Source organism: Paenibacillus sp. J31R122, assembly GCF_056269185.1.
Genome location: NZ_JBWDNM010000009.1, coordinates 230,686 through 288,356 on the forward strand (window position 1 = coordinate 230,686; position 57,671 = coordinate 288,356).

The 57,671-nt window shown below is 44.3% G+C and carries 46 protein-coding genes, 1 tRNA gene, 1 other RNA gene and 2 pseudogenes (2 of these 50 only partly in view); 6 read left to right on the top strand and 44 right to left on the bottom strand.

The features are described from left to right. The 5 genes and pseudogenes from AC0YN7_RS16720 to AC0YN7_RS16740 form a co-directional block, all read right to left on the bottom strand. Window positions 1-1,083, bottom strand: partial view of a sensor histidine kinase gene (locus tag AC0YN7_RS16720; protein ID WP_475811153.1) — the 5' portion only. Its footprint begins 357 nt before the window's first position; 1,083 of the gene's 1,440 nt are visible here — the first part of the coding sequence; it begins with the start codon at window positions 1,081-1,083; its stop codon lies beyond the left edge, outside the window. Window positions 1,084-1,086: 3 nt separating this feature from the next. Beyond that, entirely contained in the window at window positions 1,087-1,743 is a 657-nt protein-coding gene (locus AC0YN7_RS16725; protein ID WP_475811154.1) for a response regulator transcription factor, read from the bottom strand. Window positions 1,744-2,026: 283 nt separating this feature from the next. Continuing rightward, complete coding sequence (locus AC0YN7_RS16730) at window positions 2,027-2,332, bottom strand: polysaccharide deacetylase family protein (protein WP_475811220.1); 306 nt, start codon at window positions 2,330-2,332, stop codon at window positions 2,027-2,029. 30 nt (window positions 2,333-2,362) lie between these two features. Further along, window positions 2,363-2,593 (bottom strand): annotated as a pseudogene (locus AC0YN7_RS16735) (polysaccharide deacetylase family protein); the annotation flags it as partial. A gap of 38 nt (window positions 2,594-2,631) precedes the next feature. Continuing rightward, the gene (locus AC0YN7_RS16740; RefSeq protein ID WP_475811155.1) at window positions 2,632-3,621 is read right to left on the bottom strand and encodes a CgeB family protein; all 990 of its coding nucleotides are present in this window, start codon (window positions 3,619-3,621) and stop codon (window positions 2,632-2,634) included. 105 nt (window positions 3,622-3,726) lie between these two features. On the opposite strand from AC0YN7_RS16740, the gene AC0YN7_RS16745 reads away from it, so the two are divergent. Then, window positions 3,727-4,347: a polysaccharide deacetylase family protein gene (locus tag AC0YN7_RS16745; protein WP_475811217.1), complete on the top strand. Its 621-nt coding sequence runs from the start codon at window positions 3,727-3,729 to the stop codon at window positions 4,345-4,347. A gap of 4 nt (window positions 4,348-4,351) precedes the next feature. Here AC0YN7_RS16745 and AC0YN7_RS16750 read toward each other — a convergent pair whose 3' ends face one another. From AC0YN7_RS16750 to AC0YN7_RS16775, 6 genes and pseudogenes are all read right to left on the bottom strand, one after another. Beyond that, on the bottom strand, window positions 4,352-4,987 hold the full coding sequence (locus AC0YN7_RS16750; protein WP_475811156.1) for a polysaccharide deacetylase family protein: 636 nt from the start codon (window positions 4,985-4,987) through the stop codon (window positions 4,352-4,354). Window positions 4,988-5,012: 25 nt separating this feature from the next. Next, window positions 5,013-5,993, bottom strand: coding sequence for a CgeB family protein (locus tag AC0YN7_RS16755; protein WP_475811157.1), 981 nt, complete (start codon window positions 5,991-5,993; stop codon window positions 5,013-5,015). A 189-nt stretch (window positions 5,994-6,182) separates the two neighbouring features. Then, complete coding sequence (locus AC0YN7_RS16760; protein WP_475811158.1) at window positions 6,183-6,959, bottom strand: glycoside hydrolase family 75 protein; 777 nt, start codon at window positions 6,957-6,959, stop codon at window positions 6,183-6,185. 397 nt (window positions 6,960-7,356) lie between these two features. After that, a complete protein-coding gene (locus AC0YN7_RS16765) occupies window positions 7,357-10,332 on the bottom strand; it encodes an S-layer homology domain-containing protein (RefSeq protein WP_475811159.1) in 2,976 nt (991 codons plus the stop codon). A 531-nt stretch (window positions 10,333-10,863) separates the two neighbouring features. Next, window positions 10,864-11,241, bottom strand: coding sequence for a steroid Delta-isomerase (locus AC0YN7_RS16770; RefSeq protein ID WP_475811160.1), 378 nt, complete (start codon window positions 11,239-11,241; stop codon window positions 10,864-10,866). Window positions 11,242-11,317: 76 nt separating this feature from the next. Continuing rightward, a pseudogene (locus AC0YN7_RS16775) lies at window positions 11,318-11,977 on the bottom strand (SDR family NAD(P)-dependent oxidoreductase); the annotation flags it as partial. Window positions 11,978-12,109: 132 nt separating this feature from the next. On the opposite strand from AC0YN7_RS16775, the gene AC0YN7_RS16780 reads away from it, so the two are divergent. Beyond that, a complete protein-coding gene (locus AC0YN7_RS16780) occupies window positions 12,110-12,505 on the top strand; it encodes a VOC family protein (protein WP_475811161.1) in 396 nt (131 codons plus the stop codon). Window positions 12,506-12,979: 474 nt separating this feature from the next. On the opposite strand, the gene AC0YN7_RS16785 is transcribed toward AC0YN7_RS16780, so the two are convergent. The 7 genes from AC0YN7_RS16785 to AC0YN7_RS16815 form a co-directional block, all read right to left on the bottom strand. Further along, window positions 12,980-14,947, bottom strand: coding sequence for a beta-L-arabinofuranosidase domain-containing protein (locus tag AC0YN7_RS16785; protein ID WP_475811162.1), 1,968 nt, complete (start codon window positions 14,945-14,947; stop codon window positions 12,980-12,982). A 153-nt stretch (window positions 14,948-15,100) separates the two neighbouring features. Continuing rightward, window positions 15,101-16,195 (bottom strand): SGNH/GDSL hydrolase family protein, encoded by a 1,095-nt coding sequence (locus AC0YN7_RS16790; RefSeq protein ID WP_475811163.1) that lies wholly within the window; start codon window positions 16,193-16,195, stop codon window positions 15,101-15,103. A 50-nt stretch (window positions 16,196-16,245) separates the two neighbouring features. Beyond that, entirely contained in the window at window positions 16,246-20,601 is a 4,356-nt protein-coding gene (locus tag AC0YN7_RS16795; RefSeq protein WP_475811164.1) for a discoidin domain-containing protein, read from the bottom strand. Between the two features lie 29 nt (window positions 20,602-20,630). Then, window positions 20,631-21,713, bottom strand: a complete 1,083-nt coding sequence (locus AC0YN7_RS16800) for a glycoside hydrolase family 99-like domain-containing protein (protein ID WP_475811165.1) — start codon at window positions 21,711-21,713, stop codon at window positions 20,631-20,633. Between the two features lie 89 nt (window positions 21,714-21,802). Next, window positions 21,803-23,545, bottom strand: coding sequence for a type 2 periplasmic-binding domain-containing protein (locus AC0YN7_RS16805; protein ID WP_475811166.1), 1,743 nt, complete (start codon window positions 23,543-23,545; stop codon window positions 21,803-21,805). A 66-nt stretch (window positions 23,546-23,611) separates the two neighbouring features. Continuing rightward, on the bottom strand, window positions 23,612-24,499 hold the full coding sequence (locus AC0YN7_RS16810) for a carbohydrate ABC transporter permease (protein ID WP_475811167.1): 888 nt from the start codon (window positions 24,497-24,499) through the stop codon (window positions 23,612-23,614). A 15-nt stretch (window positions 24,500-24,514) separates the two neighbouring features. Then, on the bottom strand, window positions 24,515-25,468 hold the full coding sequence (locus tag AC0YN7_RS16815; RefSeq protein WP_475811168.1) for an ABC transporter permease subunit: 954 nt from the start codon (window positions 25,466-25,468) through the stop codon (window positions 24,515-24,517). 141 nt (window positions 25,469-25,609) lie between these two features. Here AC0YN7_RS16815 and AC0YN7_RS16820 point away from each other — a divergent pair, with 141 nt between their 5' ends. Continuing rightward, window positions 25,610-27,454 (top strand): sensor histidine kinase, encoded by a 1,845-nt coding sequence (locus AC0YN7_RS16820; RefSeq protein WP_475811169.1) that lies wholly within the window; start codon window positions 25,610-25,612, stop codon window positions 27,452-27,454. Continuing rightward, window positions 27,432-29,000: a response regulator gene (locus AC0YN7_RS16825; protein WP_475811170.1), complete on the top strand. Its 1,569-nt coding sequence runs from the start codon at window positions 27,432-27,434 to the stop codon at window positions 28,998-29,000. The genes AC0YN7_RS16820 and AC0YN7_RS16825 overlap by 23 nt, the downstream gene beginning before the upstream one ends. Before the next feature lie 878 nt (window positions 29,001-29,878). Here the strand turns inward: AC0YN7_RS16825 and AC0YN7_RS16830 are convergent. The 16 genes from AC0YN7_RS16830 to AC0YN7_RS16905 all read right to left on the bottom strand — a co-directional run bounded on the left by AC0YN7_RS16830 (window position 29,879) and on the right by AC0YN7_RS16905 (window position 46,118). Continuing rightward, complete coding sequence (locus AC0YN7_RS16830) at window positions 29,879-30,100, bottom strand: type II toxin-antitoxin system HicA family toxin (RefSeq protein ID WP_475811171.1); 222 nt, start codon at window positions 30,098-30,100, stop codon at window positions 29,879-29,881. After that, entirely contained in the window at window positions 30,093-30,509 is a 417-nt protein-coding gene (locus AC0YN7_RS16835) for a hypothetical protein (protein WP_475811172.1), read from the bottom strand. The genes AC0YN7_RS16830 and AC0YN7_RS16835 overlap by 8 nt, the downstream gene beginning before the upstream one ends. Window positions 30,510-30,705: 196 nt before the next feature. Further along, a complete protein-coding gene (locus tag AC0YN7_RS16840; RefSeq protein WP_475811173.1) occupies window positions 30,706-31,530 on the bottom strand; it encodes a GNAT family N-acetyltransferase in 825 nt (274 codons plus the stop codon). A gap of 650 nt (window positions 31,531-32,180) precedes the next feature. Then, entirely contained in the window at window positions 32,181-32,372 is a 192-nt protein-coding gene (locus AC0YN7_RS16845; RefSeq protein ID WP_475811174.1) for a hypothetical protein, read from the bottom strand. Window positions 32,373-32,653: 281 nt separating this feature from the next. After that, window positions 32,654-33,019: a transfer-messenger RNA gene (ssrA, locus tag AC0YN7_RS16850) on the bottom strand. Between the two features lie 243 nt (window positions 33,020-33,262). Continuing rightward, window positions 33,263-33,733: an SsrA-binding protein SmpB gene (smpB, locus tag AC0YN7_RS16855; RefSeq protein ID WP_475811175.1), complete on the bottom strand. Its 471-nt coding sequence runs from the start codon at window positions 33,731-33,733 to the stop codon at window positions 33,263-33,265. 201 nt (window positions 33,734-33,934) lie between these two features. Then, window positions 33,935-34,135: a cold-shock protein gene (locus AC0YN7_RS16860; protein ID WP_028609190.1), complete on the bottom strand. Its 201-nt coding sequence runs from the start codon at window positions 34,133-34,135 to the stop codon at window positions 33,935-33,937. A 271-nt stretch (window positions 34,136-34,406) separates the two neighbouring features. After that, window positions 34,407-37,367 (bottom strand): ribonuclease R, encoded by a 2,961-nt coding sequence (gene rnr, locus AC0YN7_RS16865; RefSeq protein ID WP_475811176.1) that lies wholly within the window; start codon window positions 37,365-37,367, stop codon window positions 34,407-34,409. A gap of 170 nt (window positions 37,368-37,537) precedes the next feature. Beyond that, complete coding sequence (gene secG, locus AC0YN7_RS16870) at window positions 37,538-37,774, bottom strand: preprotein translocase subunit SecG (protein ID WP_475811177.1); 237 nt, start codon at window positions 37,772-37,774, stop codon at window positions 37,538-37,540. 100 nt (window positions 37,775-37,874) lie between these two features. Further along, complete coding sequence (locus tag AC0YN7_RS16875; protein WP_475811178.1) at window positions 37,875-38,642, bottom strand: sugar phosphate isomerase/epimerase family protein; 768 nt, start codon at window positions 38,640-38,642, stop codon at window positions 37,875-37,877. Between the two features lie 171 nt (window positions 38,643-38,813). After that, window positions 38,814-40,106 carry a phosphopyruvate hydratase gene (gene eno, locus AC0YN7_RS16880; protein ID WP_475811179.1) on the bottom strand — a complete coding sequence of 431 codons (1,293 nt, stop codon included), beginning with the start codon at window positions 40,104-40,106 and terminating at the stop codon, window positions 38,814-38,816. Between the two features lie 61 nt (window positions 40,107-40,167). Continuing rightward, window positions 40,168-41,706, bottom strand: coding sequence for a 2,3-bisphosphoglycerate-independent phosphoglycerate mutase (gene gpmI, locus AC0YN7_RS16885; protein WP_475811180.1), 1,539 nt, complete (start codon window positions 41,704-41,706; stop codon window positions 40,168-40,170). A 1-nt stretch (window position 41,707) separates the two neighbouring features. Beyond that, window positions 41,708-42,466: a triose-phosphate isomerase gene (tpiA, locus tag AC0YN7_RS16890; protein WP_475811181.1), complete on the bottom strand. Its 759-nt coding sequence runs from the start codon at window positions 42,464-42,466 to the stop codon at window positions 41,708-41,710. A 52-nt stretch (window positions 42,467-42,518) separates the two neighbouring features. After that, window positions 42,519-43,703: a phosphoglycerate kinase gene (locus tag AC0YN7_RS16895; RefSeq protein WP_475811182.1), complete on the bottom strand. Its 1,185-nt coding sequence runs from the start codon at window positions 43,701-43,703 to the stop codon at window positions 42,519-42,521. 261 nt (window positions 43,704-43,964) lie between these two features. After that, the gene (gene gap / locus AC0YN7_RS16900; RefSeq protein ID WP_475811183.1) at window positions 43,965-44,969 is read right to left on the bottom strand and encodes a type I glyceraldehyde-3-phosphate dehydrogenase; all 1,005 of its coding nucleotides are present in this window, start codon (window positions 44,967-44,969) and stop codon (window positions 43,965-43,967) included. Window positions 44,970-45,074: 105 nt separating this feature from the next. Next, entirely contained in the window at window positions 45,075-46,118 is a 1,044-nt protein-coding gene (locus tag AC0YN7_RS16905) for a sugar-binding transcriptional regulator (protein ID WP_475811184.1), read from the bottom strand. A gap of 233 nt (window positions 46,119-46,351) precedes the next feature. Between AC0YN7_RS16905 and AC0YN7_RS16910 the strand changes: the two genes are divergently transcribed. Further along, a tRNA-Arg gene (locus AC0YN7_RS16910) sits at window positions 46,352-46,426 on the top strand. 717 nt (window positions 46,427-47,143) lie between these two features. Then, complete coding sequence (gene clpP / locus AC0YN7_RS16915) at window positions 47,144-47,728, top strand: ATP-dependent Clp endopeptidase proteolytic subunit ClpP (protein WP_475811218.1); 585 nt, start codon at window positions 47,144-47,146, stop codon at window positions 47,726-47,728. 153 nt (window positions 47,729-47,881) lie between these two features. On the opposite strand, the gene AC0YN7_RS16920 is transcribed toward clpP, so the two are convergent. From AC0YN7_RS16920 to hisF, 10 genes are all read right to left on the bottom strand, one after another. Next, window positions 47,882-48,151 carry an HPr family phosphocarrier protein gene (locus AC0YN7_RS16920; RefSeq protein ID WP_475811185.1) on the bottom strand — a complete coding sequence of 90 codons (270 nt, stop codon included), beginning with the start codon at window positions 48,149-48,151 and terminating at the stop codon, window positions 47,882-47,884. Between the two features lie 208 nt (window positions 48,152-48,359). Then, complete coding sequence (gene whiA, locus AC0YN7_RS16925; RefSeq protein ID WP_475811186.1) at window positions 48,360-49,289, bottom strand: DNA-binding protein WhiA; 930 nt, start codon at window positions 49,287-49,289, stop codon at window positions 48,360-48,362. Window positions 49,290-49,295: 6 nt separating this feature from the next. Continuing rightward, complete coding sequence (locus AC0YN7_RS16930) at window positions 49,296-50,285, bottom strand: gluconeogenesis factor YvcK family protein (protein WP_475811187.1); 990 nt, start codon at window positions 50,283-50,285, stop codon at window positions 49,296-49,298. A 12-nt stretch (window positions 50,286-50,297) separates the two neighbouring features. Further along, window positions 50,298-51,185, bottom strand: coding sequence for an RNase adapter RapZ (gene rapZ, locus AC0YN7_RS16935; protein WP_475811188.1), 888 nt, complete (start codon window positions 51,183-51,185; stop codon window positions 50,298-50,300). A gap of 255 nt (window positions 51,186-51,440) precedes the next feature. Next, entirely contained in the window at window positions 51,441-52,391 is a 951-nt protein-coding gene (locus AC0YN7_RS16940; RefSeq protein ID WP_475811189.1) for an ROK family glucokinase, read from the bottom strand. Between the two features lie 275 nt (window positions 52,392-52,666). After that, on the bottom strand, window positions 52,667-53,614 hold the full coding sequence (gene trxB / locus AC0YN7_RS16945; RefSeq protein WP_475811190.1) for a thioredoxin-disulfide reductase: 948 nt from the start codon (window positions 53,612-53,614) through the stop codon (window positions 52,667-52,669). Between the two features lie 20 nt (window positions 53,615-53,634). Further along, window positions 53,635-55,386 (bottom strand): tetratricopeptide repeat protein, encoded by a 1,752-nt coding sequence (locus AC0YN7_RS16950; protein ID WP_475811191.1) that lies wholly within the window; start codon window positions 55,384-55,386, stop codon window positions 53,635-53,637. Between the two features lie 151 nt (window positions 55,387-55,537). After that, window positions 55,538-56,488 carry a ribose-phosphate diphosphokinase gene (locus AC0YN7_RS16955; protein WP_475811192.1) on the bottom strand — a complete coding sequence of 317 codons (951 nt, stop codon included), beginning with the start codon at window positions 56,486-56,488 and terminating at the stop codon, window positions 55,538-55,540. 231 nt (window positions 56,489-56,719) lie between these two features. Beyond that, window positions 56,720-57,406 (bottom strand): bifunctional phosphoribosyl-AMP cyclohydrolase/phosphoribosyl-ATP diphosphatase HisIE, encoded by a 687-nt coding sequence (gene hisIE / locus AC0YN7_RS16960; protein WP_475811193.1) that lies wholly within the window; start codon window positions 57,404-57,406, stop codon window positions 56,720-56,722. Then, window positions 57,403-57,671, bottom strand: partial view of an imidazole glycerol phosphate synthase subunit HisF gene (gene hisF / locus AC0YN7_RS16965; protein WP_475811194.1) — the end only. Its footprint extends 490 nt past the window's final position; only the last 269 of its 759 coding nucleotides appear in the window; its start codon lies off the right edge, out of view — the gene reads right to left on this strand; its stop codon occupies window positions 57,403-57,405. The genes hisIE and hisF overlap by 4 nt, the downstream gene beginning before the upstream one ends.

Below are 57,671 nucleotides of genomic sequence, written 5' to 3' on the forward strand. Positions count from 1 at the left end.
CTCTAACAACAACTTCCCTGCTTCACAGTCCGTTACAATAGAGACTCCTTTTTCCTTCGTTTTCATTCGAAGTGAAGGCGTAAGCTCTGCTATGATTGCACTCAGATCATATTCAATCAGTTGAAAATGATCGCCTTGCAGCAAAATCATATCCATCAATTTCAAGGAAAGAGACTCTAATCGTTTACCTTCAGAATAAATAACATCCAAAGCGTCAACAAACAACTCTTCGTTATATTTAGTCGTCCGCAAAAAATTAGCGTAACCGATAATAGATGTTAATGGTGTTTTCAATTCATGAGTGAAATTGTTAATAAACCGCTGTTTCCCTTCATTAATCCGTTCAAGTTCATTAATTTTATCCTCTACAACCGAAGCCATCTCGTTAAAATTATTAGCTAGAACACCGATTTCATCCTTTGACTTTATTCTGACACGTTCTGAAAAATTGCCTCTCGTAATACGCTGAGCTGTTTCATTCAAACGATCTATTGGCCTTGTAAGACCTTTGCTTACAAAATACATAATAATTAGGTAGATTATCAGTACAACCGCATCTACATTCACAAAAAAACGATATTGATCGATACGATCCTTGTACAATGCAGATATGTCTTTTATATAAGAAAACACATATTTTTTATGATTAATGTCTACAATGTTCGTTGTAAATACGAGTGTGCGCTCGCCAATGTCCCGCACAATATAATTAATTTCATTCTCCTCTAGCCCTTCCAATTCCTCACGATGCACAGGAAATTCAAAATCAATATTCGTAAATATGGTCTGTTTACTGTCGCTCTGAATATCCAAATAAACGAGCTGATCTTTATTTTTGCTAACAAATTCATTCGCGATATTGGTTAACACCGTTTTTTCATAATCGATAGAATCATAAATACGCAAAATAGGAACAATCGCATCAACGCTAGAGTGGATGCTCATATTCTGACTGAGAGCAGTGTTCATTTCTTGGCGTACTACTTTATTGTGACTTCTTTCAATAACCATAATAGATGCTGCATTAAAAATAACAAAAAAGACGAGGACCGAGATCAAATAAATTTTCTGCCAAAACTTCATACGTTAATCCTCAAGTCTGTAGCCAATTTTATAGATGGTTTTAATATGCTCTTGCATATCCAGTTTTTTTCGTAACGATTTAATATGCATGTCAACCGTTCTAGTTTCACCATAATAATCGCCACCCCATACCTTATCGATAAATTGCTCTCTAGACAACGCTATGTTCTTGTTTTTGAGCAGCATCACTAACAAATCATATTCCTTCAGAGTCAGTTCAATAGGTTTACCATGTATCGTTGCTTCTCGTTTATCCAAATCAACTTGCAAGTTTTGAAACTGTATCATATGCTCTTCCTTGCCATATCTTCTAAGAACAGATTCAATTCGAGCTAGCAATTCAATCGCTTCGAAGGGCTTGACCATATAGTCGTCAGCCCCTAACTTAAGTCCGTTCACTTTATCATAGACTGAGTTTTTGGCAGTTAGGAAAATGACGGGAATACCGTGAGGTTGAATTTTTTCCATTAGTGCAAAACCGTCAAGCTTAGGAATCATTACATCGAGAAGAATAAGATCAAACTTCTCCCGCTTAATTACCTCCAACGCTGCTAAACCGTCGTAAACCTCTATTGTTTCGTAATTCACCAGTTTAAGATTCATTCCTATAATTTTGGAGATATGAATATCGTCTTCTACGATCAATATTTTTTTCGGCATCCCTATTATCTCCTAGTTGTTAATATCTCTTCTATTATTGTACTGTATCAGCCGCCTTCACATTATACAACAGCGATGATTAATCTAATTTGATTGCTCTAGAATATAGGTACTATGAAAAGAAAAATCCACAACCTTTTTTGAACTGAACCCTTAAGTGGTTCTCCTCCTTACACCTCATACAATGAAAAAGCACCCGAGAGGGTGCTTTTTCATTGTATGAGGTGTAAGGTGGTTGGCAAATCCACAAATTTATTGCGGCCCATTCGGTATCCTCTTTATTTTAACGAAAACGAACGGTGAAAGAATTTTTAGACAGCACTCGGAATATAAAGCCTTGCCGTCTTAGCCCTTTGATTACAGCCGGCAAGCACATGGGAGTATTTGGATTGAAATCATGGAAAAGTACGATGATTCTGCGTTTGTTTTTGGTGCCGATCAGAACGTTGCGGATCATAGCTATCGTAGAGGGACGGGGGATTTTGGAGTCACCGGAATCGACATTCCAATCAAAGTACCGGTATCCTCTTCCTGTCATTACTTGGGTAACCTTGCGCATCGAGCTTTTATTCCCATACTTCTGGCTCACCGCGTTTTGGGAACCCCCTGGAAATCGAAATATCTTCGGTTTTACATGTACGGATCGCTGTAACAGAGTTTCCAACTTGCGGAAATCCTTTAGGAACGATGGTATGGAGCTGTAAATGACCGGGTAATTATGAGAAAACGTGTGATTGCCGATGGTATGGCCTTCCCGTAGCATTCTTTTATACATGCGTATTCCTTTAATGGTATGGTTGCCGAGGACAAAAAAGGTTGCCTTTACCCGATAATCCCGCAGATGATCCAAGATCGCTTTCGTATAACGCGCAGGACCATCATCAAAAGTCAGATAAGCTGTCTTAATAATCCCGCCCTCCTAAGAATCGATAACATGCTCTTTGCACGATTTGTGTAATTATGCTTATTCACTGTACGACTTCCCTGTCTGCGGATTCGTTCCCTATCCGTAGAATGATTTAAATAATGATTAACAAGTCGCATGGTATCGCCAGGCGAGGTGGACACTACAAAATCCCGTCCGGGTTTACCAACCCGTCTTACCCCAGGTGTGTCGATGGTAAGAAAGAACCCCCCAGAACCTAAAATTTCATAAGTTCGTTGGGTCACCATATTCCTATAATTTTGCAGCCCCAACATGATTTTGGCTGAACTATATACTTGATTTGCATTCTGGTAGGGCAGCTTCCCGTGTAACCAGCCCCGCGGAATTCTTCGCCCCAAAATAGGCTTCATCTTATCCCAATCCGTCCCATAGAAATCCACCCGAATCCCTGCAAGAAGAAGCGGACGTATCAATAGTTTTAATGCTTTTAGCCGAAAATGCTTCGGATATCTCCTTAAGACCTTAGGATAGGCGTTCGCTACCACAGCAATCCTGTGTCTATGCTTTTTTAACTGTTTAACCTTACGATGAATGTTCGGATGAAAACCAAAATCGAGATGAGCCGCACGGATGCCGAGCTTCCGATAATAAGCTGCGGTTTCGGCAGAAATGGTGAATACAAAATCCGGTTTCATGCATCGGATCAGCGGAAGTGTAAATTCTTTGGTGAAATTGGGATCCTCCGTTGACCAATAGATCAATGGAATATTCGAAATCCTGGCATATTGGCGTATCCACTGCTGCTTCTCTTTAGTTTGTTCGGGACCCCAACCTACCGTTACCAGCAGTTGCGGCTTGAATGTGGAAATCCATGCAGCTATTTTTTTCTTGGTCAAAGGACCCGAAATCTTTACGTTATGCCCCAAATCACGCAGTCCATCAGGCAGCCCCTTCGACCAAATTGGGCTGCTTTCCAAAAAGAGAATTTTCATATTAGCTCCTCTTCGCGGGCAGCCGCACGGTCAGGCTTTCCCGTCAGGAATAAAATGTGTATGAATAACCGTTAGGAGGCGATCGATCTGGCCGACAGTGATGCTATTTACAGATTACCGACAACTAAGCGATGTGTAGCGCTCACATTCGATATCGGATGGGGGGGACATGTACCCGGCCCCGTACTTCGGGTGTTACAACAAAAAAACGTAAAAAGATCAACCTTCTTTCTGTCAGCACCTTGGGCGGCCAAATATCCCGGATTAGCACGCAGAATCCAAACCTTAGGCTATGAAATCGGCTCGCATGGTTACCTGCACGAAAACTATACCGAGAAAAGCGGAAAATGGATTCAAGCCCAAGTGAAAAAAGCGGAAAGTATCCTACGAAACGTGACAGGAGTTCGGACCCATTTGATTCGAACGCCTAACGGCGATCACAATGCCAGGGTTGTAAAAAAACTGAGAACACTAGGATATCTGACGATCAACTGGAGCGTAGATTCACTGGACTGGACCAGTCCGGGGATTGATGCCATCGCTAAGCGTGTGCTCTCCCAGACGAAGGCTGGGGACATCATTCTTATGCATGCAAGTGATTCCGCAACTCAAACGGCGAAGGCCCTGCCGCTGATTATTGACGGACTAAGAGCTAAAGGGTTTCAGTTTGTTACGGTTTCGGCACTAATAACCGGGCGATCAGGTTCATCCCGCGTCCCACGTTAAATGATTATTTCCGCTTAGCTTTAGGGCGGCTATTGGATAACAGTTCACTTACAGTTACCAAGGTGTAGCCCTTCTTTTTTATACCGTCAAGAATGCTGGGTAAAGCTTTCAGCGTCTGAGTCCAAGGATCACATCCGTGGAGCAATACAATTGCCCCTGGGTGTATATGAGGAATCACTCGCCGAACGATTTTTTTCACACTCGTATATTTCCAGTCTAATGAATCCGTATCCCAATGGACAATCGTTTGCTTCATACTCAGCAGTTTCTTGATAACTCGCGAATCCAGATCACCGCTTGGCGTGCGAATCATATTGGTCCTGATTCCGGTTGCGCCCAAAATAGCCCGCTTCGCAGCTTTCACCTCCCGCTCAATCCAAACATTCGAATGAGCCGTATAATCCTCATGACGATGGCCGTGCGAAGCAATTTCATAACCCATCTTTTGAATTCGCTTGGCAATGCCCGGATTTCGCCGCACCCATTTTCCAGTGAGAAAAAAAGTCGCTTTTTTTACACCCTTTTTTTTCAATAATGAAAGTAATTGGACAGGGACATGATTCCCGTGAGCAATGTCAAAGGTTAATGTCAGGATTCGCCTGCGAGTCTGCACATTATAGATAACGCGATCTATCTTCATAGGTGATCCTTCTCTTTCTTTCGTGTCATTTCAGAATGTTTCGTTTCTTTAACTCATGTATCATCTGAATGGCACGATGCTTATAGTTATGCTTGGCCACAGCCAGCTTGCCGGCTTTACGAATTTGCTTCCTTTTGCCCGGGTGTTTAAGATAATATCGGACAAGCCGTACCGTTTCCTTCGGAGACCGTGAGACAACAAGATGCTTTCCAGGCTTAAAAAGCCGGCGTATTTCCGGAGTATCGCTTGTAAGCAAGAACCCTCCCGATCCGAGGATTTCATAAGTTCTTTGCGTTAATTGTTTTAATTGATTTTGAGGACCAATGATAATTTTTGCGGAGTTGTAAGCCTTATAGGCATCCTGGTAGGGTAGATAACCGTGAATCCATTTGTCGGGAATCCGGACACCTAGCACAGGCTTTATTTCATTCCATTGTCTTCCCCAAAAATCGACCCTGATTTTCCTTTTTACCAGCGGCTTGATCAGGTTATGCAAGGATTTGATGCGGTAATGATGGGGATATTTCTTGAGAATTTGGGAATAACCATTGGCCACGACAGCGACATTGCTGCGAAACTCTGCATTTCCCTTCCCGTTAATATGAACTTTCCGATGGTGGCCGAAATCTGAATGTGCGGCGGGTATGCCCATTTTCTCGTACTTCTTGACCATGTCACGGCAAATGGTAAATACAAAATCCGGTTTAACAGAGTTCACATAAGGGAGAGTAAAAGATTGATGGTGCGTAGGATCTTCTGTTGCCCAATAAACGTGCGGAATGCCGGATCGGCCAACATATTGTCGAATTAATTTCCTTTTAATGGGAGTATGCTCTCTAGTCCAGCCGAGGGAAATAATTAAATGCGGCCGAAAATCGGCTATCAAGCGTGGGAGCTTTTTTCTCGTGAGAGGGCCCGATATTTTCACCTGATGCCCCGCGTCCCGGAAACCATTAGGAAGGCCATAAATCCACATGGGATGGCTTTCTAAAAAAAGTACCCTCAAGTAGTTACCTCCTGCTATTGTTTTTCTTGATAATTACGCCTATTCATGAAGCTGGCGATCACAAACACAAAATATCTTATGCGTACAGAATACGCAGGAAAGTTGTCCGTTCTCTGCAGGCGACGCCCAAATCCAACAGTAACAAAATAGACCGGAACCCTTAGAGGGACCGGCTTTACGTCAACTATTTTAAAGCAACAATTTCTTGACCTTATTTAAAAGAGGGATGCCTCCCCATTGCCTGAACAGTCTTCGCGCTTTTCGCGTAATTTCCATTCGGGAAGGTATGGAGCCATCCCCCCTTCCTGATTTTTGGAAAACTAAATAGATGACATCTGCATGACTCCCCGTTCCGCCAGTTCTCGGATTTGGATTAATACCCAGCATTCTGGCTAATGCAATGGATCCCTCGCCAATACCAACATCAGTATCCGCGTAAATAGCATATGCCAATCTTCTATTTTTAATATTATATACTACGGCCAAGTCTCCTAAAACCGCACCAAAACTATTCTTTTTAGGTAAAACGATATAAGGGATCTTCTCCGAATTCACATAAGCTGCTGGATTGGTAAAGCGCTTGTTGAAATCACTCAGAGCTGTTTGGGACACGAAAAAGCCTGGGGCCGGATCGGTACTTTTTTGTATAACCGGCCTTCCCCAAGGCTTTTCGTTGTGTGTGACAATCCCCGTCCAATGTCCTGGTCTGCCAGCGTGTTTCAAATCGTCAAGCCCGGTATTTTGAGGATTGTAAGCTCGGGGAGAACCATCCGCATCAATGGCCATGATGCTGCGATAAAAAAATGCAGGAGGTTTATGACCGGGAATCGTATAAATGAAAACCTTTTTATTAACTCGTTTATCAAAAATCACACCGATTTTCCGTACCTTAGATGAAAAAAAACAGATTACAGCGTCAAGACTTAACTCTCTTCTAATATTGATCACTCCTTCCGTTAAGGACATTCATTACCCATTATATTTTTATTTAGAAAGGAGGTTCTTGCAAATTAAGGTCAATGGGCGGACAGCCGGACTTTTGCTTATTAAGCCTAAAGCGGAGACAGTTTTGGAGGTGAAGGAAGTATTGAAATATCTATTCAAACGGTACGAAGCTACTCTCCGATGACTACCCTAGCGGTATATTTCAATGCCGACCTCCGCTACGCTCCAGTCCGCACGAGACTGAACCCTTAAGTGGTTCTCCTCCCTATCTCCATACAAATGAAAAAAGCACCCTCTCGGGTGCTTCTTCATTTTGTATCAGCTATACAAAACCACAATTCGCCGGAATGTAATGCTGAGAAAGTTTGGAAAGGTCGCGAAGTCTAACCCGCTCTGATTTCACTAGACAATTAGACAATTAAATTAAGTTTGCATAATCAAGCATTCTACGAATAATGATTACAATTTCAGCTCGAGTAATAGGATCTTGTGATGCTAGTGTATGAGTAGTTTTCCCTTGCAGTAAGCCCGCTTCTAGTGCCACAGCCACTGCATTTTCAGCCCCACTAGATACTTTATCTGCATCGCCATACTGCCCTAAAATTTGTTTTACTTTATCATCAGATAAAGCAACTTCAACCCCATTCATTTGCAATACTCTCGTTATGACCACGATCGCTTCTTCTCTTGTCATACTTTGATTAGGTCGGAACGAGCCATTTTCATACCCTTGAATGAGTGATCTATTCAATGCTGACTGTATCGAAGCTACTGCCCAGTTTTCAGAGTGAAGATCATCGAACTGGCCTTGATATGGAGCGCTAACCAGCCCTAATGCTCTACCCAATATTGCGGTAAATTCCGCTCTAGTAACTTCCGCATTTGGTGCAAAAGTCGTTTCCGTCTTACCGTTCACAATCAATCGGCTTGCAAATTGCTCAATAGCTGCTTTTGCCCAATGCCCATGAATATCTACAAAACTCTGCTGATGTGAAATCAGTGCAATCGTTCCATCCACAAACGTATTGACCTCAGCATAACGTTTTCCATCTTTCACAACGATTTTCGTCGGTACGCAAACAAATGAACCATCCTCTGCTATCACAATTGCAATTGCAGTTGCATTATTCAGTTCAATCGAAGAATCTAGTAGTAAAATACGTTTGTTGTAATGCTTGCTTTCAACATGAGATATAACTTTGTCATCCTTCTCGTAATAAACAATCATCATTAGTGGTTGGCCAACTATAGACATATTCTGAAGGGATGGATAGGGTGTACTCGACTGTTCACGAATAACGAATGTTGTATTTACTCCTTGATCAAATGCAGTTACACCTAATTGAGCTTTTATTTTTGCTAAATCTACATTAGCTGCATCCCATATCATCGTTCCATCTTCTGTCGCGATTTGAAATACGATCCCTTTATCGATCAGAAGATCTATCGTATCCCCATCAACATCAATCAAAATACCGTCAATTGCAAAGTTGACTGTGACACTTAGCGTTTCGCCTCTAGTCATTTTCCCAACATATGGAATAATTTCAGTTGGATCGAATGTAAGTTTCAATAATTGTTTACCATTTTCTTTTACAATCGTCCCATTCCAGAGACGCAGACTGGGCTCTCCATCTACCGTAATGTTCAATTTGTTCTGTTGCTGATTATTTTCTGTAGGCGTAGTTGGAACAGGCGTAGAGTTACGTACGGTAATGGTAAATGCCGTATCATTTCCCGCACTGAATTTGAAGATGAAGCTATGTGTTCCTGTGCCTAGTGTCGCTAAGTATTCCTTCTTCAGTGTGACCTCATTACCTGCTGCATTTACTTCATAGGCACTTGAAGCTACTGATATATCAAAAACTTCGATGCCTTGGAACGTGTTACCTAGCAGATCTAGTTGTACAGCAATATCAGCATAACCCGGTGCTGATGCATACTTATCGAAGCTAGCTGTGCTTGGTGTGATTGTGCTATTCGTTGTAGCCCGCGTCACCGTGACGATATACGTTTTCGTATTTCCGTCACCTGATGAAACTATCACCGTTACGGTATTGTTCCCGACGTTCAGTGCTATGGCTGTAGGATGCCCGCTTGCGATAGACGATCCGTTCACCGTAACCGTTGCCCCGAAATCCGCAGTCGTTGGGGTTACATCTATGCTCGTCACTTCATTACCGACGCTTGCCGTGTAGCTTGTTGTCGCCGAACTAAATGCTGGTGATAATGTACCGCTACTCAGCGTAAGACCACTCAAATCGGAACTATACCCAAATTTCATAAGACGGTCAGCCATAAATGGAATCAGCCAAACATTTTCTCCGTCATACACGCCACCAAGAAACGCACTATTTTGTTTCGCAAACCCACCTGGCCAATTGTTGTATCCTGTCATTTCACCTGTTGTCGAATCAACCTTGATCAGACGATCGGCATTGTTCGGAATGAGCCAAATACTAGTACCATCATACACGCCGCCAGTGAAGCTACCGCTTCCTTTGATAAAGTCACTAGGCCATTCATTATATCCAGTCATATCTCCAGTTGTCGTATCAAATTTAACTAGATGAGTAGCATTATGAGGTATCATCCATATATTTGTTCCATCAAAGACGCCTCCCGAAAATGCATTTGCACTTTTGTTAAACCCACTTGGCCAATTGTTGTACCCCGTCATTTCTCCTGTTTCAGGATCAACCTTGATTAGTCGGTCGGTATTATTCGGAATGAGCCAAATACTAGTACCATCAAAAATAGAACCATAAAATGGATAGCTGCCAAGGATTGTCCCGCTTGGCCAACTATTGTAACTGGTCATTGCTCCAGTCGTTGCATCAACCTTAATTAATCGACTGCCAGAATAGGGGGCAAGCCATATGTTGGTGCCGTCAAAAACACCTCCGATAAATTGATCGCTTCCTCTCGATCCACCTGGCCAACTACTATAACCCGTCATTTTACCAGTAGTCACGTTAACTTTGATAATCTGATTTGCACTATATGGAATAAGCCATATGTTAGTTCCATCATAAACGCCTCCAGCAAATGCGTTACTCCCCTTAGTGAAGCCTGCTGGCCAATTACTATATCCCGTCATTTCACCTGTAGATGGATTAACCTTGACTAATTCATTAGCATTATAAGGGATCATCCATATACTCGTGCCATCATAGACGCCGCCGACAAAGGCAGAGGACCCTTTTGTAAACCCACTAGGCCAGGCCTGGTATCCGGTAAAAGCGGTCCCTACCACTTCATTCCCAGGAAAGGAGCCACTATATCCAATCCCGTCCTGATTGTGAATGTTTGTAGCAGCTGCAACGGTCGATATGCCTCCAATGCCTACGCTGAACTTTCCCGGAAAACTGCCTATTGTTAAAAGAATAATCAAAACCATAACTGCTAATTTTCTATTTAACCTTATCACCGTTCTTCTGTCCTTTCGTATAGAGAATCATTGTTATGGGAAACCGTAAACATTTCGTGACTAATCGGCCATTACATCTAGCCGCCATACAGATAAATATATTACAAAAAAAGAGGATCATATAGTGATCCTTGTCATGAATTTTGTCATATGACAAAATTGAATATTATGTAAATTAAGGAACAGAGATAACAGAAAAAGCATGTTGACCTTATATTAAAGCTGCATGTGGAGGAAAAGCAAAAAAGCAAAAATCCACAACCTCATGCGGTTGTGGATTTACATGGTGGAGGCGAACCGTGGCTTGGAAAATCCACCATTCGGCTTAGTCACGATAACATAATAGTACGTCGTGCCCACAGTTGCCCTCGGTGCAGCATACGTTTCTCAAAAACAGGGGGACAAGGCCATGAATGCACGCCTGTCCCCTTTTGGAGTTTTTCTGGAGTTTTAGGATAATAAATGTGCAATAATGTCAGCACGTTATCATTGGAATTACAAGATATTGCAGTCTTCCTTACCCCAATATGCTCGCATGCTGGTAATTTTGCCGGATTCATCAAACGTCATGACATCGATGACATTGATATTGACCGTATTACCGTCCATGGCACTTTCTACCACGAATGCCATCGCTGCCGAGTTGCTATGGGATCCGCGGATTGGGGCAGCCAATTTGAGTGTGCTTCCCATAGGTATAACCTGCCGATAGAATGCGCCAATGGCCTCCTTGCCTTGTAACGGTGGGGTTCCGACTGGGTCCTCGACCGTCGCATTGTCGGCATAGAGTGCAATGACTGCATCTGCATCTTGGGCATTAAATGCGTCGAGGTATTTTTGCATTACGGCTTTCATTTCGGATTGTGTTGACATGTTATTCGTTCCCTTCTCAATTTTAGTTTGGGTAAAACTGTCTGTTCCCTTTGATTGGATTTTCAGCACCAATTACCTATTGTGCTGAGTAACCTCCATCAATCGGGAGTTCAATGCCTGTTACAAATTTAGATTCATCTGAAGCAAGATACAGGACACCTTCAGCGATGTCTTCCGGTTTCCCGAGGTATGGAAGAGGCGTAGCTGCCTTAAACCAGTTCAGCAGCTGCTCATTCGAAAAGAATGCCTCTGTCATCAGTGTTTCAATATAGCCCGGATGAACGGAGTTTACTCGGATATTTTGTTTAGCATAATCAACAGATGCCGCCTTTGTGAAAAGTCGAATTGCTCCTTTTGAGGCTGTATAGGCACCGGCCCCACTGCCGCCAGTTAATCCAGCAATGGATGAAATGTTAACAATGGAACCACCCCCATTTTCCAGCATTACTGGAATCACATGTTTCATGCCAAGAAAAGTCCCTGTTAAGTTGATGTCGATCACTTTGTTCCATTGTTCAAGTGGAGTATCAACAAGCGGTATATTACTGGTAACACCTGCATTGTTCACGAGAACGTCCACTTTACCAAAAGCTTTAACCGTATCTTTTACTACTTGAATCCAGTTATCTTCGGATGCCACGTTATGGTAAAAGCCAATTGCATCCCCGCCATTTTCCTTGATGATAGCTACTACTTGATTTACTTTGTCTTCCTGCACATCTGTTACACTGATTCTCTATGTGAATCCTTGGTAACAGGCCATGTTACGAAAATGAATATTTTTTAAAATAATTACAATAATGAAGAAGGAGAATCAAAAAGAATGCATAATAAAAGATTTGAGGAAACCAATACTTAGGAGGTAATCATGGGCAGATTAGTTCATTTCGAAATTCATGTAGATGATATGGAACGTGCTAAGAATTTTTATGGAGAGGTATTTGGATGGACATTTGAGGATTGGAGCGACTATGCTGGAATGCCTTATTTGGGAGCTGTGACAGGCGATGCAAATGAACCCGGAATCAACGGGGCTTTGATGCAACGTCAAGGTGCTTCCCCACAACCTGGGCAGGCTATGAATGGTTATGCATGTACTATGGGAGTAGAATCCTACGATTCTACTGAAACAAAAATTCTTAATCTCGGAGGCAAGCTCGCATTACCAAAGTATGCACTGCCTGGAATGGCATGGCAAGGGTATTACATTGACACAGAAGGAAATATTTTTGGTATTCATCAGCCAGATGAGCATGCAAAATAGGTTTTTCTCTTCTTTACACATAGAAAACCCCGCCCTTTAACTCAGAACCACCGGCTGTCCTGTATACGATCTTTTTACAAATATGCCAGCAATATGGATATGACGGTAACGACATACATCTCAGATGTTCAGAAAGTTCCAATTAAACAAGGCTCTACGGATTGGGTTAAAAGATTATCCCGACTTTTGGTGTGGCCAAGGTATTGAAAACGCCTGTGTTTTCAATACATTACGGCGACATCAATTACAAAAGTCGGGATAACGATTTTGTCGGGATAAGCTCTGTTATTCCGAATTCGGAATAACACCACCATACATGCGAGTCCGCATACGACGGTTCAAAAAGTTCAAAGCTCTAAGTAACGAAACGCATACTCTTCAACTTACAATAAAATTAGGCTTTTTGAACAGCTCTTTAAGGTTTAAATATTAATTTTTTTATCATTTAATTCCTGCGGAAAGCAGGTTCTAAGACTACAAACTCAAAAATCCTGTTTGTTTCAGTTGCCGTGTTCCGTCGGGAATCCCTGGCCGATCCTCGGAATGTACGAGAATATGCCAAGTCCCTTTCGGAAACGCTTGTTCCATGAATAATGGCTGGGGCAACCAAACCCTGAATAGATTTGATTCACTGAACTCATTACCCGCGGATGCATAATCACACATAACTAGCTTGCTTTCTTTATGTCCGACGAAATGAGACGGTCTGATAAGAAAAGGAACCTCAAAAGCCATCCATACCCCCTCGGGCTTTGATGCAGCAGACACAAGATCAATGTAGGTTTCTTCATCGGAGCAGTTATCCAGGAGAACATAATCAATGTTCCAGTCTTGGTTGTGCTTTCGCTCCATCTGTTCATGATCGAGCCAAAGACTGACATGCTTCTCTGCGTCGGAAAGCCGGTTGTCTAACGCAAGTACAATCGGTCCCACCATGACGGCCTTATGGTTTATACTCCCCGGCGCCGTAATCACACGTCCCCTTAAATCCAGCTTCAGGTGAATTTCGTCCCCCGATTTCCATTCTCTGTGGATTTCCGTATACGTTCCGGGTATGCAGGCAATCCGCTCGCCGTTTACTTGAAGCTCGTTTTGTCGGCTCCATGCTGGAATACGAAGCTTTATAGTATAAGAGCAGCTTTCGCTCTGCTTAACCTTGATTCTAATTTTGTCCAGTTCAGGATAGGCTGTCTCCATCTCAAAGCCGACTTCATCTCCATTGTTCACTCGTCCACTCCAATTCCCCTGATAATACAAATTTATGGCTATACCAGAATCATCGTTCATGACCGCCCACCCGGGCGCCGTGAGGAGTCCGCGCGGACCATTGGCCGAGCAGCAACTGCACTGCACGAGTGGAACCTGCATATGACTAGGCACACGTTCCCCAACCAATGGCGAAAAATATGCCCACCAGTTGCCGCTCGGAACCATTGCGCTGAGCAATGCATTGTATAGCGTAATTTCCATTTCATCTGCCCATTTCGGATCACCTGTAAGACGCAGCAACTGGTAGCAATATTTGATCCAGGTTGTCGTGACACAAGTCTCCATAGGCTGTTCCAGCAGTTCAGTCTGCCTTTTAGCCCCGTCGCACCACAATTCACCGCTGGAACCGGAACCTACGATCATACTTTCCTTTTCTCTTACCAAATCGGCAAATTTGATTGCGGCTCCAAGGTACTCATGCTTTCCTGTAGCCCGGTACAATTCGCATAGACCCTCATAACAGGACATCATTTCGTAACCTTTAGGTGATGCAATTTTCAGGGGTTCGATTCCCGCAATTGCATCCTCGATAAGTCGGATTCCTTTCGGATTGTAAGTGCTCGGTTCGCTCCAAAGCGAAACAAGGTACTCAGCGAAATCAAGATACTTCTGATCATTTGTTCGCTGAAACAACAATACGACAGGCTCCAGGATCGAACAAGACGATAATGCCTCCAAGAGCGAGAGCCCCGTTTCCGTCAGCTTTTTTTGGCCGGGACCGGAAATCCGAATAAGCTCTTCAGTAGCTAAAACAGCCGCTTGCAATGCCTCCTGTTTTCCGGTCAAATCATAGTAGGCAATCAGTCCAAGCAAAGCATACTTTCTTCCCCAGATGTCCCAGTCCCCAAAATCGTTCTCATAGCTGCTGATACGGCCATTCTCCGACTGCGTATCTATCAAACCCTGAACCGCGTCAGCCAAAATCGCCCCGTGACGATCAGTGGGTTCAATCTGATAGGCCAGTACTGCTGAGGTAAACCATTTGCCCCAAAATTCCCCTCCCCAACTACCGCCTTCATCCGTTTTATCCCGAAACGGGATCTGGAATAAAGCATGATTGGCGGCCATGACGCCGTTGTGAATACAGGAGGCAATTCTTTGCCCCAGATATCCTTCAATATGTACGCTTCCTTCGCTGGATGGTGTTAAACGATCCGTTGCATTCAATTTCATCTACCAACACTCCTCTGATTGTTTGACGACTACCTGTAACCCCGGCCACAGCAAGGGACCAGCACACTCTGTGCCGATCCCCCTTCCTCCCCCGGTGCAATCGCAACTTCCCCCTCTAAATCGTTCATCCCGTACGAATCAGAAGAGTTTGAATCAACTGCTTATAACGCCGATAAAACCAAGCCGGAAATTTGTCCCCTTACAATTAGGGGTATTTCCATGCACCACTTCCAACTCAAACCGATGATGACTTTCTTGCAACGAGTCCGAAACAAGATAGAGGGAAAACAGCCCATCATCCGGCAGCCACTCCGGCCTTGCACGGTCTGAGAAAACCCAGTCCGAATCATCAATCCGGTAGTTAAATTCAGCCGTCTTCCAACCGAAATCAAGACCTAATGCCAGACCTTTCCCATAAAAGGAGAAGGAAAGCTTCGCTCCCACTGCCGATGTTTCAATTACTTGATCGATCCAAACGTGATGCAGCCACCTTTTGAGTACCCAGGGACCTTCAATAGATACGGCTTTCAGAGAATGAAGAGATACCGAATGCCATAATCCATCAAACATGGGTACCGGCAATGATGTCGGAGCAGCTTTCGATTCCGCTTGGATGTACCTTTCACGCTCCACCTCAAGAAATGCAATCACACCTTGAGCATAGCTCAAACTTCCCCGGGTCGATGGATGGACTCCGTCAGGAAGCCATTCTTCCCAACTGAATCTCCCTTTTTTGAGTTCGTTCAAAGCATGGAGTCCCACCCACACAGACCCGATTCCATAATGCTCCGCCAGTTGTTCGAATTCCGCTACGGATGCCGGCATTTCTGCTTGCATCATGGTTGTATACATATCCTGATGATAGGTGTACACGAGAATGACATCGCAATTTCCATTGCCAAGGATAGTCCTGATCAGTGTTTCCCTTGTTTTATTCCTCTGCTCGGATCCAACATATAGATCATTGACCGCATATTCGATAAATACCAAATCACATCCACGGTCAATGATATCCCGTTGCGCTCTAAACACCGCCAAATCGCTGCCGGTAGCCCCAATAGCCGCATTCTCAATGCATATTTTAGCTGAAGGAAATTGTTCGCTAAACCATGCAGCAACCGGTTCGGGCCAGTTGTTACGGGGCCTCCCGTCAGTTATTGAGCCACCCATAAAGCCGATCGTTATTTCCTCTTCATTCAACGAACGCCAAGTATGCGACAATAAATTTCTATTTATAAATTCATTCAACTCTATACACCCCGCGTTCTATTTAAAGCGCTACATCACATCTATTCCTCTTAATTGATGAATTGCAAATATTGAAGCATCCGCTTCAGTATGGTGACAGCTTGAGCTCGTGTCGCTTCTTCCTTGGGGGAAAATGTGGAATCTGACAAACCCTGCATAATATTTGCATATCGGGTGATTGCTACCGATTCCAACGCCCAATTGGAAATGTCTCCATGATCTGCGAATCGGTCAAGAACGAATTCCGCCGGATTGACTGTTTTACCGGTAAACTCTATCGCTCGTGCAATCATCACAGCCATCTGCTCACGTGTGATGGTGTCGTGCGGTCTGAAAGAACCGTCTTCATAACCATTGATTATCCCTGCCTTACTGGCTGCTCCGACCGAACCGGAGAACCAAGTCCCTCCTCTAATATCCGAGAATTTCAAATCTGTTACAGTAGTGGACAAACCAAGGGATCGTACGAGTAGTGCTGCGAACTGTGCCCTTGTAATACTTGCATCTGGTACAAATTCCTTATTGGTGATCCCATTGATAATAAGTTTATTTGCCAGCAATTTGACATCCTCTGAAGCCCAGTGTCCAACAAGATCATTAAAGGATCTCTCCGATTCAATTACCGTGTAAATACTGTTATGAGGGGAATATATCGTTATCTCAAAACGATCATCTTCACGGGAAATTACCGAAGGCATAAAATGTAAGCCGTTATCGTCATCAACCCATACGGCCGTCACTTTCGAAATATCCGAAGCAGCAGCAAACGAAAGTGTTCGACTGATATAGATGCCGCTGAAATCCGTGGCTTCTTTGCCATCGTATTCAACTCTGAAATCAACAGGACTTGCCAACATATGCATGAATCCCATTTTTACAACTTGGCTTTTAATGGAATCTGCCATTTCTTCGGCTAATTTTGTAATCGTAATGGTGATCTTCGTATCCCTAGGAATATTCTTAACTATCTTTGCAGGAAGTAGATAACTGGCACCAGCCACCTTGATTAGTAAGCCTGCATCAGACCATTTCTCTGCCGCATCGAGAAGAGCTGAAGCCGGAATATCAACCTTGACCACAGGATCCGTGTTCTTCACCTCAAGGATGAGTGCAGATTGTTTACTCAAGGAGAAAGCTTGCGCCAGGACGTCCGCAGTCACCGCTAATCTGACTACTGTCTGATTATTGTCATTCTTTTCTCTAGTCACAGTAACTTGTAGACCGCTGTTACCTAACTTCACATCGGTAGGATTTATCGGGTTACCGGGATCGCCAGGAGGCTTTTCTCCTTCACTTGGCGGCAAAGCTTCTCCCCATACCTTAAATTCTCTACTACTCGGCCAAGCGTTGGCATCGGTGATTGTCATTCGTACATATCGGTAGATTCCTTCTACTTCTTCGGTAATCATTGGACCTTGCATGCCATCTTTCGTTCGATCAACAAGGGTTTCCCAATCCGAACCGTTCGCCGAACCTTCGATCTTGTATTTGTAGGTCTTGATATCAGTGTCCGCAAACCATTGGAAGACATGAGTTAGGGAATACTTCTCACCGAGATCGACTTTAAACCATGATGGATACTTCACACCATCCACCAGCCATCTTGTCTCAGGATTTCCATCTACGGCAAGATCCGGGGAGAACAACGCATCTCCTCCGTAATTGGCGTATTCCGAAGCGGTTGCCTGTTTTTTGTAAGCGAGATTCACTTTCTGCCCGATGATATTGACCGGAACGGTACCAATTACTCCCGAACCATCTCCAGCCTCCGCACGAACGAGAACCGTTCCGTTTTTATTCGGATAGAGCAGCCCACTGTTATTTATAAATGCCACATCTGTAGGCGATTTGCCGTCTTCTGCCCAGACAGACCATGCAACGGCTTTGTTTGTTGCATTTGCAGGCAGAACATCGGTAATCATCTGTAAACTCTGCCCGTTTAACGTGATTTCATTCGTTCCTCCCTCGCCCGAAACTTCAATGGTAGCTACAGGGATATTGTCCGGGATGACTTCACCGGTACTGCCATAGATTTCAAACTCTTTGCTGGACGGCCAGGCATTGGCTTGAAGAAACGTCATTTTTACATACCGATAGCTCCCATTGACCACTTCTTTGATCTTTTCCCCGGTGACACCCACTATACTGCGGTCTACCATCAACACCCAGTTTTCACCGTCTAATGAACCCTCTATTTTAAATTTATAGGTTTGGGATACTGCCGCATACTGAATGATTGTACCGAGAGCTTTAGGCTCCCCCAGATCAACCTGTAACCAAGATGGATATTGCACACCATCTACAAGCCACCAGCTATCCATATTGCCGTCAACTGCGTTGGATGGATAGTAGATTCCTGCTGCGCCATAATCGGCATAGGTAGAGGCGGTTACAGTTTTATCCCGCGCAAGGTTCTCTGGCTGATTGCTAATTGTGATGATTTTCTCGCCCTTTAATTCCGGCTGACTGTTGTCCGTCACTACCACTTTCACCTGACCGTTCGACTTAGCCGTTAGCAGACCGTTGCCAGATATTGAAGCCTTAGTTGTGAGCGTGACCCCATCCATCTCGTAAACTTCCCACTTGACGGACATAAAACCGTCATCACCCAGTGGCTCTGCTTGATAGTCCATTTGCAATGTTCCATAGGGCTGGGAAATTGTGTCTGCTCCGTTTGCAGTTGTTACAGTTAAACTTGTAGCATGCTTAATGGTAAGTAACTGCGGAATCTGATTTTTGTTTGGGAGCAGATTGTCCGGTTCGGTCGTCGCGTCGGAGAAGATTCTTCTTATTGCATTGAGGTAATCGAACCCATACTTTTCTGTAGGTGCGATATAATGGCCCTCAGCATATTCATTCCAGTTGTCGAGTAGTAGCAATCTGCCGCCCAAATTTCCATCGGATTTGGAATTCATTCTGGTTTTCGCTTCGTCCAAAAGTCCTTCATACAAATTCGGGGGGATCTCCCAGACGGGTGCAGGCGTGCCCCACGGCCGTGCATCCCAACCGCTTGATACAGTCATAATATAGGGAACTTCGCTGTTCAAATCGAAATTATTCCACGAATCGATGTGAGACTGGACATAGCTCTCAGACGTGATATTCGCTTCAGATGGTTTCGTGTCCATAAAGGTCGGGATGTGATAGGAATATATATAATCGATTCCGATGTCTTTAGCGGCAGTGAAACTTTGTGTTGTATTCGAGTTCTCGGCTGTCATCAGGATAACGCCAGGATAGTCGGCAGCCGCCACTGCCTGGCGGAATTGGGTAATGGCATTCTTGGCATTCTCTTCCCCACCGACATCGCTGATGAATTTGGACAAGCTGTAGATAGATAATATTGGCTTTCCTTCAACTTTCAGATAATTGGATTTGGAGAAATACTCCTCTATCCAGAAAGGGACCAGATTGTTCAGGAAATCATTTATGTCCGAGACACCGTCGGCTGAATCATTGGAATTTTCCCATTGTATGGCCCATTTCAAATACTCCCTATGCTGAGCGCTGTTGGCCAAGGAGTGCGTCAAGCCATCAAAGGAGGACATAACCGGGGCTTTGCCCCTATTTCCTTTTTGTCTAAACCAGCATGAAAACAAACCGTCTATGCCGTTCTCGACAGCCATCTTGATCTGCCAATCTGTCGACACGTCGTAATTCTCGTCATAATAACCCATGAGGGGAGTCCGCTCCGGATATAGAACGGGGTTCGTGCTTTCCCAGAAATATCTGCTTCCCCACAAGTTGCACGACTGCGCCACTACGAATTTGTCACCGGTATCGACAGGAACAGGGGTCGGAACCAGATCCCGGGGCTGAGCATAGGTTTCGCCTTTGACTTCGAGCTCCATGCTGCTTGCTGGGCTCCCGTCTCCAGAACCGGTAATCACAAGTCTGACAAACCTGTATCTTCCCTGTACAATTTCTTCTATTATGTTGCCGTTAACACCGGTTTGGGTATGGTCAGCCAGAATGGACCAGGACCAGCTGTTTGGCGTATTTTGATTGGAACCTTCAATTCTGTAGTACCAAGTGGTATCTGTCTGAAAATGCTGTTTCACTACCCCCAGCGTGGAGATCGCATCCAAATCAACGATAATTGTTTGAGGGAATGTTGCATTCGCTGCTACCCATCCTGTGTTAAGATCGCCGTCTACTGCTTTAACTGCGGTATTGATCCCCAGGTGAGAGGATGAGTCGGCCCGGCTTCCCAGAGCTATATTGGCATACCCGCCCTCATAATTTGTATTGGAAGACGTGGTTAAAGGCTTATTAAGCGCAATGTCCATGGCCGTTTCTGACGCTTCAACTTCATTCTCTTCCAGACCGATAATGCCCAAACACGGCAAGAAAATTGAAAGGATTAAAATACAGACTGCGATTTTGTTCATTAGTTTCCGATACAAAAATCCCATCCCCTTCCACATATTCACTTCTAAACTGTCCTGAAAGCTTCACGTACAGCTTCCAAATAGGAAAAGCCATATTTTTCGGTTGGAAAGATATAATGCCCTTCTCCGTATTCATTCCAGTTATCCAGCAGAATTATAGTACTTTCCAATCCGCCGCTGTGCCGGGAATCAAGCTCATGTCTAGCAGTTTCGCACAATCTTTGAAAATCACGGGGCTCAAGGCGCCACGTTTGGTCTGTGCAAGAATAATTCCACGGTGCCGAGTCCCATCCCATGGAACAAGTCACGATATTAGGAACAGCCCCCTGTGACTGCACTTCCCAGCATTTCTTCTGCGCAAGAATAATGGAATCGGGATCGTCACCGAAGAATTTCGCTCCGGGATTTGAAGAGCCATCTGCAAACGTAGGCCAGTGATACGAGAAGCTGTAATCCAGACCAATATCTTTCATAAGCTGATTCCTCTCTGTTATCGGCCCCCAGCAATATTGACCGAAAATGATCAAACCTTTAAATCCAGCCTCTATACAGCGCTTACGCATGTTCTCAATCGCTCTTGCAGCATGAAGACTTCCACCAAGTTGCTCAACCAGCAGACCGATATTGTAGATCGACAGAACCGGCTTTCCATCCAGTACAAGGTAATTGGATCTGGAAAAGTACTTTTCCACCCAATATGGCAGCAGATTTTCAATGAGATCGCTTTCAGAATCCACTCCGGCAGCGATGTCGTTTGCGTTCTCCCACATGATCATAAATCTCATTTGATCTCCGTACCTGCTGTGTTCCAGACCTCTTAGCCAATGATCGTATTCGGCCGTAATCGGACGCTTCCCCAAATTATTCTTGGATCGATACCAACAGTTCATGAAGAAGTGAATTCCATGCTCTAACGCAAATTTTATCTCCCAGTCAATGATTCGTGGGTCCGCCTCATCATACCAACCAAGTACTGGCTTTCGATTTGTAAAAGGCTTGATTCTATCCCATGCGGAAGAGCTGTTCCACAGATTGCATGCTTGTGCCCCCACTAGGTATTTACCAGTTTCAATCCGAATGGGTTGTATTGGCTGGCTGCTGTAATCCCGAATCTCGTCGCTTGCCATATGTACCGCCCCTTATCAAGAGAACTCCGCCTTTATGTAGATGTAAGGGGGAGTTCTCATTTTGCCTGTCTTTGTATGGAGGTTAATTATCAGTTAAGCTCCGTGAGGGCTTTCTTCATTTCCCCATCCCAGAAAGTGTAAACCTTGTCAATTCCCATCTTCTCAAGTTCCTTGATGATCTTCGCTTTGTGACCGACGAAGTCATCCGCAAGAATGAGCTTGATGACCTCCTGGTTCAGATAATTGACGATACGGTCCGAAATTAGCTTAATCTCATCCGGCTCACTAGGCGGCAGCAACGGAGAAAGTTCTGCTATGCGTGTTTTGCCGTACTCTTGGCCCTTTGGCGGTATCTTGTTCGGAAATTCCGCATTGTAGTACGAAGTAATTTCCTTTTTCAGCGCATTTTCGGGCTTTTCCAGTTGGATCTTCATGTAGGATTGATTATTTCTGAAATCAAGTGGATTCTTAGTGCCAGGGATGAACCCCGTTATATCTAGTCCGGATTGGTTCGCATATTTCCGATATCCGAACTTCAAGGCGTTTTCGGCGTCTTTCTCGTTCTCGAAATAAGTATCTGTATACTTATACTCACCGTTCTCGTTTACCCAATCCAGTCCTTCGATCCCATTAATAATCGTAAGCACGCCTTCAACAGAATAGAAGTAGTTGATCAATTCCATTGCTCTTTCTGGATTTTTCGAGTCTTTGCTGATTGCATACACAAAGTTTTGTCCTTTGTTTGCCGTATTGTAATAATAGTTTTCTCCACTCATAGGAATTGGGTTGTCTGCGGTCCAACCTTTGTCATAGATCTTCTTGGATTGGAAATAGGCGTTTGATCCGCCAATCACCCAGTTAATATAGGTGGCAAGTACCTGTCCAGTATTATATTTCTGAACAGCCTGATCATACTTTTGCGTCCAACTGTCCGGATCAATGAGCCCCGCTTTGTTGGCCTTATTCCAGAAATCAAGATCAGCCCAGAATCCCGAGTTTTCATTCGTGTATTTGTTGAAGTATTCGAAGGACTCCCTGTCGATTTGAAGAATATTCGTCAGTCCGCCTATCACCTCTGCTCCTTGACGTCTTACGTTCCAGTGATCGGCCAGTATTCCGTAGCCCCAGTCCAACCATAATGAGAACCCATGGTAAGGCTTTCCGTCTTCATTTTTAGGATGAAGCTTTTTCATCTCTGCGACAACCTTGATATAATCATCGGGTGTTTCGATTGCCGGGTAACCGAGCTCCTTGTAATAATCCCATCTTACATAGGGACCCGCCCAGATCGTTTCAGGTAATACTGGGCCGTCAGTGCTAATTTCGGAACCAAGGAATTTCAATTGCCCATCTCCGAACATATCTTTATAATAAGAAATCGTTTCCGGACTGATGTTCTTTTTGATGTCTTGTCCATATTTTTCAAGAAGTGGTTCCATATCAATAACTAGGCTTTTCATTTGATCAAAGTTCTTCTTGGGAATAACCATAATATCTTTCAGATCGTTAGTGGCGAGAATGGCTGCCAGCTTCTCATCGGATGGCTGGGTTTCCATATCGAGTTCAATATTAAACTTCTCTTCGATATGCTTCATAATCGGATCGTCCTGACGTCCTGTCGGGGAACTAGCCCACAATTCTGCTGCCCAGAATGACAAGCCTACCTTTTCCCTCGGATTTTCCTGAGCGACTGTCTCACCCTGATTCGTTGCCGCTTGTTCAGCACCTGCGTTAATGTTTTTCTGCTCGCGATTGTTACCTGCGCACGCAGTGTTAAACGTGAGTGCAGCAATGAGGATCACTGCCGACAAGTTTCTCATTCGCTTCTTCATACCCATACCCCCTGTTATTTTTTCATAATGCTTATTGGTAACCTGCAAGCAGGCCAATAACGAAAGTTATCCTTTCACCGATCCAAGCATAATGCCCTTCACAATAAACTTTTGCATAAACGGGTATACAAGTATGATCGGAAATACCGTTACCATAGTAATAGTGGTCTTGATCGAAAAGGAATCAAGTTGCTTGCTACTTGCAACATTTGCCAGTTTGATATCACCTTGCATTGCTGCTCGGGCAAGAGACTCCGCCTGCTGCAGGTAGTTGTAAAGCATGAGCTGCAACGTTTGAAGATTCGGATGGGATACAAGGAAGAAATTGTCCTGCCAGGCATTCCATTGGCCCACCGCATTAAACACCGCTACAGCTGCGATTACCGGCAGACAAACCGGTGCAGTAATCCTCCACAAAATCGTAAAGTATCCAGCTCCATCGACTAGGGCCGACTCCTCAAGAGCAGTCGAAATCGATTCCATGTACGTCTTGATCAATATAACTGCGAAGGGCGAAATCATTCCAGGCAGTACATAGAGCCAAAAGGTGTTGTTTAACCCTAAGGTTTTCATGATAACGAACCAGGGTATGAGTCCGGCGTTGAAGAACAGCGTAATCACAGTAGCTCTATATATCCACTTTCTACCTGGAAGAACATTCTTAGTTACCACAAATGCCAACATTATGGAGAAGAACAACATCAAAGCAGTCCCAACGATCGTTCTTGCGGCTGAGATACCGAAAGCCATCAGGATTCCGTCCAACTTTAGAACACTTTTGAAATTATCTAGATGGAATCCGATTGGAAAGTAAAGCACCTCTCCCATAGCTACAGCGTGCGCATCACTCACAGAGGCAATAAAGATATAATAGAAGGGATAGATACACAAGAGAGTAAAAAGCAAGAAAACTGTTGCATTAATAATTTGGAATGTATAATCTCTCTTCTTCATCGTTTTTCCTCCTTGTTAAAATATCGACTGGTTTCTTAATTTCTTCGAAATATAGTTGGCACTGAACAGCAGAATAATACTGATAACTGTCTTGGCCATTCCGATCGCCGTAGACATCGGATAATTATTGAGTGTGATGCCAAGCCTATAAACATACACATCCAGCACCTGAATCTTAGATTGGGTAAGCCCATTCTGAAACAGAAAGTATTGTTCAAATCCCGTATTTAGCAGCCCGCCGATATTCAACAACAGCAGTGTGATGAAAGTGGGAATCAGACCGGGCATAGTGATATGCCACATCCGCGTGAATCGACCCGCCCCATCCACCGAAGCTGCATCGTATTGTTCCTGATCGATCCCTGCAATTGCAGCAATATAGATGATGGCTCCGAAGCCCAGCGATTTCCATATCGAGATGGCTGTTTGAAAATACCAGACAATGTCTGAGTTTGCCAGAGGGTTAAGCGGTTCAGAGATCCAACCCAGATTGAGCAATACTTTATTAAGAATGCCATCCCCTGGGGCAAATATAGCGTAAGCAAAAGAGAAGACCAGAATCCAACTGATAAAATTGGGTAATGTGCTTATCGTCTGAATAAGCTTCCGTAGTCTGCTATTCGTCATCTCCATAAGGAAGATGGCGAATATTACAGCAATCGGCGTAGATAACAGACTGAGAAAACTAAGAACAAGAGTATTGCGCAGCACGTTGGACAACTCAGGGTCGTCAAACGCGAACACAAACCACTTAAAGCCCACAAACTCGGTATCTAACAATTTGAGTCCCGGTTTGTAATCGAAGAATGCCATGGCCCAACCCGCCAATGGGAGATAAGAAAATACGATCAAGATAATAACGCAAGGAATTGCCATTAGCAGTAGGGTTATTTTCCCTGAATCCATCCCCTTATTCCTTTTGGCAATGTACACCTTCTGTTTATTGACCTGCAAGTTGTTTGTTGACATCTAAGTACCCCTAATCTATGATATGTTTGATTTCTGAAATCCCATAGGTTCATAGTAATACGATCTCATTATGGAATGCTATTCTTAGAATTTTAGAAATTTGCAATAATTATGAACTCTTTCCTGGAGGTTAACCAAACGATGATATCACTGTATTCCAGGTTTATTAAACGGAAATTTTTCAATCGACTTCTTATCATATACACGGCGATCATTATCCTTACGGTCATTCTATTCAGCATGTCTGTCATTCACAGTCTGAAGCGGTCCGCCGAACAAGACGGTCTTCACAAGGTTAAAGAAAGCGCTTCCAGTGCAATGAATTATATGGAAGAAAAATCCGAATCTGTAACTTTACTGACACGACAGATTTATCTTAATCCGGTACAACACCAAAGTATGATGGACTTTCTGTCCAGGAAAATTACCAATTACAACGAAGCTGATTACATGGGAGCATCTGTGATCAATAACTACCTTAATGCAGTTGCATCTCTAGATAACGATATCTTTGATGCCGTACTGTATAAGAAGATCAGCGAAGACCTCATGTTTACCTCTAATTATTTGATCTTGAACAGCCAGAGTTTTATTGCGAACAACACATCCTCTTTCAGGAAAATGGACGATGCTTTTTATGGTCTCTCGATAACTCCCTCATATCTTCAGGACTATGCAACCTCAAAGCAATTGCGTATTTTTTCGATTTCATCGAACATCCGCGCGCCCTTTGCCCTTTCCGCTGGGGATAACACTTCATTGTACAACCGAAGCATTGCCATCCTGACCGTAAACTATAACGCAGAACGAATTGTCCGCCATTTCGACAAAATGGTAAGCGGTAAGTTTTCACCTGAAATTATTGTGTTAAGTCTAAACGGTGACGTGATTTTGGACACTACCGGCGACTACTACGGGAAGACATACCCTCATTTCCGGCCAAACAGTCCGACACCGATTAACTTGGAGCAATCTAGTCTTGTCAGTTCCTTGTATAATGAGAAACTCGGCTATTATGTCGTAGCTATACTGCCGCGCTCTCAAATTATGGTTTCTATCCAGTCCTCCATAAACACGGTTGTACTTATCGCTGCATTGTGTGCGGTGTTTGCCTTATGTTTCGGCATCGTCAGTATTCGGTTATTCTCAAGAAGGGTTAATCTCATCAATAAAGCAATCCAGAAAGTACAGATGGGCAATTTAAATTACCAGATTCCCGTCAGCAAGAATCAGGATGAGATCAACAGCATAGCGGTTAATTTCAATCATATGTGCAATATGCTCAAGGATTATATCAATAAGATCTACATTTCTGATTTGTTGCAGAAGGACGCCCAGATCCATGCGCTTCAAGCCCAAATCAATCCCCACTTTCTGTACAACACACTGGAAGTAATCCGAATGGAAGCATTGTCTTATGGAGATGAGAGTACAGGGCATATGATTGAGCTTCTTGCCCAACTGTTCAGAAATAGCATCAAAGGAGAGTTGGTCGTTACGATCAAAGACGAGCTGGAATTCTGCAACAGCTATCTCGAACTGTACCATGTCAGGTATAGTAACAACCTGATTTTCGATTTCCGAATCGATGAAAGCATTCATCAATTCGGTATTCCCAAGCATCTGTTGCAACCGATCATTGAGAATGCTTTGATTCATGCTGTAGATCATTCGAGACCCGAAAACCATATAACAATCCAAGGTTACAGGCAAGAACAGCAGATTGTGATTGAAATATCGGATGACGGGCAGGGGATGAATGACTCAACGAGGGATCAAATCAGAGAACAGCTTAGAATCACTAGTGAAATAAACCACAATAAAATTGGTCTTTCCAATGTTCATAGGCGTATTCAATTATTATTCGGTAAGAAATACGGAGTGGATATTGACAGCAAATCCGATAAGGGCACTACCGTACGTATCTGTATTCCAACAAAAAGCCGAGAGGAGATGCTGAGTGATGTACAAAGTTTTGCTGGTTGATGACGAGCCGAAAATTATTCAAGGATTGCAGCGTTTGGTTGATTGGGAAGACTACGGTATGGAGGTAGTCGGCACAGTCCAATCCGCAGCGGAAGCGATGGCGATCATGGAAGGCAGAACGATTCACGTCCTGATTACGGATATAAAAATGCCTGATGTGGATGGACTTCAATTGATCCAATGGACAAAGTCCTTCAATCGGCTGATCAAATGTGTCATTCTTAGTGGTCATGCCGACTTTCCGTTGGTCAAGGAAGCAGCTATGCTCGGAATTGAGAATTACTTGCTCAAACCGGTAAATCGGGAAGAGTTGTCCGACACACTAATTGGGATACACTGGAAAATAGAAAGCGATTTATCTGAACAAACACAGTTGAGAAGCGATGCAGTCATTCTGAGAAATAATATTATCAACCGTTGGTTAGTAAATCGAATCAGACGCCAGGAACTTGAGCAAAGAGCCGATTTGCTAAACATCAAATTTGATTCTCCTTATATCATCGTCAGCTTAATAAAGATCCTATATAAAGATTCCGACACCGATCATGACAGGGATTTGATTCAGTATGCCGCCGAGAATATTTGCTCAGAGCTTGCAACGTGGGCCATCACAGTCTGTGATCCCTATGGACATATCGTATGTATATTTCCTGGCGATTCTGAAGATAAAACCATGCAAATCCGGTGTGTTTTAAAGAACTGCTCTGAATCGATTACAGCCTATCTTAAACGTGATGTATTTATTACGATCGGGACCCGGGAAAGGGAGCTGCACGACGTCCATTTCAGTTATAAACGTGCTCTGCATTTAATGGATTACAGCCTTATAATGCCAATGAATACGATTATGGATGACTCGGAGCAGTCTCCCCTGAAAAGCATCATTCCAATCAACATCGATTATAATCGGTTACAGTCTTATTTGATCAACGGGAATGGCGCCGGAGTATTGACCTTTATTGAGGATACTTTATCCGAACTATCTAGTGTAGGAGGTGTTTCGCCTTCGCTCGTACAGAATGTTACTATTGAAATTGCCCACCACTTGATTAGCTATACCCATAAAATAGACCCTGATCATGCGTTTCAGATGAAAAATCAGGGAAGTCTTGTAGCAGAGTTGCAGCAACAACAAAACATGGATGAACTAAGGCTATGGCTTAGTTCGCTAGCACAGACAACTTTTCAGATTGCACATCTGAGAGACGATGATATGAATCCGATTATCAAGCGCATGCTGGACTATGTTGACCGTCATTATATGGAAAACATTTCACTCAAAACCATATCCAACGCTTTTAATGTGAATGCGGCGTATATGGGACAACAATTCATAAAAGCTATGAATGATACTTTCTCCAACTATTTAAACATCAAACGTATCGAGAAAGCCAAGGAATTGATTATGACAACCGATTTGCATCTGCAGGAAATTGCGATCCGAGTCGGTTATCATAACCAAAGTTACTTTAACAATATGTTCAAGAAACATACCGGTGATTACCCTACGAAGTACAAAATAACTGCAAGAGCCCTTCATTCCTAGCTACTGACACAATATTTGTAAGTATTCAGTGCACTGACGGATAACTCTCTGCTTTCCGAACATCAGCACTTGTTTGCTCTGCAAAAAAAGGAGCTTAACCGACTTCAGTTTATCATTGAGCACAAAGATAAGATCATCGAAATGCTAACCCAAGAAAATAAAAACTCAGAGCCGTCAACAAAGGGCAACGTGATGTGCTCTTTAGTCGTTCTTACGAAAAGCAGGGAAAGCCAGCATGTTCCACTGAAATAGCTGCAGAAGCCTTATCCATGGAAGAGTTATCCGAATCTGCGCAACTTGAAGCGCCAATGCTCGAGAAGAGTAAGGTTTCTGACACGCCATCACCTTCGATTAAACGTGGTGGTAGACCGGGGCTTAAAGGATATGGGCGACGGATTCCCACACTACCCGAAATCGAGATCATCCATGAGATTCCTGCCGAGACTTGCTGCTCTGCGATCACAATCAGTATGTGTTGAAGATCATGAGATAAATTTTGTATTAGCTCATGACGAATATTGTAGTGAGTGTTGGGATGAAAGGGACGCGGGAAAAGTGATTTTTCAACAGCACATCCAATCTTTTATCATTCACACGATCCAGATTAACAAATAATTAATTGATTCGCATACCATATGCTACGAATTATTGTAGACAAAATGTCTACTATTGATCCAGAAAGTTATACTATAAATTTATGAAGTCTACACTCCGTCTACAATTTCCACTCAAAGCAAAAGCCCCGACCTCTTGCGGTCGGGGTTTACATGGTGGAGGCGCGGGGATTTGAACCCCTGTCCGAAGATCACGCCACACAGGCTTCTACGGGTGTAGCTGCAGTTTTGATGCCACCCTAGAGACTCCCCGTGATTAAAATACTATTCTCTCGAATTAATATATGCTTTATCTACGCGCAACTGTTGTTTTAGTATCCTATTAAATAACCCTTTACCGATCTCACCCGTACCATTCGATACTGCTGATCGCAATACTTCTCCATCAGGTAAAGTCTTTTGATAAATTTTATCTCTGCCAGTTTGCCGTGTCATAACCCAACCATCGCGTCTTAAAAAGCTTTCTAAATCACTCCAACTAGGCATGGAACATCCTTGCGACCGAGTCAACATCATCCTCTAACAAGACACGCAAGACGTAAGGGGAATGTTTATGTCTGTTAGGTGTATTGTAATATTGTGCATAATTATTCTCATAGTCTACAGCATATTCAACTAAGTGACGTGCCAATTCACTTCTAAGCTCTTCGAGTGTCTCACCATCAGCAACAATATCCTCTATTTGTTCTATTGATCCAGCGTATCTGCCATCTTCATCCTGTTCATACTCAAATGTCAATTCATATACGGACAACAATTCCTTCATTTGTTGTTTAGAGAATGCCATGATAACATCTCTGTTCCTTTTAATCGCTTGAGGTTTCTCTCGCACGATGGTATCTATAAATCCACCAAAATTAGCTCTAACGTCTGTTGCATTCAAAACAGTTTGCATGTTCATCCCTCCTAACCTCCATTCTACAAGATTATGTACATAATGTACACTATGTAGTGTACTCAAATTTTTATGAAAACATTCTCTTTAAACGCAAAAAAGACACCGCTTGAGTTGTCTCTTCACTTCCGCGACCTGTAAGAGCTTCCAATCGCATGCGTTAACGGTTCCTCGTGGTTCAACGGTTGAGTTCTCACTATTGTCCTGCAGGTATATACATACTTTGTACCTCCTGTACTCCTGGCACGAACCCAAGATTAAAATAAACAGATTCTGCATCATTACCTTCCATGACATACAATCTTAGAATTGGATAATTATTTTTCAGAGTAGTCAGGGCTCTTTGCAACATACGTGTAGCCAATCCCCTTCCTCTATGGGTAGGTATTACACCGATACTATATACCGCTGCCAGATTGTCTTGTAAACATAAACGACAATTCGCAATGAGCTGACCAGTATTCTTATCATAGATAATTGTTGAAGCCTGAACTAATATTTCATTCGTATAATTAGGATCTTCATTTGGAATAAAATCTTCTAAAGAAAACTTTTTTCTCCTTACTGCTTCAAAGCCTCCTTTAAAGCTATCAAAGTCACAACGAGCAATTTCGTCTTCATTGATGAATCGCTTAGTACCCCTCTCGTTTTGTTCAATTTGAGGGCTTTCAATAATTAGATTATCATCCCAGATAACTTCGAAATGATCTGTAGGACGCTGCATCCAACGGCATCTGAACTCATCTGGCCAAAAACCCGCCCTCGCATATAATTGAACTTGATCGGGAAGAACCTCGAAAGTCTTGATCGGTTGAGTTCTGTCAGACCAATGTATTAATATCTCTTTAAGTAGCTTCAATACCTCGAATGAATCATTGAATGGAGGGACAAAAAATAAATGGTAAATCACGTTGGGTGCCGTTCTGACCCCGCCGATTTTAGTCTCTCCCTTATAAATCCAATAAGAATTTCTTCGCGATGCTACATAGCTTTCTTCTCTAAAAAAACCATTATATTGCATGTTATAATAAACCGAACAATACAATCCCCATTCTTCTGGCTCCGCCAGTCGAATAGAATATTCACTTGATATATGTGATAAGTAATCGTGTCTACACACCAATCGCTTAATTGCATACTCTATTCCTCCTTGTAAATTTACAAAATTATAATAAGTAAACACGACTTACTAATGATTACTCCTCCTCAAAATATCCAAGAACGACAAAAAGACTACAAATGAACATAGCTCCATCTGTAGCCTCTAATCTCCTAGGGTGATCCCTATTCACAGGTTTGAATTACATGATACCTAATATAAGCATACAATTACCGCGCACATAAGTCGCTCCAGAGTTAGTGGTATATGATAGTGTAATATTACCAACGGAATTGATTATACTCAAGTTACTAAATAATTTTAAAGGTATTCTACCAGTAAGTTATCCTATAGATAGCAAAAACCCAACCTCACGAGGTCAGGGTTTTCATGGTATTGGTGGAAGCGAGGGGATTTAAACCCCTGTCCGAAGATCACGCCACACAGGCTGCGCTTCACGGTGGGTGTAGTCACAGCTTAGATGTCACCCGAGAGGCACCTCGAAAACGGTTGCCCCTTCGGATCCTTTTGCATCATATCCTTGCTGGGGATTGCCTACTTTTTCATGATACCTATATTTGCTCGTACCATCGCAGCAATTCACGCGTCTCTTCTTGCGGTGTCTTACTTGCAGCTTCGGTAAATTTCTCTTTCATACAAGCGACCGTCATTTCTTCCGTCGTGCACTCGTGTCCCTGATCGCAAGTATAACAAAAATGAAGAAGATAATTAGTTAGTTGTTCGTCTCTGTAGATGTTCAACATGAGTATCACTCCCTATTCCTTCTATTTATATTATTATTCTAATACAAAAATCCAGCAAAGTTTGTGACTTTTTTCACAAGTATGGATAGTTTCGAACTTATTTCTTAACTGGATATGACAAGGTCTGACCTCATGAGATTAAAACAACAGTTGTTTGGAAAAAGGGTCTGTTCTATTGCTAATAGCAGCAAAGATTATGTGGAGTTAATTCTGATGCTTCCTGTTACGGCTCTTGAGGAAAAGCAAAAAGAGCACCTCTCGCGGTGCTCTTTCTCATGGTTTGGTGGAGGCGAGGGGATTTGAACCCCTGTCCGAAGATCACGCCACACAGGCTTCTACGGGTGTAGTCACAGTTTTGATGTCACCCAAGCAAACGCCCCGTAACCGGCTTTCGCTAAGGTCAGCCTGATTGTCTTCTTCAGCTCACCGCAGGCGGAGATGAGACAGCGTATTCCACTACTTGTTAGCCCCTAATCCAGTCACATGGACGATGCTGGGTAGAAGCACGCACACAGTTTCTTAGGCTGCGAAAGCGTAGTTTGTTTGTTGTTTGCCGTTTAATAGGCTTTAGCGTTGATGAAGCAGACGACTCCCTGCTACCCGCAACCCGCGCTCGTACAATCCCCGTCGAATCCATAAACGCCCCCAAATGGGCATAAACAATCGGTTTTGAATACCGAAGTTTAGCTAGGTTGAGGACTCAGGATTTAGGAACAACATCGATAGATATGAAGTCTGCCGAGTTGTTATAGATCATGAGCACGAATGCTTAACACATTCATTCTAAACTATCTTGCCGTTGCTACTGTCTCAGTATACCACGAAAGGACAGTATGTGTACAAATATGTTACTGGAAGCCTTGGTTGCAATCATCCATTACTGCCAGTAGTTATTTCTGCTTTTCTCTAAGAGCACGCTGAATATCACGCTGTGCATCACGTTTCGCAGCAGTATCCCGCTTATCATACTCTTTCTTACCTTTGCCGAGTCCAATTAATAGCTTAGCGTAGCCATTTCTAACGTAAATCTTCAAAGGTACGATAGAATAGCCTTCTCGCTTAGATAATCCAAGCAGCTTATGAATCTGTACTTTATGCAATAGTAGCTTGCGTGTACGAGTAGGGTCAGACGGATTATGAATGTTTCCTTGCTCGAATGGGCTAATATGCATATTGTGAATGAACATTTCACCGTTACGAACAGTAGCAAAAGCATCACTTATATTAGCTCTGCCGTTACGTAACGACTTAATTTCAGTTCCCCGCAACACCATGCCTGCTTCGAATGTTTCTTCGATGTAGTAGTCATGGGAAGCTTTCTTGTTCTGGGCTAGCGGCTTGCTTTCATCCTTCTTACCCATGCTAGTCACCTCAGCATTCATTCGATAAATTGATTTTTTTGGCACACTATTCAGGAATTCATTGTAACAACTTTATATACAGAAATCAAGGCGGTGAGTGCTATGGAGGCTCATCAGAAAAACGAGCACTACCATGCTATACAAAGAAACCGCTCTTAACCCGTAAAGGTCAAGAGCGGTCTCATCAACGATTGTAAGCTATTACAGCTTAACTACGTTTTCAGCTTGTGGTCCACGGTTGCCTTGAACAACGTTAAACTCAACGCGTTGTCCTTCTTCAAGCGTTTTGAAACCTTCGCCAGTGATTGCGGAGAAGTGTACGAATACATCGTTGCCGCCTTCAACTTCGATAAAACCGAAACCTTTTTCTGCGTTAAACCATTTAACTGTACCTTGTTGCATGTGTAAAAACCTCCAAAAAAAATGTTATTAATATGCGCCTGGTTTGTCTTTAAACAAAAAATTCACACATTGGAAAGGGTTTCATGACTATAATGATGCCCTTTTCAATAAGTGAATTCAGGACCATATCATCGATTGCTTTGAGTGTACTATACCCATAAAAAAAAAGCAAGCAACAAGCTAAATATATTTCCTATTTCGCCCAATATTAACAACTTCCAATCTGTCACCAGACTGGAAGTTGTTGTGTATTTACCCGTTTATAGAAGGGTTATTTACGATTTTTGCGAACGAAAGCAGCCGTCGAATTTCCATTGCCTCCGCTTTTTTTCTTCCGTTTCTTTCCTGCTCCACCGCTCGCATCAGGACCAGGCGTCTCAACTGGCTGCTCGCCTTTGAACATACCACTCGCCGACGTATTCTTCCGCTTCGTACCACCACCGCCATCACCGCGCTCGCTGCCCGCGCGGCCTCCAGAACCAGTCCCGCCGCTGCGTATCGGCAGGCCCCACATATCCTTGCGTGATCCGCTTCCGCTTCCACGCGACTGCTCATTGCCTTGGCTCGGCGCCATATCCGCCCCTTGCCCCGGCAACTGCTCCGCTCCGCTTCCGCCACGGCCGCGCTTACCGCCGCGCTCTGCTCCACCGCTTCCGCCAGCGCCAGCTCCGCTGCGCCACGGACTACCGCTCGCCGCTCCAGCTGCGCTTCCACCACGTCCGCGCTTGCCGCCTCGCTCTGCTCCGCTGCTTACGCTTCCGTCAGCTCCGCTTCCACCTCGACGGCGCTTACCGCCGCTCTCCGCTCCGCCGGTGCCCGTTCCGCTCTGCCATGGATTACCTCCGGCAGCGCCTCCAGCTCCGCTTCCACCACGTCCACGCTTGCCGCCACGCCCTGCTTCGCCGCCGCCTCCAGCTCCGCTTCCGCCTCGACCGCGCTTACCACCGCGCTCTGCTCCGCCGCCTGTGCTGCCGTTTCCTCCGCGCACGCCGTAGCTACCGCGCTTGCGTCCATCGCGCGACCCGCCGCCAGGAGCATTAAAGCCTCCTTTTCCTGCGCCAATATTGCCGCCGCGTTCCTTCACATCGACCATCTCGAAGTCAATCGTGTGATCCGCCATATTAACTCGGGACACCCGAATTTTCACTTCTTCACCGATACGATACACCTTCGAAGTACGCTCACCAATGAGGACCATATGCAGCTCGTGGAAGTGATAATAGTCATCCGACATGTCACTTAGACGTATAAGTCCCTCTACTGAGTTTTCGAGCTCGATGAACATACCGAAGCTCGTCACGCTGCTGATGATTCCATCGAATTCTTCGCCGACCTTATCCAGCATATATTCACATTTTTTCAATTGATCCGTATCACGCTCTGCATCAACGGCAATTCGCTCACGCTCTGAGGAATGCTGTGCAATATCTGGCATCCGAGCCGATAACGCGTCATGGCGCGCATTCGTTAATTGCCCGCCGCCCTCCAGTACTTCACGAATAATGCGGTGAATGACTAAATCCGGATAACGTCTGATCGGAGAGGTGAAGTGGGAATAAAACTCCGCCGCTAGTCCAAAATGCCCTAAGCTGTCCGCATCATACTTCGCCTGCTTCATCGAACGCAGCATTACTGTCGAGATGACCGTCGCTTCCTTCGTCCCCTGAATTTCCTCAAGCAGCGTCTGAAGCGCGCGAGGATGAACGGAATTGCCTTTCCCCTTTATGACATAGCCGAAGTTTGCAGCGAACTGCAAAAACTTCAACAGCTTCTCCTGATTCGGATCCTCGTGAATCCGATATAAGAAAGGTACACGCAGCCAGTGGAAATGCTCTGCCACCGTTTCGTTCGCTGCCAGCATGAACTCCTCAATCATTTGTTCTGCAACTGACCGCTCGCGTTTCACGATATCTACAGCTTTACCTGTTTCATCGACTATTACCTTCGATTCTTGGAAATCAAAATCAATCGCCCCGCGCTTCATCCTCATAGCCCGCAAACGCATTGCCAGCTGTTCCATCAAATTGAACATATCCAGCAGGCTGGCATAACGTTCCTTCAGCTCTGTTTGCGGCTCCTCTTCTGTCGCTGTCAGCAGCTTACGTACATTCGAATAGGTCATACGCTCTGTCGTACGAATAACACTCGTAAACACATCATGGCGAACCCGTTTCAGCGTATTTACATCAAACTCCATCTCACAGGATAGCGTCAAACGATCTACCTGTGGATTCAATGAGCATATTCCATTAGACAGACGATGCGGAAGCATTGGAATAACGCGGTCAACTAAATAAACGCTGCAGCCGCGGCTATACGCTTCCTGATCGAGATTGGAATTCTCCTTTACGTAGTAGCCAACATCAGCAATATGAACGCCCAATAGAAAATTGCCATTTTCCAGCTGCTTCACATGTACTGCATCATCCAAGTCCTTGGCGTCCTCGCCATCTATCGTAACGATTACCTCATTACGCAGATCACGACGGCCCTGCTTTACAATTTCTTCTTCCGTAATGGATTCCGGTGCTGCTTCAGCCTCAGCCATCACTTCATCTGGAAACCCTTCCGGCAGCTGATGCTTGCGAATAATCGACAGAATGTCGACACCTGGATCATTTTTATGACCCAATATTTCGACAATTTCGCCTTCGGCAGCTGAACGCCCTTCTGGATAGGATACAATACGCACAACAACCTTCTGTCCCGAGACAGCTCCCTTACTGCTTCCTTGAGGGATGAAAATATCACGATTAATCCGTTTATCATCCGCTACGACGAAAGCAAATGATTCATGATCTTCATAAGTTCCGACTATTTGAGTTACGGCACGCTCTACAATTCGAACGACCTCACCCTCCATTCGTCCGCCGCTCTCACTTCTTGAAGTAATACGAACGAGTATAACATCGCCATTCATGGCGCTTTTCAAATCATTGGCATGCAAATAAATATCAGGGTGATCCTTCTCATCCGGAATTAAAAACCCAAAGCCCTTAGCATGAGACTGCAGCTTTCCGCGCACTAGGTTCATCCGCTCCGGCACACCATAATGATCATTAGGTGTACGAATGACCTTTCCTTCATCCTCCAGCTTAACTAGCAGCTTCATAAATTGTTTAAAGTCCTCAGCGTCTTCCATACCGAAATGCTTCTCAAGCTCTCGATAGTTCATGGGCTTATAGGCTTTTTCTCTCATAAAATCAAGCAGTTCCTGCTCGTAGTTGGTCATTATCTCTTTTTCTCCTCAGGCGCCCGCCGCAGCTTGTTTCCTTTAAATACGACCGGTTGATAGATTATTATATACCATGTAGTATACACGAAAGGGAGGCTCCGCATCCGCTATTGTGCTGAAAATACAAAAAAAGCGAGGAATATCCTCGCTTTCCGCATGTGTATTCATTATTGTTGTACGAAGTAAGAAACAACTAGAGATAAGACAAAAAAGCCAACTGCCATAACAACTGTTAGACGCTGTAAGAACAAATCCAAACCGCGAGCTTTCTGCTTGCCAAACAAGTGCTCAGCGCCACCCGTAATAGCTCCGGACAAGCCTGCACTCTTACCTTTTTGCAATAGTACAACAGCAATTAGGCCGACAGAAAATATAACGAGCACGATCTTCAATAAGATTTCCATTTATTCCACCTCCAGCATAGGAGCTCCGTAAAAACACGTAAAGTGATTGTACCATAGCTGGGTATTGATTACAATAGGACAGCCTTTAAATACCAACCATTTACAAGATCCCAAACTTCTTAAAAAAATTATAATTAGCCTGCGCGCTTTTAAGCGAGCTCTCCGAAAACTCCTCCTGTTCAACAAAAATATAATCAACGTCCGCATCACAAACTTCACCAATTATTTTTTTGTAGCCTACCTCTCCTTCTCCAACTTCTATATCTTTACGACCCTTCGCGAAATCCTTAAAATGCACCATCTTTACACGATCTTTATATTTATTTAAATAATAAGCTGAATTATGGCCTGCTAAATACATCCACCCAAAATCAAATTCCATTGTCATCAGTTCAGCAGGGACGTTCTCGAGCAGATGATCAATGACCGGCTTCCCGTCCAACAGCTTGAATTCAAAGTCATGATTATGGTAGCCAAACTGCATTCCCGCATCCTTTACCTGCTGCCCGCATTTGGTTAATACGCCTGTCAAATACTCAATATCGTTCAGTGTCGGCTTCTCAGGCAAGGGAATCCATGGCGCAATTAAGTACTGTAAGCCAATTTCTTGCGTAAATTCAATTTGCTTCTCTAAATCCGATTCCAGCTTCTTCGTCACTGGAAAGTTAAGCGATACATGCGAGGAAACAGGCATTAAATCAATTTCTTTTAATTTTTCGATCAAATTTTGTGAAGAAATTTCAAAGAAACCTGTAAACTCCACAGCTTTAAAGCCCATCTTAGCTACCTTTTCGAGCGTGCCAAGAAAATCCTTCTCCGTTTGGTCTCTTAGTGAATATAGTTGAATTCCAACAACAGGCTTTGCCACAATCGACACTCCCCTCCGAAAAACGACAGCTTCTTTTTATAGCTTCCGCTTCTTTTCAGTGCCTCATACAACAACTTTCGCGTAATCACGCAGATATAAAAAAGGGCATGCTCCATAAATGGAACATACCCTTCAAAGCGTAATCGGCTATCATAAAGCCGCTAACGAGTCTTATTTAAAGTTTTTCAAGTTGTAAAATGCTGCTTTACCGCCATATTGAGCAGTTGAACCCAACTGGTCTTCAATACGAAGCAATTGGTTGTATTTCGCAACGCGGTCCGTACGGGACGGAGCGCCTGTTTTGATTTGACCAGCATTTGTAGCTACTGCGATATCAGCAATTGTGCTGTCTTCGCTCTCGCCTGAACGGTGAGAGATAACAGCCGTGTAGCCTGCGCGTTTAGCCATTTCGATAGCATCAAATGTCTCAGTAAGTGTACCGATTTGGTTTACTTTAACAAGGATGGAGTTACCTACACCCTTCTCGATTCCGTCAGAAAGACGCTCAGTGTTCGTTACGAACAGATCGTCACCAACGAGTTGCACTTTGCTTCCAAGCTTCTCAGTAAGCAATTTCCAACCATCCCAGTCATCTTCGGAGCAACCGTCTTCGATCGAGATGATTGGATATTTGTCAGCCCATGATGCAAGAAGGTCAACGAACTCAGCAGAAGTAAATGATCTGCCTTCGCCTGCAAGAACATATTTGCCGTCTTTGAAGAATTCTGTTGAAGCAACGTCCATACCTAGGAATACGTCAACGCCTGGCTTGTAGCCCGCGCGCTCGATAGCCGAGATAATTGTAGTAATAGCTTCTTCGTTTGAACCAAGGTTAGGTGCAAAACCGCCTTCGTCGCCTACAGCTGTGTTCAAGCCTTTGTCATGCAATACTGCTTTAAGGTTGTGGAAGATCTCAGCACCGATACGAAGTGCTTCTTTGAAGCTTTCAGCACCAACTGGAAGAACCATGAATTCTTGAACGTCGATGTTGTTGTCAGCGTGCTCGCCGCCGTTGATGATGTTCATCATTGGAACTGGAAGCGTCTTAGCGTTGAATCCGCCAAGGTAAGTATATAGAGGTACATCAAGCGCGTCAGCAGCTGCGCGAGCTACTGCCATTGATACAGCAAGGATAGCGTTAGCGCCAAGTGTAGCTTTGTTTGGAGTACCATCTAGTTGAATCATTTTGCGGTCGATTGCTACTTGATCAAGAGCATCCAAACCAATGATTTCTGGAGCAATAATTGTGTTGACGTTGTCAACAGCTTTGATAACGCCTTTACCAAGGTAACGGGATTTGTCGCCATCACGAAGCTCAACTGCTTCGTATGCGCCTGTGGACGCGCCGGATGGAACGATCGCACGGCCTTTGCCGCCGGACTCAAGAGAAACCTCTACTTCAACTGTTGGATTACCGCGGGAATCAAGCACTTCGCGTGCATATACATCAATAATAATTGACATTAGAAAACACTCCTTTTATTCATTTTATTTTGGTTTGCATCAATGGCTTTGATTTCGAGCCTTACTTGTTGATTAGCGTGATACCTGTCATTTCCTTAGGCTTCTCCAGTTCAACTAGATCGAGAAGCGTTGGAGCGATGTCAGCCAAAATCCCGCCTTCTCGCAATGTTTCACCAGCTTTTGTTACGATAAGCGGAACTGGATTCGTTGTATGCGCCGTAAACGGACGGCCATTCTCATCGAATACCATATCTGCGTTACCATGGTCAGCTGTAATGATACATACGCCGCCTTTGGCAAGTACAGCTTCCACTACTTTACCTAAGCATTCATCCGTTGCTTCTACTGCCTTGATCGTCGGCTCCAGCATACCGGAGTGCCCCACCATATCAGGGTTAGCGAAGTTAAGAATAATAACATCATGCTTGTCTGATTCGATTTCTCGAACAGTAGATTCAGCTAGCTCGTATGCGCTCATTTCCGGTTTAAGATCGTACGTTGCGACCTTAGGGGAATTGATAAGCACACGGGTTTCGCCTGGAAGCTCTGTATCGCGTCCGCCGCTGAAGAAAAACGTCACATGCGGGTATTTCTCTGTTTCAGCAGTACGCAATTGTGTTTTGTTATTCTGGACGAGCACTTCACCAAGCGTATTATCGAGGTTCTTTGGTGAATACGCAACGAATCCGCCAACGGTTTCACTGAATAACGTCAAGCAGACGAAATACAGGTTAACCGGATACTTCTCGCCGCGATCGAAGCCGCGGAAATCCTCATTTGTGAATACTTGCGATAATTGAATCGCGCGGTCAGGACGGAAGTTGAAGAAAATAACGGCATCCTCGGATTCCACTAGACCTACTGGCTTATTCACTCCATCTACAATAACCGTTGGCATAACGAATTCATCATAAACCGATTTCTCATAGGATTCAACTACTGCTTGAATCGGGTTCGTATATTGAGGCCCCTCGCCGTACACCATTGCACGGTAAGACTTCTCTGTACGTTCCCAACGCTTGTCGCGGTCCATTGCATAGTAGCGGCCTTGAACAGTCGCGATACGGCCAACACCGACTTCTTCGATCTTCGCCTGCAAACGTTCTAAGTAACCCTTGGCACTATCTGGTGATACGTCGCGTCCATCGAGGAACGCGTGAATGTACACCTCTTCAAGCTCTTCCTTCTTCGCAAGGTCAAGCAAAGCGAATAAGTGCTCGATGTGACTGTGTACGCCGCCATCCGACAGCAATCCATAGAGATGAAGCTTCTTGCTATTCGTTTTCACGTGACGCACGGCACCAAGAATGGTTTCGTTATCGAAAAACTCTCCGTCACGAATCGATTTGCTGATCCGCGTCAGATCCTGATACACGATACGTCCCGCGCCAATGTTCAAATGCCCAACCTCAGAGTTGCCCATTTGACCTTCTGGCAGTCCAACCGCTTCACCGCATGCTGTCAATGTTGTATGCGGATAAGTTGACCAGTAACGATCATAGTTGGGTTTATTCGCTTGCGCTACTGCATTGCCAGTAACATCATCGCGTAAGCCGAAGCCATCTAAAATAATTAATGCTACAGGTTTAGGAGCAGCCATCTTACTTGGCCCCCTCGACCAGTGCGATATACGATGCAGGCTCTAAGCTTGCACCACCTACAAGAGCGCCGTCAATGTCTGATTGGCCCATGTATTCAGCTACGTTATTAGGCTTCACGCTGCCGCCGTATTGAATGCGTACAGCTTCTGCAGTTGCCGCATCATATAAGCCTGCTACTACTCCGCGAATGTATCCGATAACGTCTTGTGCATCTTCAGATGTAGAAGATTTGCCCGTTCCGATAGCCCAGATTGGCTCGTATGCGATAACTACTTGTGCCGCTTGCTCAGCAGACAGGCCTTGGAAAGCCGCTTCTGTTTGTACTTTGCAAACTTCCTTAGTTTGTCCCGCTTCGCGCTCTTCCAGCTTCTCACCTACACATACGATTGGAAGCAAATCATGCTTGAATGTAGCGTGAACCTTTTTGTTTACAATTTCGTCTGTTTCTACGAAGTATGCACGACGTTCAGAGTGGCCGATAATCACGTATTTAACACCAAGATCTTTCAGCATAACGCCGCTGATTTCACCTGTGAATGCGCCATTATCTTCGAAATGTACGTTTTGCGCGCCGATTGCAATCGTTGTGCCTTTTGCAGCTTCAACAAGCGCAGGAAGCGTCGTGTATGGTGCACAGATTACGCTCTCTACACCAGCAACCTCAGCTTTGCCTTTAATTTCAGAGAAAAAGGATACGGCTTCAGAAACCGTTTTGAACATTTTCCAGTTACCCGCAATAATCGGTGTTCTAGTGCTCATTATAATTCCTCCTATTTAGATCGTTATATAGAAAGCTTCTATTCAAAAGCTCTTATTTATCGTTTAGAGCTACAACGCCTGGAAGCACTTTGCCTTCCATAAACTCTAGGGAAGCGCCGCCGCCTGTCGAGATGAAGTCCATTTTATCAGCAAGACCGAATTTCTCAGCCGCTGCAGCTGAATCGCCGCCGCCGATAACTGTATAACCCGTTGTCTCTGCGCAAGCGCGAGCAACTGCTTGTGTTCCGTGGGAGAAAGGCTCAATTTCAAATACGCCCATTGGTCCGTTCCATACAACAAGCTTAGAGTTTTTAATTACGTCTGCATAAAGCTCACGTGTTTTCGGTCCGATGTCAATACCTTCCCAATCAGCAGGGATGCTGTCAATGTCAACCACTTGTGTGTTTGCATTAGCGCTGAAATCGTCAGTAACGATGATATCAACAGGGATCAAGAAGTTTTTGCCTAGCTTTTTTGCTTTTTCCATAAACTCAAGTGCTAGATCAAGCTTACTGTTGTCTACAAGAGATTTGCCGATTTCATGACCTTGAGCCTTGAAGAAAGTATAAGACAATCCTCCACCGATCAATACATTGTCAGCAATTTCAAGCATTTTATCGATAACAGCAATTTTGTCTTTTACTTTCGATCCGCCAACAATGGCTGTGAAAGGACGCTCTGGGTTGTTTAGAGCTTTACCAAGAACTTCAAGCTCTCTCTCCATAAGTAATCCGGATACGGCTGGCAACAAATGTGCGATGCCTTCAGTCGAAGCGTGAGCGCGGTGAGCAGCCCCGAATGCGTCATTTACGAAAAGATCCGCAAGCTTAGCAAGTGCTTTCGCAAATTCAGGATCATTCTTCTCTTCACCTTCATAGAAACGTACGTTTTCAAGCAGCAATACATCGCCGTTATTCAAAGCTGCAACTTGAGCTTCAACTGCTTCGCCAATTGCTTCGTTTGCTTTCGTTACTTGCTTGCCAAGCAGCTCAGCAAGACGCTCAGCAGATGCAGTGTGGCGAAGCTCTTCAACCACTTGACCATTCGGACGGCCAAGGTGGCTTGCAAGAATTACTTTTGCGCCTTTTTCGATCAAGAATTTGATCGTTGGAAGTGTTTCACGGATTCGTTTGTCATCCGTAATTTTACCGTCTTCGATCGGCACGTTAAAGTCTACACGAACAAATACTCTTTTGCCTGCTAATTCTGCTACATCACGTACACTTTTCTTATTCATCGATGAAGCCTCCCTGGACATTATTGTGGAAAGAAGAAGAATAATAGGGCGAAATATAACTTAAATAGACCCTTAGTCGCAAGCATAAACGGCTATCGCCGTCCTCTATGGCTAAGTCAAAACTAATAAACTCTTATAGCTCAAAAAAAGAAGGGCGTTCCTTCTAAAGAAGAAACGCCCTCATGGTTCAGGCTCCCTAGGAGCCGCGAACCATGGACCTTGACACCTTATCCGATGCCAAGACACGTCCGCCTTCTTTTCTTACAGACCTTTGCTAGCGATGTAAGTAACAAGATCAACTACGCGGTTCGAGTAGCCCCACTCATTGTCATACCAAGAAATAACTTTAACCATGTTGCCTTCAACAACCATAGTCGACAAACCGTCGATTGTGGAAGAAGCAGGATCACTATTGTAGTCGCTTGATACAAGCGGCAATTCGTTGTAGTTCATGATGCCTTTAAGAGCGCCGTCAGCAGCTTCTTTGAATGCAGCGTTAACTTCTTCAACTGTTACGTTAACTTTAAGCTCAGCAACAAGGTCAGTTACAGATACGTTAGGTGTAGGAACACGCATAGCCATACCGTTCAATTTACCTTTAAGCTCAGGAAGAACAAGGGAAACAGCTTTTGCTGCGCCAGTCGATGAAGGAATGATGTTCTCAGCAGCCGCGCGAGCACGACGCAAATCTTTGTGCGGCACGTCAAGTACGGATTGGTCATTCGTGTAGGAATGGATCGTTGTCATCATACCTTTAACGATTCCGAATTTATCATTCAATACTTTTGCGAAAGGAGCAAGACAGTTCGTTGTGCACGAAGCGTTGGAAATAATGGTGTGTGCCGCAGCGTCATATTTATCTTCGTTAACGCCGATTACAACTGTGATATCTTCGTTCGTTGCAGGAGCGGAAATAATAACTTTTTTCGCGCCGCCTTTCAAGTGAAGCTCAGCTTTTTCTTTCGCTGTGAAAATACCAGTTGATTCAACTACGATTTCAACGCCTACAGAACCCCAAGGAAGATCAGCCGGGTTGCGCTCTGCGAATACTTTGATTTCGCGACCGTTAACAACCAACGCGCCTTCTTTTGCTTCTACAGTAGCGTCAAGCTGACCGTGAGTTGTATCGTATTTCAGAAGATGTGCCAGTGTTGCAGTGTCCGTAAGATCATTTACTGCCACGATTTGAACATCTGGATTGTTAAGTGCTGCGCGGAATACGTTACGACCGATGCGACCAAAACCATTAATACCAACTTTAACCATTTTTGTTTCCTCCTAAGCGTTTTTAAAAGAATAATATATATATTTCAAGATGTTTGCAGTTTCGGCGGAAAGCCGACTTCAAAGCATCATGATTCCCTACTATAATTACAATCCATGCTTCTCTTGCTCGATTAACGCTGCGATTTCAAGTGCTGCGGCCTCATCAGTAACGAGTACATCGTTGTGACCGAAACGCATGATCGCTGCTATCGCCTCGCCTTTGCTCTTGCCGCCGGCAACGCCTATAACAACTTCAGTCTTTACAATATCTTCGAGCCGTAACCCCACCGTCTGCATTTTGTGTACAACAGCCCCATTTCGGTCAAAATAAAACCCGAAAGACTCTGCTAACGCACCTTCAGCATCAATGGCGTCTACTACTTCCTGATCTAACCGTCTGCGTCTTGCCATTACCATAGCGTCTCCGATCCCATGAACAACAATTCGCGCACTGCGAATCACATCCACTATCTCACGTATGTTAGGCTCCTGCATGATGGATGCGAATGCTTCTTCACCCAGGTGATCAGGTACGTGTAAGAGCCGATATTGCGCTCCCGTTCGCTTTGCCATCGTGGAAGCAATCGTATTCGCTTGGTAATCCAAGCTTTCTCCAAGACCGCCTCTAGCTGGCACGAACCAATTGGTCTTGAGCGGCGTTGTTACCACGAGCTGACTCGATACCTGCGCGATCGTAGACCCGCCTGTTACGGCAACAACATCATTTGGCTGCATAACCTTATTAAGCACCTGGCAGCCCGCACGACCAAGCTCACGCTTCGTTTGCGAGGATATTTCGGAATCACCTGCTACAACAATGACTTGAGTGAGTCCAAAGTGGGATCGAATCAATTCCTCCAGCTCGGACAAACCAAACATTGATTTATAAAAGGGTTCCAGACTTTCTAATAATAACTTACCTGCTTCACTGATTCGCATGCCTCCCGAATGAATCTCGAGCAGACCCTGCGCTTTCAGAAAATCAGTCTCAGCACGAAGCATTCGCTCCGTCATCGATAATGCTGATGCCAATGTTCTTCGCCCGATCAGGTCCGACAGCATCACTTGATGCAATATCGAATACCTCTTCTTCATGACGTCAAGCAGATCAGGCACAAGCTGTTGCTGCAGTTCGATGATCTGACGCATCTCTTATCCTTCACTCCATTAGCCACTGGCTATATTGGCAGTTTGTAGCTGGACGTAATAAGTCCCGCTATATCGTTTCAAGTCCCACCTTTAGTTTATCGGAAATATAAGAATGCCGCAAGGGCCCTTTTCCATTTGGAACCGTTTTCCGACACTTTTTTCACAAATTTAATTTACGGTATCCTCTTGCTTTAAATCGTTGAATATCATATAATCATTTTTGCTACTGTTTTGCGCCCGTGGTCCAATGGATATGACGTAGGCCTCCGGAGCCTGAGATCTAGGTTCGATTCCTAGCGGGCGCGCCATACCAACTTCTAAACACTATAATGATACACACAAACCGTTCCTATTCGCAGGAACGGTTTTTTTGTTTTAACTATGTAAGACTTTCTAAATGGCTCAAATCCGACATCAGCGCTTGAGGATAAAGAGGTAGAAGACTCAGACTTCATGAGATGAAGGTGATGCTCTTGATTTGACTGTATAACATCCAATCACCGCCACATCCAGAATGATTGGTTTGAGTTAGACTGTATTTCACCCAATCTAATTGTCCTCATCGCGCTCATATGGTCCTTAACATCCTGTTAGATTGGATCTTTTCCATTCAAATACAACGAAAACGAAAAAAAGTGTTGTTTGATTGGATAATTTCCATTCTAGTCACCAATCAACCTCTAACGAATTGAGCTTATGGAACCCAGGATGCTCGTCCACATATAGTTACCTAAAATCAAATACTGATTTTGCAGTTACGCCTTGTTACATAAAATCAGGCAGTGACTTAGAAGTTACGCCTTATAAGTTTTCACTTATCAATTATTGATGTGATCATATATCGCCGCGAAACAAATACTCTTACTTTATAGGACGGCGACAGCTGTTCACGATTGAGCAATATGTATTTAGATTTTCAGAACATTTGGCTTGTTTGACTATCTTTGACTTTTGAGTTTTCATCCGTTATTATGAGAATACGAATTAACCATTCATTATGTTTAAGGAGGGCGATTACGTTGGATATGAATTTCGTACCTATGGTTATTGAGCAAAGCAATCGCGGTGAGCGTGCTTATGACATTTACTCTCGCCTATTGAAAGATCGCATCATTTTTCTCGGTTCAGGTGTAAATGACGTGGTGGCCAACTCCATCATTGCTCAAATGCTTTTTCTAGCGGCAGACGATCCAGAGAAGGACATTTCTCTCTACATTAACAGCCCAGGCGGTTCAATTACTTCCGGTATGGCTATCTACGATACGATGCAATATATAAAACCGGACGTTTCTACAATTTGCGTCGGCATGGCTGCTTCTATGGGAGCCTTTCTACTTACGGCAGGAGCGATAGGCAAGCGTTACGCGCTTCCGAACAGTGAGGTCATGATCCACCAACCACTTGGCGGTGCAGAAGGCCAAGCAAGTGATATCGCAATACGCGCAGCGCGCATCATCAAAATGCGTGACAAGCTTAACGGCATTCTGGCAGAGCGCAGCGGTCAACCTCTTAGCCGTATAGAGAAGGATACTGACCGGGACTACTTCATGAGCGCTGATGAAGCGAAAGAATACGGCCTTGTCGATAAGGTTATCGAGAAAATCGGCTAATCCATCATACGCATAACAAAAAAACAGGCGAGAGATCATCTCTGGCCTGTTTTTTTGTTTACATAAATTCAAATAGCCTATAACGAAAAAAAGAGCTGCCACCGCAAGCCTCTTAAGAAGCTGCGTGACGTCTCCTCTTCTGTTTTAAAGCCTTTATTGGTTCTCAAGCTCTTCTTTGCTCACCAATGCGACTAAAGCGTTTACAGCCTGTTCTGAATCCGAACCCTCTGCACTGATAGATACTTCAGTGCCCGAACTGATCGCCAAGCTCATTATTCCCATAATGGATTTAGCATTTACTTTCTTATCGTCCTTCTCAACAAATACCTCGGAGGAAAATTTGTTCGCTTCTTGTACGAATAACGCTGCAGGTCTTGCATGAAGCCCCGTCTTTAGACGAACGACTACCGGAAGCCTTGTCATGGAAACCATACCCCCTATATTTTACTCAAACATTACATACGTCACAGGCGCAAACGACTATTGCCGTCCTCTAGCTGTAAAAACGCGTTTTGCTTAGCGATGAAAGATAAGTGTAACCAAGCTTTCAGAGTTACAAGTTCTTATCTTTAGAAATAAAGCCATTTTACATTATTATATCATTATACCAGCTGATGCACTAGTTTAATGTTCAGACACCTCGGATTTTTTGAGCCAGCTCATCAATTTTACGTAATCGATGGTTTACACCCGATTTACTGACCTTGCCTTTCAGCATTTCGCCAACCTCAGTCAGATTCATATCTGGATGCTGCATCCTTACCTCGGCTACTTCCCTTAGTTTATCAGGCAAGTTCTCTAGACCGACCTCTCTTTGCAGCAGCTTGATGTTCTCAATCTGGCGTACTGCAGCACCAATCGTTTTATTAAGATTAGCTGTTTCACAATTAACAATACGGTTGACGGAATTACGCATGTCACGCATAATGCGAACATCCTCAAATTTGAATAATGCTTGATGCGCTCCGACGATATTCAAGAGCTCAATAATTTTCTCGCCCTCTTTAATATAAAAAATAAATCCTTTTTTACGCTCAATACAACGAGCATTCAAGTCGAATTTGTTTGCAAGAGAAACTAACGCTTCACAATGCTCTTCGTACATCGACGAAATTTCCAAGTGATAGGATGATCCTTCTGGATTATTAACTGATCCTCCTGCTAAGAAAGCTCCCCGCAAATACGAGCGTTTGCAGCATGGCTTTTTAATAATCTCTTTATCAATGCCCAGATTAAACATAAACCCTTCTGAAACAATTCTCAGCTTACTCAGTATTTCCTGCACCCGCGCTGGGATTCGGACAATATAAACATTATTTTTTTTAAGCCTCATCTTTTTACGGACGAGCAGCTCCACATGGACATCATAATGCTTTTTGAGCAAGGAATAAATCCTTCTGGCAATTGCGGCATTTTCCGTCGAGATGTCCAAAACGATTTTGCGGCTGGATACACTAACAGAACCGTTCATCCGTATGAGTGCCGACAATTCCGCTCTCTCACAACAGCTGTCCGCTTCGATCATTGTAAGCTCTTTTTTTGTTTGCGCCGCAAAAGACATCTTTTATCACCTCTTTCGTAACATCCAGTTCTCAACCAGCTTATATATATGATGGCTCAAACGTTCTGCATCGTGACGCAAAAAAGTACGAAATAATACAAGACGGTCAGCTATAACCTCATACCCTTTTTGCGTGACCTCATCTAGATCAAGAGCAACAGCCTTGGCACCTTTTTCCGCATACTTGCTTTCGACTTGAGGAGGTATTTCTCCATCATTCACGATGACATAGTCAAATAAATGGTGACCTATGTGAGTATGAATCGCGTCTAAATGATCGCCAACCGAAAAATTATCCGTTTCCCCCGGCTGTGTCATAACGTTGCAGACGAAGAGCTTGACCGCTTCAGATTCCACGATTGCAGAAGCTAACTTCGGTACTAGCAAATTGGGAATAATACTCGTGTACAAGCTTCCTGGACCAATTAATATCGCATCAGCTTGCTCAATGGCTTCAACCGCCTCCTGCAGCGGTTCTACATCAAGCGGTTCAAGAAACACACGTTTTATTTTCTTTCCAGCCTTCGGTATCGTAGACTCACCGGTTACAATTGAGCCATCCTCCATCTCAGCCTTCAGGACGATCGCCCGACCTGCTGCAGGAAGCACCCTTCCCCTCACAGCAAGAACACGACTTAGCTCCCGTACCCCAGTGACGAAGTCACCCGAAATATCTGTCATAGCCGCGAGCATTAAGTTACCCAAGCTGTGCCCTGCAAGACCTGGCACCGTCTTAAATCGATACTGAAGTACCTCAGTGAGCAGAGGCTCCGCATCAGCCAGCGCCATAAGCACGTTGCGGATATCGCCAGGAGGAGGAATTTGCAGCTCGTTCCGCAGGATACCTGAGCTTCCTCCGTCATCAGCGACCGTAACGATAGCTGTAATGTCGAGCGGCTTTTCTTTCAATCCACGAAGCATGACTGAAAGTCCCGTTCCGCCCCCGATTACGACAATTTTGGGCCGCCTTATTATTTTTTGCCTGCTACTCTGCATTCTCTCACCCCGTCAGTGCTTGTCACGCTCGGCATCGCGATGGCTGACACGAACACGTTCCGTATCACTGCTGCCTAACATGCGTCCCAAATACTCGGCAATTGCAACGGAGCGGTGCTTCCCACCTGTGCATCCTATACCGATAACTACCTGGCTTTTTCCTTCCTTACGATAAAGCGGAATAAGGAATTGCAGCATGTCTAGCAGTTTGGTTAGAAACTGTTGCGTCTCAGGCCATTTCATCACGTAATCATACACATCAGGATTTTGTCCGGTATTCGGCCGCAGATGCTCTACATAATGCGGATTAGGCAAAAATCGAACATCATAAATCAGATCGGCATCTATTGGAATTCCATATTTGAATCCAAATGAAGTAACATTAACAGAGAGACTGCCATGATCAAGATTTGTAAAACGCGAAATAATGCGTTCCTTTAATTGACCGGGCTTCAAGTTGCTCGTATCAATTACCTGCGACGACGAGCCTTTCAAATCCTCCAGCAAACGTCGTTCATTACGAATGCCCTCTAGCGGCATGGAATCCGGCGCTAATGGATGGCGACGACGGCTCTCCTTATAACGTTGAACCAGTATTTCGTCGGTAGCATCCAAAAACAATATTTCGCAGCTAATAGTAGAGTGCTCTTTAATATAGGTTAATGACTCAGACAGCGCGGTAAAAAACTCCCGGCCTCTCAAGTCGATAACAAGCGCCACTTTTCCTATTTTTCCATTTGATTGCTCAATTAACTCTGCAAATTTAGGTATAAGAACGGGAGGTAAGTTATCTACACAGAAGAAACCGAGATCCTCAAGGCTTTGTACAGCAATTGTTTTACCCGCTCCCGACATCCCTGTTATAATAACAAGCTTCGACACGACTGCTGACGTTTCCATTATTGAACCTCCTACAAGGTTTGCGAAGCAAACCTACTTCGTAAGCATAAACCAAGGTTTGCGAAGCAAACCTACTTCGTAAGCATAAACCAAGGTTTGCGAAGCAAACCTACTTCGTAAGCATAAACCAAGGTTTGCGAAGCAAACCTACTTCGTAAAACATAAACCAAGGTTTGCGAAGCAAACCTACTTCGTAAAACATAAACCAAGGTTTGCGAAGCAAACCTACTTCGTAAGCATGAATCTTATACTTTACTAACCTCTCAAAATCAGACCTGCCGCACCAACTACACCAGCGTTGTTGCCAAGTGTCGCAGCGACAACTTTAACGCCTTCCTTCGCTTGGTCCTGCGTATACTTCTCGAACACATCGCGAATTTGGTCAAACAGAAAATCGCCGGCTTTCGACACGCCGCCACCGATAATGAAATACTGAGGATTAAGCACGATAGCCATCATCGCCATCGATTTGCCTAAATAGTAAGCCGCGCGATTAACAATACGCAGCGCCACTTCATCGCCAGCCTTAGCAGCGTCTAGAACGTCTTTCGCCATAATTGTCTCCACCTGAGAAAGCGTAGTGCGATCGCCGCGTTCTACAGCATCCTTGGCCATGCGGATAATACCAGTTGCAGAGGATACAGTCTCTAGGCAGCCAATTTTCCCACAGCCGCATTGTATAGCTTCCAGATCAGGCACGATCGCCATATGACCGAGCTCTCCAGCCATACCTTGAAAGCCTTCTACGATTTTGCCATCTATAATAATACCGCCGCCAACACCTGTTCCAAGCGTATAGCATACGCAATGCGCAACGCCTTTGCCAGCCCCAGCCCATGCTTCGCCCAATGCAGCCACATTTGCATCATTATTAATTTTGATTGTCTTTTGGAGTTGATTCTCCAAATAAGATTTCAAATCAACATTTTCAATCTTCAAGTTTGGAGCAAACTTAATAATCCCATTAGGGATATCTAGAAAACCTGCAATACCAACGCCTACACCGTCAACTTGTTCCCACTCAAACGGTGATTCGGTTACAATTTTCCGCACATAGTCTGCAATATTTTGAAGGACAATGTCCGTTCCTTTAGTTGTCTCCGTTGGTCCTTCATACGTGTGGAGCAATTGTCCCTCCGCATCGCAAATGCCTAACTTAATAGTTGTACCGCCGACATCGACTCCAACGTAAATCTTCTCAGACATCACTAGTCCACCTCATCAATATGATAATCTTCTCTGTACACTATAAGCCAACCAAACCGCGCGGTCAAGATTACGCAATACGGTTAAAAACAGCGCCTGCATTCGGATCTCCGCTATTAATGACTATGCCTTTTTTTCGTTCGAAATGAAGGGCTTCCGCTTAAAAAAATGAATGTCGCTTTTTTATTCAGCAAACGATAAGGAAAAAGCTATACCATAAGCGAAATGCTTTACCGGTATAGCTTTTTTCTCGTATCCCAGGCGCAAGTCGTCTATTACAACGTTTTGCTCCAGTCATGTGTCATGCTTCCTTCAAGGAATCTCTCGCAATCAAGCGCGGCCATACAACCGCTGCCTGCTGCTGTAATAGCTTGACGATATTTGCTGTCTTGAACATCACCGCAAGCGAATACGCCGGCAACATTTGTTTCAGAAGAGCCTGGTTTTACAACGATATAACCATGATCATCCGTATCGATTTGTCCATTAAGGAACTTCGTGTTCGGCGTATGGCCTATAGCTATGAAAATTCCATCGGTTGTAATAACCTCTTCCTCTCCCGTTGCATTGTCGCGAACTTTAAGACCCGTTACGCCCATGCCTCCGGCTACCACTTCAATTGGAGTATGGTTCAGGCTCCAGCTGATTTTCTCATTCTCACGCGCGCGGTCTTGCATGATCTTCGAAGCGCGAAGCTCATCGCGACGGTTAACAAGCTCGACATTGGATGCGAAGCGCGTTAGGAAGCCCGCTTCCTCCATTGCGGAGTCGCCGCCGCCAACCACGATAATTTTTTTCCCGCGGAAGAAAAATCCGTCACAGGTCGCACATGTGCTTACCCCGCGCCCTACATTTTCCTTCTCGCCTGGAATGCCAAGATACTTCGCAGAAGCACCTGTCGAAATAATGATACTTTCGCCCACTAGCTCGCCGTGGCCCTCTACTTGAAGCTTGAACGGGCGCTCAGACATATCAACGCTGTTTACCCAGCCAGTAATAAATTTTGCGCCGAAGCGTTCCGCTTGCTTCCGCATATTTTCCATGAGCTCAGGACCCATAATCCCTTCCGGAAAACCAGGGAAGTTCTCAACCTCTGTCGTTGTTGTCAGTTGTCCGCCTGGCTCAGGACCTTCAATAATTAGCGGGTTCATATTCGCCCGCGCTAAGTAAATAGCTGCTGTAAGACCGGCAGGGCCGGTACCAATAATAATTGACTTATACATATAAATCACCTCATGGAAGTTTATTCATCCTGTATTTGTTGTGTCGAAAAAACAGAGCTTATTGACTTCATCTTCTCTTTAATACCGCAAACTCCGTCAATAAGCTTTACATTCTTGCTTACAGTCGCGATTGATGTACCGTAACGCGCGGACACCTCAGGGTAGGAAATCGCTCTTCGGTGCATTTTTGCTGTCAAATATTCAAGCGCCGCCGCCCAGCCCTCCGGCTTAGTCAATTTCGGCACATTCGGGTAAACCCGTGACAAAAACTCCACCCACAGTGTCATCAAATCATGCTGCTGCACAAGATCGTAGTGCTTGCTCATCCTGCTTAGAGCAGTTTCTACAACAGCCTGCCATTTATCTTCCCAAACAGGCAGCCTCGAAGGGACACGATTTGGCTCTATTACCGTCTCTTTGCCTTCCAACACGGCGTGAAGCGGCTCTTGAACGCCGATTGTCCGAAGCACAAAGATAGCAATACGCTTCAAATAATCGTCCTCATCCTTCTCGAGCAGAAAAGTACGCAGCACATCCTTCACTTCGCTATCAGCAATCATGCCTAATGCTTGAATGACCTGCAGTTTAGTATGCTGATCTCCATGACGCAGCGCCCAGAAAAATGATGAGCGCACGAGAGGATCACGCTTTAAATGATCTGGAATGCCATCCGAAGATTTTTCCCAGAGCTTGAATTGCTCTTCAAAAGGCAGATGGTAATGGTAGCTGATGGATGCCGTCTGCTCTCCGCTTCGGACAAGCTCAAGTTGTTCCATATAGTAATGCGGAATACCCGACAATGGATCAAGCTTAATCGTCTGCTTCCAGAGACGTTCCGCTTCCTGTAATCGACCTATGTTGCATGCGGCAACAGCAGCATAATGATATAAGCATGGATCATGATGAAGCCCAGCGTCCTTCAGCAATCGAGTGAAGTGTATATAAGCCGACCCATGCTCTCCTAAGATGCCCATTGTCGTTGCCAATTTAAACACATGCTCCTGATGAAACGGCACCGTTTTAAGCAGCTGATCTACTAAGGGCCTCAAGCTTTCCTCATCGTTCTCGTGTTGGAAAAAGATAGCGAGGTTGCAAAGCGCATGCAAATTGCCCTTTTCAATCTCAAGCACTTCGTTAATTGTCTCCATCGCCTTATCGAACAAACCCATATAATAATAGGCTAACGCTAAATTATTTCGTGCAGCCAAAAACTCCGGCTGACCTTCAATAATTTGTTCCAATATACGAACGGCCTCAGTAAACTTGCCTTCCTCAAGCAGCGTTCGAGCTTGGTCATGCTCAAACATGCCTTCACGCGATTTTATGTTCGTAAGGCGCGTAGGCCGCTCCAATTCATAGTGAAGCAGATCCATCATCTCTTCCGCTTCATCTAGAAATTGTCCGTCAGCATCCTCTTCCAAATATCTAATAAGCGAGCCTTCGGCCGCTTCATATTGTTCCATATTCGCAAAGTTGTTCGCCATGTAAAAATGACATTCCGTCATAGAAGGATCAAGCTCATCCACGATCCAGCCTAATATTTTATTAGACTCCTCGTAATTGCTCAGCTCAGATAAGATGCCGGCCATGTTGCAATGGTTTACCGGGTTATCCGGCTCGTATTCTACGGCGCGACGAAAATATTTGAGTGCCTTGTCATAATGGAATCGATCCAGCGAACGGACTGCCCGCTCGAAAAAAAACGTGGCGTCCCATTGAATCGGTATTATTTTGGTTTGTTGGTCTACGACTACACGCTTATTCTCTTTCATTGGCAAGGCACCTCCCGTAACTTCCGATTTTCTACGATTATACCATAGCCATGCCTATCCTAACACGAAAGAATATGAGGAAAATCGCGGATGGCATGTACACCGTCCGCGATTTCCCTTATCATAACTATTCATTTCTTTAAGCTTAAGGCTATACGCCATTGCTTTTGAACAATGTGCTGATCGAACCGCCCTCTAAAATGATACGAGTTGCTTCAGCAAGCAGAGGCGCTACCGATAGTACTCTAAATCTCTCCGGAGTAAACTCCGGCAGACAGATAGAGTCAGTGACGATAACCTCTTTAATATTCGGATGATCCAAACGCTCAATGGCCGAGCCGGAGAATAACGGGTGCGTGGCGCATACATATACATCCTCTGCGCCGCGTTCCTTCAAGCCTTCTACCACATTGACGATTGTAGTTCCCGTGTCAATCAAATCCTCAATAATGATCGGAGTTTGACCTTCTACATCACCAATGACATGTGTAATAACCGATTCATTGTGAGCAGGGCGCTTCTTAATCATAATCGCAAAAGATGTGTCTAAGTAGTTAGCCAGCTTCTCAGCAGTAGAAGCACGGCCTGCGTCCGGCGAAACAACTACCGGATTTTTGATGTTTTTCGTTTTGAGATAGTCACTGATTAAGTCAAGCGCTGTCATATGATCAACAGGAATGTTGAAGAAACCTTGGATAGCCGGTGCATGCAGATCAATTGTAATGACACGGTTCGCACCAACTGTAGTTAATACATCCGCAAGCATCTTAGCCGAAATAGGCTCCCTAGGCGCTGCTTTACGTTCCTGACGAGCATAACCGTAGTACGGCATAATAATGTTAACCGTTCTAGCGGAAGCACGTTTTGCAGCATCAATCATAACAAGCAATTCGACAAAATGCTCGTTTATTGGATGCGAGAACGATTGCACGAGAAATACGTCGCAATTTCGAATCGTTTCCTCGTAATGAACGTAAATTTCACCACTTTTGAAACGTGACATCTTGATCGCGCCTAGCGTCAAACCAAGCTCTGCACTGATTTTCTGAGCCAATACCGGATTAGACGAACCCGAAAAAATACGCACCTTGTCGCTTAACATGATACCCTCCTGAGCGTTAAAACCAATTAATTTTACTAGCTTGTACTCGTCCTTGTCGGATCATTCGACAAAGCTTCATTTGTCATTTATATTATACATTGATTTTACGATAATTCAAAAATCTATCCATACTAATTTTCGACAATTAGAAGTCAGTAGCTGCGTATGTCCGTCTTTCTCCAACTCGATCGGTGTTTTGCTCCTATATTCTCCTAATCTCTTCTTTTCCTTTTACCTCATTTTGTTCGTTGTTGGCTTGCCGTGACGGTTATTCAACTCGTCCATCACATCATCAATGGGAAGTCCGCGCTCGCGGAGCAGAACCATCAGGTGGAAGAACAGGTCTCCCACTTCACTGCGAAGCTCGTCGTTATCTTGATTTTTTGCCGCGATAATGACCTCTGAGGCTTCCTCGCCAATCTTTTTGAGAATTTTATCTACGCCTTTTTCAAACAAATACGTCGTATAAGATCCTTCTGGACGCTCCGCATAGCGTTCTGCAATAACACTCTCCAGATTGCCGAATGTCGCAAATCGGTCTGCTGTCGGCTCATCAGCTTGAGAAGAATCGTTGGCTTTATCATTTATCTCAATCGAGTTATAGAAACAGCTGTAACGACCTGTATGACATGCGGGTCCCTTTTGCAGCACTTTAACCAGCAGCGTGTCTCCGTCACAATCATACGCCATTGATACAATACGCTGCGTATGGCCGCTAGTTGCGCCTTTATTCCAAAGCTCGTTGCGTGAACGGCTCCAGAACCAAGTTACACCAGTTTCTGTTGAGAGCTGAAGTGATTCCTTGTTCATATAAGCGAGCATGAGCACTTCCTTGCTCTGGGCATCCTGTATGATGGCTGGCACAAGTCCCGCGTCATCCCATTTAATTTGTGATAATATCTTACTGTTTTCCGTCATCGAACCTCTACTCCCTTCCGCCGCAAATCGTCTTTTACCTCACGTATTGTCATTTCTTTATAGTGAAAAATTGTTGCAGCAAGCGCTGCATCAGCATGTGCCAGCTGGAACACGTCATTAAAATGCTCAACTCGACCCGCGCCGCCGGATGCAATAACAGGTATTCCTAGCGAATCTGATACTGCTTGCGTTAGCTTGAGATCAAAGCCATCCTTCGTTCCGTCCGCGTCCATACTGGTAAGCAAAATTTCTCCTGCACCTAGAC

Bases quoted from the DNA above. Each gene is read 5' to 3' on its own strand.
- AC0YN7_RS16725 (WP_475811154.1), bottom strand. From the start codon at position 1,743: ATGCCGAAAAAAATATTGATCGTAGAAGACGATATTCATATCTCCAAA.
- AC0YN7_RS16740 (WP_475811155.1), bottom strand. From the start codon at position 3,621: ATGAAAATTCTCTTTTTGGAAAGCAGCCCAATTTGGTCGAAGGGGCTG.
- AC0YN7_RS16750 (WP_475811156.1), bottom strand. From the start codon at position 4,987: ATGAAGATAGATCGCGTTATCTATAATGTGCAGACTCGCAGGCGAATC.
- AC0YN7_RS16760 (WP_475811158.1), bottom strand. From the start codon at position 6,959: ATGTCCTTAACGGAAGGAGTGATCAATATTAGAAGAGAGTTAAGTCTT.
- AC0YN7_RS16770 (WP_475811160.1), bottom strand. From the start codon at position 11,241: ATGTCAACACAATCCGAAATGAAAGCCGTAATGCAAAAATACCTCGAC.
- AC0YN7_RS16780 (WP_475811161.1), top strand. From the start codon at position 12,110: ATGGGCAGATTAGTTCATTTCGAAATTCATGTAGATGATATGGAACGT.
- AC0YN7_RS16785 (WP_475811162.1), bottom strand. From the start codon at position 14,947: ATGAAATTGAATGCAACGGATCGTTTAACACCATCCAGCGAAGGAAGC.
- AC0YN7_RS16800 (WP_475811165.1), bottom strand. From the start codon at position 21,713: ATGGCAAGCGACGAGATTCGGGATTACAGCAGCCAGCCAATACAACCC.
- AC0YN7_RS16805 (WP_475811166.1), bottom strand. From the start codon at position 23,545: ATGAAGAAGCGAATGAGAAACTTGTCGGCAGTGATCCTCATTGCTGCA.
- AC0YN7_RS16810 (WP_475811167.1), bottom strand. From the start codon at position 24,499: ATGAAGAAGAGAGATTATACATTCCAAATTATTAATGCAACAGTTTTC.
- AC0YN7_RS16815 (WP_475811168.1), bottom strand. From the start codon at position 25,468: ATGTCAACAAACAACTTGCAGGTCAATAAACAGAAGGTGTACATTGCC.
- AC0YN7_RS16820 (WP_475811169.1), top strand. From the start codon at position 25,610: ATGATATCACTGTATTCCAGGTTTATTAAACGGAAATTTTTCAATCGA.
- AC0YN7_RS16825 (WP_475811170.1), top strand. From the start codon at position 27,432: ATGTACAAAGTTTTGCTGGTTGATGACGAGCCGAAAATTATTCAAGGA.
- AC0YN7_RS16830 (WP_475811171.1), bottom strand. From the start codon at position 30,100: ATGCCTAGTTGGAGTGATTTAGAAAGCTTTTTAAGACGCGATGGTTGG.
- AC0YN7_RS16835 (WP_475811172.1), bottom strand. From the start codon at position 30,509: ATGCAAACTGTTTTGAATGCAACAGACGTTAGAGCTAATTTTGGTGGA.
- AC0YN7_RS16840 (WP_475811173.1), bottom strand. From the start codon at position 31,530: ATGCAATATAATGGTTTTTTTAGAGAAGAAAGCTATGTAGCATCGCGA.
- AC0YN7_RS16845 (WP_475811174.1), bottom strand. From the start codon at position 32,372: ATGTTGAACATCTACAGAGACGAACAACTAACTAATTATCTTCTTCAT.
- smpB (WP_475811175.1), bottom strand. From the start codon at position 33,733: ATGGGTAAGAAGGATGAAAGCAAGCCGCTAGCCCAGAACAAGAAAGCT.
- AC0YN7_RS16860 (WP_028609190.1), bottom strand. From the start codon at position 34,135: ATGCAACAAGGTACAGTTAAATGGTTTAACGCAGAAAAAGGTTTCGGT.
- rnr (WP_475811176.1), bottom strand. From the start codon at position 37,367: ATGACCAACTACGAGCAGGAACTGCTTGATTTTATGAGAGAAAAAGCC.
- secG (WP_475811177.1), bottom strand. From the start codon at position 37,774: ATGGAAATCTTATTGAAGATCGTGCTCGTTATATTTTCTGTCGGCCTA.
- eno (WP_475811179.1), bottom strand. From the start codon at position 40,106: ATGTCAATTATTATTGATGTATATGCACGCGAAGTGCTTGATTCCCGC.
- gpmI (WP_475811180.1), bottom strand. From the start codon at position 41,706: ATGGCTGCTCCTAAACCTGTAGCATTAATTATTTTAGATGGCTTCGGC.
- tpiA (WP_475811181.1), bottom strand. From the start codon at position 42,466: ATGAGCACTAGAACACCGATTATTGCGGGTAACTGGAAAATGTTCAAA.
- AC0YN7_RS16895 (WP_475811182.1), bottom strand. From the start codon at position 43,703: ATGAATAAGAAAAGTGTACGTGATGTAGCAGAATTAGCAGGCAAAAGA.
- gap (WP_475811183.1), bottom strand. From the start codon at position 44,969: ATGGTTAAAGTTGGTATTAATGGTTTTGGTCGCATCGGTCGTAACGTA.
- AC0YN7_RS16905 (WP_475811184.1), bottom strand. From the start codon at position 46,118: ATGCGTCAGATCATCGAACTGCAGCAACAGCTTGTGCCTGATCTGCTT.
- clpP (WP_475811218.1), top strand. From the start codon at position 47,144: ATGAATTTCGTACCTATGGTTATTGAGCAAAGCAATCGCGGTGAGCGT.
- AC0YN7_RS16920 (WP_475811185.1), bottom strand. From the start codon at position 48,151: ATGACAAGGCTTCCGGTAGTCGTTCGTCTAAAGACGGGGCTTCATGCA.
- whiA (WP_475811186.1), bottom strand. From the start codon at position 49,289: ATGTCTTTTGCGGCGCAAACAAAAAAAGAGCTTACAATGATCGAAGCG.
- AC0YN7_RS16930 (WP_475811187.1), bottom strand. From the start codon at position 50,285: ATGCAGAGTAGCAGGCAAAAAATAATAAGGCGGCCCAAAATTGTCGTA.
- rapZ (WP_475811188.1), bottom strand. From the start codon at position 51,185: ATGGAAACGTCAGCAGTCGTGTCGAAGCTTGTTATTATAACAGGGATG.
- AC0YN7_RS16940 (WP_475811189.1), bottom strand. From the start codon at position 52,391: ATGTCTGAGAAGATTTACGTTGGAGTCGATGTCGGCGGTACAACTATT.
- trxB (WP_475811190.1), bottom strand. From the start codon at position 53,614: ATGTATAAGTCAATTATTATTGGTACCGGCCCTGCCGGTCTTACAGCA.
- AC0YN7_RS16950 (WP_475811191.1), bottom strand. From the start codon at position 55,386: ATGAAAGAGAATAAGCGTGTAGTCGTAGACCAACAAACCAAAATAATA.
- AC0YN7_RS16955 (WP_475811192.1), bottom strand. From the start codon at position 56,488: ATGTTAAGCGACAAGGTGCGTATTTTTTCGGGTTCGTCTAATCCGGTA.
- hisIE (WP_475811193.1), bottom strand. From the start codon at position 57,406: ATGACGGAAAACAGTAAGATATTATCACAAATTAAATGGGATGACGCG.